Consider the following 57,671-nt stretch of genomic DNA (forward strand, 5'->3'; position numbering starts at 1 on the left):
GGCGTGCGGTGCGCAGGTCGGCCCGTACCTTGGTGGCGGCGATGTGGATGTGGTCCGGTGCGTGGCGGACGGCGACCCAGCGGCAGCCGTCCGTATCACCGTCAGGGGCGATGCCGGTGGCGGCGACGACACGGCGCGCGATGTCCGCCCACTCCTCGTCGCTGAGGATGCGGTCGGTCTCGGCGGCGCGAACCGAGCAGTGCCACACATGCTTTTCGGGTGCGCGGCCAAGCCTGTCGGCCTGCTTGACGTGCAGGTCGAGGTCCGCCACCAGGCGCCGCCTCGTGGCGTCCGTGTCGTTGGCCCGGCCGGGGTCGGGGGCGAAGCTGTCCCAGGCGGTGACCAGGTGCGGGTCGGTGTGGCCCTTCTTGCGGGTGTCGAAGAGGTAGTGGATGAGGCCGGTCGTACTCTGGCCGTTCTTGATCTTCGCGATCATCAGGCCGCCTTGTGGCGGACGGCTTGGTTGGCTGCTCGTGCGATCTGTTCGACGGCGGCGCCGATGGCGGTCCAGGTCTCTGCGGCCTGGGCGAGCAGGGCGGTGTCCACAGGCTGTGGATGCCCACCGCCGTTGAGCTTCTTGGCGATCTGGTTGATGTTGTTGCCGGCCTGGCCTGCCTCGCGGCGCAGGGCGTTGATCTCGTCTATATAGTCGTCGAGTTGGGTGCGCTGGCCGGGCACGGTGAGGTCTCCGTGGACGTGAGCGAGGGTGACGACGGCGACGTAGTGGGCGCCGCTGACGTTCAGGGACGTGGCCTTGGCGAGGATGGCGGCCTTCTCCTCGGCGCTGTAGCGGGCATCGACGCGGTTCTTGCGCTGGCCGTTCGGGTCGGGCTTGCGACGTCGGGCGACGCGGTGCAGGGCGGCTTCTTCGGCGGCACGCGGAAACGGCACAGCAGCGACGGTCTCGGCGATGGCGGTCTGTTCCTCCTCGGGCACCCCCTGGTGCCCGCCTGCCTCCGCCACCCCCGGGGCGGAGGCTTCCCCGTAGGACCGGCCCTTGGACGGTCCAGCGGGATACCTTGCTCCGCTGTTCAGGTGGGTGGTCATCTGCTGCTGAGTGGTGGGGAGTTCGTGGTGCTGACCATGCATGGGTGGGGCTCCGAACGTGCGTGTGAAGGGGGTCGGCTGCGTACCCCGTGTCCTCGCGTCGCTGTACGCGAGGACACGGGGAAATGGGATCAAGCGGCGTCGGCGCTGACCGCGCGGTCTGCCTCCTGCTCGGCGTCGTCCCGCTCGGCCTGGACGAGGTCCTTCAGCCGCTCTGCTTCCTTGCGGCCGATGGTGAGCCCGCCGTCTCGGAAGGTGTCCTCGATGTGGCGTCGGGAGGCTCGACCTTGGCGCCCGAGGGGTGCGCTGCGAGCGAGGGCGAGCCGTTCGGGATCGACATCGCCCAGCTCGGGCTGTTGTGGCTCGGCGGAGCGAGCCACAACGTCCGTTGTCAGAGCCACATCCTTCGGGCGGTCAGCCACCTCGGTGCCAGTTGCCTCGCTCACGTCGAGGTACGCACCGCCGGGGACGCCGGACGTGACCCGTTCCAGGGCGGCACGCTGACGGGCGCGCGTCTCGGAGCCGTCGGTGGCTTGAGGGCCGGACGGGTCGGGTGCGGGATGGTGGTGGACGACGATGTAGAGGTGGACCGCGCCGGCCAGGGCGAGCGGGGCGATGGCGGAGAGGCCGCCAACGGTGAGGTCGTCCAGACGGAGTCCGTTGCCTTGGCGGGCCTGCTGGTTGAGGCGGACGGCGTGGATGGCGTTGGCCCAGATGCTCGTCATGGTGGCCGCGCCGATCAGCAGCCACACGTACAACCGGGAGTACCAGGGTGCGGTGCGCAGCATGAGCAGGGCGCCGACGCCGACGGCGATGAACCCGTCGATCACGAGCGGGAAGGCGTAGGTCAGAAGGCTGCGGATGTGGATGGCGACGCCCATCTGCCGCAGGGCGTCGTAGGAGAGGGCGAAGGCGAACACGGCGAGCAGGGTGATGCCGAGACGGATCAGGTCGGTGCCGCGCAGGGCGGCGGTGCGGGCGGACAAGCGGAGGCGCTCCAGATGGCTCGGGGCGGCGGACATGGTGCAACAGGGGGCAGGTTGGGGTGAGGTGGCCGCCGTGAAGCTGGTGGGACTCGTAACACCCGTCGCATGCCTGCTCAGAGCAGGTACGGGTGGGCGTGAAGATGCAGGACGACTCGTCGCGGGCGGCTCACCCGTCCCTGGGCTGACCTGCGCAGGGACGGGTGATGCGGGTGGAGACGGGTCAGGCTGCGGTGTCGGGCAGCGGCTCGACGGCCGCCTGGGCGGGCTCGGCGGCAGGCCCTGGCGCGGGGCAGTACCGGGCCCAGGTGTCGAGGAACTGGGCGCGCGCGTAGCCCCTGGCCTGGGCGCCGCCGGGGAAACGGCGGTTGGTCGCGTTGATTCCGTAGGGCTTCAACAGCAGCTGCAGGTACCGCGGAGTCAAGCCCTTGTCACTGCCCTTGTATTCCGCCCACGGCCCCTCCTTGTCCGCGTTGAGCGCCTCCAGCAGGTGCCTGGTGCTCAGCAGGGCAGGGTCACCAATGGCGGTGAAGGCGCTGCGGATGTCGACCAAGAGGCGGGTGCGCAGATCGCCCTCCTGGTTCTGGCCCGTCTCGTAGTCGGTCATGGAGCGGCAGGCGGAGCGGGCGAGCGCCGGCCAGTCGCCTCCCGCGAGATCGGCGACGACGACCAGCGGCTCCCAGGTGTCCGCCGCGCGGTCCTCGACCGGCATCGGCGGCTCCATCTCCATGGCCTGTGTGTGGAGCGGGTGGAGCCAGGAGCGGAGGCGTTCGCGGATCGCGTGCAGGGCCGGGGTGTCCCGGCCGGTGCGGAAGGACGCTACCTTCTCGCCCGCCGCGCGACGCCGCATCCGGATGACGACCGCCCGGTCCATGATCGTGTCGGGCAGGTCGCCGATCCCGGCCAGCGCTGCCATGGCGAAGGTCGCGAACTCCTGCACGTCGTGCTCCGGCCCGGACACCCGCAGCGTCGGCCGGCCACGCTGGTGCCCGGCGTTGATCAGGCCGCGCACCTCCTCGTTCTTCTCCGCGGCCTTGCCGGTGGCGAACATGGTGTCGGCCTCGTCGACTAGCAGGGTCGGCGGGTCGTCCCCGTCGATCGACCGGAGGATTGCCGCCGCACTGGCGTTCACTGTGATCAGGCGTTTGTGGACCGTCTCGGTCACCACGTCCAGCAGCCTGGACTTCCCGCACCGCTTCTCCGGCGCGACGATCGCCAGCCGCGGCGCGTGCTGCCACGCACGCTGCAGATGTGTCGCCGCGACCCACAGCGCCACCGCCGTCACGGCTTCCTCGCTCGGCATCGCCACGTACCGCTCGATCTGCGCCCGCAGATCGTCCAGAATCTGCGCTCCCTCGGACGCGGGCACAGCTTCGGGGTCGCCGTTGGGGCCTTCGTCGGCGGGAGGCGTGGCAGAGCTGGCCGGTTGGCCGGGTACAGCAACCGGCGGCCACGGCGCGGTGACGTCGTCGGGAAGGGATGGCGTACTCGGCTGGGGATCGGTCATACTGGGCATCAGCTCCTCTACTTGCGGGCCATATGGGACGGCAATCCCGGTCTCCGCAGGTTGATCGCTAGGGATGGCGGTTGAGAGGTTTGCGCTTGAGCCCCCGGCATCGCCGGGGGCTTCTTTCATGTCACGTGCGGTCGTGCGGGACTCCTGAGGTTGGCGGGGTGGGTGCCACCACTATGCCACACGAATTGCAGTTCGCAGAAGTATGCTGCATCTCGCAGTGAGCATGTTACTGTTATGGGGTCCTTGCAAATGGCAGGGCGCCGCTACGAACGGAAGGAAGTGGCCATGGCGGATGAAGACCCTCCGCAGGGCGTTCTGCTCAGCGGCGAGGGCAACGTCGCGGTCCGCATCAAGCTGGAACGCGAGGCGCGCGGCTGGAGCACTAACGCCCTGTCCGACCGCATGAACGAGGCCGGCTTCGAGATGAACCCGTCCGCGGTCTGGCGGATCGAAAACGGCAAGCGCCGCATCAACCTCGACGAGACCATCGGCTTCGCCGAGGTCTTCGGCCTCGACCTGCGCAACCTCGTCGGCCCCCCGCAGTTGGCCGCCAAGGCCCGCGCCATGGAGCTCATCGACGAGATCCTCGACGCGTTCCGCGCGACCCAGCGCGCCAACTTGGCCTTCACCGAGGCGCGCAACGCGCTCGATGCCTACCTCGCCGAGCACCCCGACGTGCGCGAGGAAGCCGACGTCATGGTCTCCAACGCCATCGCCGAAGAGGCCGGTAAGACCATGCTGAAGATGCACGGCTCTCCGTCGGGTGGCGGCGACGCCGACCCTGTCGCCGAGGCATAGCCCTCAGCTCCCGTTCCCGTCCTGGGCCCGCAAACCCCCAGCACGGGCACCTCACCCTCATCCCTAGCGATCGACCGGCGGGTCGGCGTTGCCGCGCCCATGCCCGCCAGAAGAGGACCCACCCCTTGCGCCAACCCGCGATAACCCCTGCCTCTCCACCGACTCCACCTACCGACGCCGAGCTGCCACGCCTCTACGTCCCCGAAGAAGTCGCCGCCGTACTCGGCTGCTCCACCTGGTGGGTCAAGGACCGCGCCCGCCGACGGCTCATCCCGTTCACCCGCGTCGGCCGCGCCTACCGCTTCTCGGACGAGCACCTTGCCGAAATCATCCGCATGCACGAAGAGCGTCCGGCCCAGACGCCCCAGCTTCCTGGCGTCGTCCTGGAGCCGACCCGGAAGCCCCGCGGTCGACAGCAGCCCCAGACGTCTGCCCCCACGGTCCGTCTCAAGGCCCGCCCGCCGCGCCGGATGACCAAGTCCCAGTTCGGAACCGCTGCTTAACGCACCCCACACGACAGAAGGGGGGGTATCCGTGGGGTACGCAGAGAAGCGTGGTAGCTACTGGCGTGGCCGTTACAAGATCGAGGACGGCAAGTACGGCACCGTCGCCGATTCCACGGGCGCCGTCGTCAAGTTCGCCACCAAACGCGAGGCCAAGCAGGCCGCAGACGCGGAAGAGGTGACCGTTCGGCGCGGCCAGTGGCGCGACCCGGGCCTCGGGCAGGAGACCTTCGGCGAGTACGCGAGCCGCTGGTACTCCGGCCAAGACCTGGCCGCCTCGACGATGCAGAACTACAGGCGGCATATCGAGGAGCACCTGCTCCCCGACTTCGAGGACAAGGCGCTCGCGGGAATCCTGCGCACGGACGTCGAAGCCTGGGAGAAGAAGGAACGGGCCTCGTACGCGGCCTCCAGCGTCAAAACCTGGCGCTCGACACTCCACCTGATCTTCGAGGACGCGATCGACGAGGGCCTGCTCACGTCGAATCCTGCGGCCAGGAGGCGCGGACGTGGCAAGCGCGCCGGCCGCTCCCGCGACCGGGGCCCGGAGAAGGTCATCACCGACGCGCTCGGCATCCTGCTGACTGCCGAGCGGGCGGCCCTGCTCTCCGGTCGCGACGACGAGTTCGTCGCCACGGTCCTCAAGGGCTACACAGGCAAGCGCTGGGGCGAAATCGTCGGCCTGGAAACGGATTTCGTCCGACCTGACGCCTTCCGCGTCGAGTGGCAGCTGTACGAGCTCGACACCGGCGAGCTGGTGCGCTGCCCGCCCAAGGACGACAGTTACCGCACCATCGACTCGATGGACTGGCTGTCCGCCCTGGTCTTCAACCACATCGCCCGTACGAAGCCGACGCCCTGCGCGTGCCACGGCAGGACGTACGTTTTCCAGGGCCAGGGCGCGGCCCGCACCGGAGGCCACCAAGGCGCGAAACTCGTCGACGTCGCCCGCCGTGCCGAAGTCTCCACGGGCACGGTCTCCAACGTCCTCAACCACCCCGACCGAGTCCGTGAGGACACCCGCCTACGCGTCGAACTCGCCATCGCAGAGCTCGGGTTCGTTCGTGGCGGAATCACGTCGGAGCACGCGGCCCACTGGCGCCGTAACGGCTTCGCCACCTGGCTGTTCACCCCGGCGGTCTCCGGCTGGTACCCGAAGAAGGCACCGCAGGAGGCCCGCCCGGTACCGATCCTCGGCGAGCCGTGGCCTGGCATCCCGGCCCGAGGCCGCGGCGCTGCTGCTCGGGCTGATGCCTGCTGGCTCCCGATCGCCAAGGGCCTGACACCCCACGGACTCCGCCACACCCACCGCACGATGATGGAGGACCTTGGCACCGAGAAGGTCCTCATGGACGAACGTATGGGCCACATCGACGGCTCGGTCTCCGCGCGCTACGCCCACGTCACGCCCGGCATGCGTCGGCGCCTCGTGCTCGGCCTGACCGAGCAGTGGGAGGCGGCGCTCGACGTCCGACACGCGATGCGTCCCACGTCCCCGGTGCGCGTGCTCAACGACCTCCTGCGCGTTCGCTGAGCCACTCAGCCGTGCCCCGCAGTGCTGCCGCGGGGCACGGCGGGCGTTTAAGCGGATTCCTTCCCGCCACTCGGCATATCGCTGCCAGGATCAGGGGCGTGACATACGTAGTGACTGTGGACGCCCTCATACCCAAGAGCTCTCCGGAGATGGACCCACTTCAACGCGCTGGCGCGGTGGCGCTCATCGAGGATGGTTTTGCCTCCGTCGAGGCGATCGAGGGCCCCGACGGCATGGAAGTCGATCTTCTCGACACCATCGTGGCCGTCTATCCAGGCGGCGCACTTCTGAAGGTGTTTGTGGATGCGGCGGCTCTGGAGTTCGCAGAGGAGGCCGTCCGGTCAGTGGTGGGTGAACTGCTTGAACGATCCGAGCTGTTGGCTGACTGGCAGATCGAGAGATGTGAGGTCGAACTGCACCCGGAGCTCGCCCAGGAGAGTCTCGCTGCTGCCGACGGTCCCGATGCCCCGCCCGATGATCTGGCAGACCGTAAGGCGCGGCATATCGAGAGCCCCACGTCCGAGGACGAGAGTGAGGGCTACGACGCCGAGGCGCAGGCCGAGGTGGTACGCGGTCAGATGCTGGCACGGGCGGATCAGCTGCGCTCCTTCTCGCCCGTGATGTTCGGCGTCTTGGACGACGAAGACGACGAAGATGAAGAGGAAGGTGCCATCGAGTTCGCCACCTCGCCGGAGGACGCCAAACTCGCTGCTGGTGCCTTGGTGTACGCGACGGACATCTTGGTGGACGAGCTGTTCCAAGACGTGCAGACCCTGACGGAGGAGGACACCACCGCTGCTGAATGCGACGGTCCCCTGTGGCACTTCGAGGACCTTCCCGGGCGATACGCCCTGCAGTACGACGCCCGTTTCGCTCGCCGCTTCCTGGTGACGGTCATCGCCATGACCACCCGGTTCACAGACGGCAGCTTCCAGCAGCTGAGCTGCGTCGCTGAGGAACTCGCGCTGAAGCTGCTGCTGACTGAGACGAACGTGACCCTGGAAACTTTTGGGCTGCTCGACGACGGCGTCTCGGCCGCACTCGCCTCGTTCGCTGACAACGTCTACGAGGACATGGATCACGAGTGGCTCTACGACGACTCCATGGACGGCATCGACGAGAGCGCCGTCGGAGAGACTCTCGGCGTGGCGCCGATGGCGTTCAAGGCGTGGTTCACCCCGTTCAACGAGGGCAGGTACGTCCATCCGTCTGCGGCTGATGAGCCGGAGGGAGCAGCGCAGTGAGTTGTCCCGCTGTCTGAGGTCCAACACGCGGCCAGGTTCTACCAGAGCCACGGCATGACAGCGGAGACTAGCGGCTGCTGTGCTCACAGGTCGAATAGCGCGTCGCCCGCGTCTGACGTCGCCTTCAGCGCCCTGGCCGCCTCTGTGGGCACAGGAAGGATGCCCTCTGTAGTCAGGTCCGTCACTGTTATCAGCGGGCCCGCGCACACCTCATTGAAGAGGTCTGCTTGCACCGACTCTTCGCGCACAAGCAGGCCGAGGACGTTTAGCAGCTCCAGCAGTTCCGTGGTCCATGAGGGAAGCCAGCGCTGAGCGAATTCATGGTCCAGTTCGAGGCGTCGTTTGCCGGCCGGATTCCTTCGGCGGTAGCCAAACCACTTGTCGAGAACGTTCATCCCGGACACTTCGTACCCTCGGACCGCGGGAGGCACTGGACGGATCCGTCCACCGCCGACCCATAGGTCCTGTGTCACGGGGTCGTACGCCAGCTTCTCCGGCATGGATTCCGCATCGTCCGGAATCTCCGCGACGCAGCGGGGGCGGCCGCGCGGTAGCAGCACCCTGCCGTATGGCCTCTCAGCCGTCTCGTCGGCGTACCGCTCACCGTAGGTGTGCAGCCACAGGACACGCTGGCCGATTGCAACCGCCCGCTCCCAGAGGCGAAGGTCAGCGGTGAGAGGTATTCGCGCACCAGGGACTTCGAGGTCCTCCTGGAATCGAGCCGTGTACTCCGGGTGGGACGCGATCGCGGCGATGTAGGCCAGCAGGTCTTCGGCGACGACCCGTACGCCGAGTCGCCCGGAGAGCAGGGGGAGCAGACCGGGCGTGACGTTGGGCAGCGTACCGGCGGCGTTGCGGTAGAGAGGACGGGCACAACCGCTGCGGTTGTTGAAATAGTCCATGTCGGGAATGAGGGCGCTGAAGACTAGCGCTGGCCCGTTGACCACGGGGTGGGCGTTCTGCTCGATGGTGTAGATCTGGCGGTCGCTGCGGACTCGCCAAAGGTCTGCCCTGCCTCGCTCCATCAATCGACTATCCGGCAGTACATATTGCCGGTCGAATGACCGGAATCCGATGCGTACCGTTTGAGGACTTGCCCTGTGTTCAGCCGCGAGGGGTAGCCGTTCGTGGGATGTGCCCCCTGGCAAGGGCGGAACGTTGTCCGCGGGCGTTCGCTCACCAGAGTGCCCGAGCATCTCGGCGCGTCGCTCGGTATCCGCAGCGAGCAAGCGCTGCCACCGCCTATGTAGCGTCTCCTCATCCGGTGCATAGACCCACATTCGCCCGGGCGTGACGCCACGCGACGACCACGGCATCAGATCTCCCAGCTGCGGGCAGGACTCCCACAGGTCGCTGCCGGGCGGCAGGAAAGCATCCGTCTTGCCCGTGGCGCACTCGCGCCATTCGGAGTCGTCGAGCCTGAGGGCCATCAGGCGTTCGATCTTCTCGTCGCGGCGCCCGGCGACCTTGAGGTGCCTTACCTTCGCGATTTGCTGCTCTGTCCGCGGCCTGGGGCTGTTCCGCCATCGTGCGAAGATTGCGATGCACAACTCCTGCGCGACCTCGGGGAAGATGCGGGTCGCGACATCAGCTCGGTGGCCCTCCGGCGACATGTCGATGATCCAGCCCTCGTCGGCGGTTTCACGCAGATAGCGCCGCATTCCGGCGAATGCCCGCCCTTTGAGCCATGCCTTGGGGGTGATCAGCGCGACCACGCCGAAGGGGGCGTCGTCGTGAGCGTCGAAGACCTTCCAGGTGGCCCAGCGCCAGAAGTAGATGTAGAGGTTGGCTATCTTCGACTCGTACCTGCCGTTACCGGGTTGCCGGAAGGCCCCAAGCGGGGCTGGGATGTCCGCCTCGGGTTCCCCTCGCTCCACCCACTTGCCCGCACCCCGTTTCACGGCGTCGTGGGGTGGGTTACCCATGACGACCATGACCCGCTCGTCTCTCTTAACCTGGTTTGCCTGACGGCGGGATTCTGCGAGCGCCCGGTAGGTGTGGGGGATCCAGTTGAACTCGGCTGTCGGGCTGTCCAGGGCATCGGCCACCAACAGCCTGAGCCCCTGGGCAGGGGCTGCGGACCCGTACTGCTTGAGCATGGCGTGCATGCGCAGTTCTGCGACGGCGAACGGGCCGACCTGCATCTCGAAACCGACCAGCCGACGCCCCACCATCTCTCGCAGTCGGGGGCCCACCGCGCCTGGGCCCTCTTCTTCAGCGATGGTATTGGCAGCGCGTTCCAGCGCCGACAAGAGAAAGGTGCCGGTGCCCATGGCCGGATCGACAAGGACCACATCGGGAGAAGCGAAGCCGGACGGGATACGGAAGCCATCCCGTCTGAGGACGTCCTCGACCAGCTTGGCCATGGCCGCGACGACGCCATGCGGTGTGTAGTACGAGCCGGTGCGTATCCGCAGCTCCGGGTCGTAGATGTGCAGGAAGTGCTCGTAGAGCAGGAAGTAGGCGTCGCCTGTTCCGTCGTCCAGCACGTTCCATCTGACCGCGCCGATGACACGGAGCAGTGTGTTGAGCGTGGTGGACAGCCCAGCGACCGAGTCGCCGGCGAGGACATCCAGCGCCTGCCCCATAAGTGAGTGCTTCTTGCCCAGCTTCGTGGCGATACTGTGCATGGTTTCGCCCTCGAAGGTGATCTCCTCCACCCGAGCGAGCAGAAGCGCGAACACGACGGCTTGGCCGTACTGTTCGATGAACTCGGCGTCGGTCGCCTCCGGGAACAGCAAGTGTCGCCAGTCCTTGGCCAGCTTTGTAAAGGCTGGCAGACGGCGTCGGCTCTTTTCCTGCGCGATAGCCTCACCGACCTCTTCCGACAGCAGTTGGCAGAGTCCTGCGACTGCTCGGATGAGCTGGCTCGTGGTGCGGGGTGTCTGCGGCTTCCAGGTCAGGAAGTCGTATAGCACCCGCGCAAGCGCCCCGTCGGCGGGAGCAAGCTGGGCGCCAGAGGCGAGGACCGAGCCGCGCAGGTAGGCCACTTCTCCAACCTGCTGGCCCTGCTGGTGGACAGAAAACTCGTTCCCGTCACAGAGCAGTACGTTGTTGAGCAGCCGTAGTTTTGCCCACTGCCCGGCGTTGCGGCCTGTGTAGACGGATGGGTCGGCCTGGGTGCCCGGCTTCTTCAGCTCGATGTAACCGACGAGAGCGCCGCCGACCTCGACCGCGTAGTCAGGGCGGGCCCCCATGTCTACGAGCGGAACCTCGCCGATGAGGGTGACGTCCAGACCGATGCCACGGCATACGGATCGAATCATGTTCTCCAGCGGCCCCCGGAGCTGGTCCTCCTGCCACCCGCTGCCTCTCAGCTTCGGCCTGACCTCCGCTCCGAACGCGGACACAGCGGCCTGGACTGCCTGTTCGAAGCTGTCATGAATTCTGCGTCGGGCACTCATACCGCCCCATCCCCCAAGGCGGGCAGATCCGGCCGACGCCAGGTCGGTACGGCGATCTGCCGCACCTTGCTCCCGTCGGGGTCGGACTTCGTTCCGGCCCTCGCTGTTCCATGACCGTAGGAGGGGAGCGTGGGGCGCAAGGAGGGTGCATGCGAGGGCGCGTGGAGGCGCGCATGTGCGCCTCCACGCGCCGGTGCTGGACTGGAGGCGCGGCGTTAGGTGCGGCTGGGCAAGATCGTCGCGAGTCGGTTTGGCGGTTGCCCAGGGAGATCGTTTGGCGTTCAGCCGGATTACCGATACGAATCAGCAGCGCGACTCCCGAGCGCATGGGGACCGGTTCACGAATGCGCACGTGAGAGGGGCGCGGGGGTGTGATGGTCAGGTGGGTGCGACTGCTGCTCCCTGGGAGACTCCGACCAAGATCCTCTCCCAGATTTCTCCCAAACGATCACCCGAGACGCAGGAAGAGCCTGATCCTCATTGAGGATCAGGCCCTTGACCTGGTGTTTCACCAGTCGGGGTGGCGGGATTTGAACCCACGGCCTCTTCGTCCCGAACGAAGCGCGCTGCCAAGCTGCGCCACACCCCGGTGCAACGAGGAATACTCTAGCGGACCGGGGAGCTGAGGCGAAATCCGGTTAGCGGCGCGGGGTCAGGGTCAGCAGCGTGGCCTCCGGGGGGCAGGCGAAGCGGACCGGGGTGTAGCGGTTCGTGCCGCAGCCCGCGGAGACGTGGAGGTGGGAGTGGTGGCCGCCCGCGCGGTGCGTGGACAGGCCCTTCACCCGGCGGGTGTCCAGGTCGCAGTTGGTGACCAGGGCGCCGTAGAAGGGGACGCACAGCTGGCCGCCGTGGGTGTGGCCGGCCAGGATCAGCGGGTAGCCGTCCGCCGCGAAGGCGTCCAGGACGCGCAGGTACGGGGCGTGGACGACGGCCAGACTGAGATCCGCGTCACTCGACGGCCCGCCGGAGACCATCCCGTACCGGTCCCGCTTGATGTGCGGGTCGTCCAGGCCGGTCAGCGCGATCTCCGTGCCGCCGGAGAGCTTCAGACGGCCCCGGGCGTTGTTCAGGCCGGCCCAGCCCGCCATGTCGAACGCGTCCCGCAGGTCCTCCCACGGATTGTGGATCACGCCGCGGGCCGGGGCGTTGCCGTTCAGGCCGTGCTGCCCGCGTGCCTTCTCCACCAGGTAGCGGGCCGGGTTGCGCAGCTTCGGCCCGTAGTAGTCGTTCGAACCGAAGACGTACGCGCCGGGGAACTCCAGCAGCGGGCCGAGCGCGTCCAGCACTTCGGGGACGGCCTCGGGGTCGGAGAGGTTGTCCCCGGTGTTGATCACGAAATCGGGGCGCAGCCCGGCCAGCGACTGCAGCCAGCGCCGCTTCTTGTCCTGGCCTCGCACCATGTGGATGTCGGACACCTGGAGCACGCGCAACGGGCGCGCCCCCGGCTTCAGCACCGGCACCTCGACCCGGCGCAGCCGGAAGGAGCGAACCTCGAAGCCGGCGGCGTACGCCACACCGGCCGCGCCGACAGCCGTGATTCCCAGCGGGATCCCATAACGAGCGCGCATGCGCCCCATGGTCGCAGACCGCCCTGTGCGCAAGAAATCATGGCGCCCGCCCCTGCGCCCACATGGCAGACTCGCGGCTATGACCACCACGCTCAAGCAGCGCCTCCAGGAGGACCTCACCGCTGCCATCAAGGGCCGCGACGAGCTGCGCTCGTCCACGCTGCGCCTGACGCTGTCGGCCGTCACCACCGAGGAGGTCGCGGGCAAGTCCGCCCGTGAGCTGTCCGACGACGAGGTGCTGAAGGTGATCGCCCGCGAGGCGAAGAAGCGCCGGGAGGCGGCGGAGGCGTTCGCCCAGGGCGGCCGCGCCGAGCAGGCGGAGCGGGAACGGGCCGAGGGCGAGGTGCTCGCCGAGTACCTGCCCCAGCAGCTCTCCGACGAGGAGCTGTCCGCGATCGTCGCCGACGCGGTGCGCGAGGCGACGGCCGGTGGCGCGGAGGGGCCGCGGGCGATGGGCGCGGTCATGAAGATCGCCAACCCCAGGATCGCGGGCCGCGCCGAGGGCGGCCGCGTCGCAGCCGAGGTCAAGCGCCAGCTCGCGGGAGCCTGACCCCCGCTGCCCCGGAGCTTCCACCCGAGGTCACCGACGGCTGATTCTGGTCCCGCTTCCCCTGCGCCTGGTCTGGTCCGCGGACCAGACCAGGCGCAGGGGAAGCGGTGAGCAGCCCACTCCGGGGGTGGCTTCCGCGTCTCGCGGAAGGTGGTACCCCGGTCAACGGGCCGCACTCTTGCACCGCTGCCCCCTTGGCCCTCGTCCGCCTGGCACCATCCTCAACCGCTCTCGACCGAAGCGCCCTTCCAGCCTCGCCCGCGTCGGCGAGTGGCATCGTGGGGGATCGGGATCGGGGTCGGTCGCGCAGACGCCTCCTTGCGGGATCGCCATCAATGATCGTTTGTGGGGGTACCTCGCAGCCGTCAGGCGACCTCCGACTCCTGCTCGCGCCGTGATCCCGCGCTTCCTCGCCGCTGACCGGGGGAAAACCGGCCCCTTCACGGCTCGAGCACATTTTTCGCGCGCAGGTGGTCCGCTCCCACTGTCCGTGTCCCGCCCGGGAAGCGTCGCGGGGATGCCCTGTCCATTTGGGAAATGAGTCGCCGCGGGTCCGGTCGGCCTCCACGTTCCCATGGCATCGCTACGCGCTGTCGACGGAATTTCCTTCTGTATGGTTCGAGCGAATTACCTTATAGGTGGATTCAGGTGGAATGGGTGAACCTGGGTGGTGGCGTGCCTATGGCTGAAATTCTGTTGATCGGTCGTCGGATCTCCGTATGATTATTGATCGCTGTGCCTCGACTGTGCGGGAATCACGTGAACGGTCGAGGTGATGCCTGGTCTACGCGGTTGGGGCCAGGTGTGCGGTCAGAGGTCGGGTTCCGTCGGGGTGACCTCTGCGAGCCGTCGGTAGCAGGGGGGTTTACGTCGCGGAAGAAGCGGCGAGTACGGGGGGTCGGAATCTTGCATTCCGAATTCATGTGTACCGGACAAGTGGGGTCCGTGTCGGCCTCGTTCTGATCCGGTGATCCAGGAAACGCGCCACTGACGAACAATGATCCATCCTTGAAAGGAACATGGCAATGAGTAGTATCCGCACCCGCGTCACCGCCGTCATCGCCGGCGTCGTCATGACTTCCGCCGTCGGACTCGCCGTCGCACCGGCCTCCTTCGCCGATACGCCCTGGAACAACTGCGGCGAGGACAACTGTCTGCAGGCGCTGCGTCTCTTCTACAACTCGAATCTGCAGGGCTCGCAGGCCGATTTCGAAGCCGATGTCTCGAGCTACGCGGGGTACGAGTTCCGTCCCGGTGCTGGCGCCGGGTCCGGACAGTCGGTGAAGAACAACGCCGCGTCGGCGCAGGACGAGTCCGGGGGCTGGGCCTACCAGATCTTCTACGACTCCGACTACAAGGGCCCTTCCCAGACCGTCAACCCGTACATCGACAACGGCAGTGACGGTAACGGCTACGGCTGGGCGAACCTCGATTCCACGCTGAAGAACAACAACGCGTCCCAGAAGTGGGTGTACGTCGGCTGACGGCGTGCGGTACCGACGCCCGTAACACCGATACCGCACAAGACCCGCCCCGGCCGGGGCGGGTCTTCCCACGCACGAGTCATGATCACGAGGTCACGATGGTCAATCGCGTCTGTATCCGCACCGTGGTGACGCTGGCCGCCGTTGCACTGACCGGATGTTCCGGAGGGACGGCCGCTCTTCCCCGCCCTCAGTCGTCCGCTCTTCCGCAAGCCCATGTCGACCTCATCAGCGGCATCTCTCTACCGCTCGAGAAGTTCATGTCCACCAGCGCGCAGGATCAGGTGATCGCCCGAGGCAGGCACCGTCTTGAAACGACGTGCCTTCGGCGCTTCGGCGTTCCCGCCACCGCGACGGAGTCGGCGGAGGGCCCACCGGACGCGGCGAACCTGCCTTCCCGTTACGGGGTGTCCTCGCTCGCTCAGGCCGAACGGTACGGATACCACTACACGTACCCCACCGAGGCCGCTCCGGCCAGGCTCAGCGAGGACCAGTACACGGTGCTGACCGGCCACCTGCGTCCGTCCTCTTCGACCGGGACGCCGGTCGTCGAACACTCCTGGCACGGCAGGGCCTTGCCTGACGGCGGCTGCTACGGCGAAGCCACCCGGAGCCTGTTCGACGGCGCGCCGCCCGACATGCAACAAGTCGAGCAACTGGACGCACACAGCTTCTTCCAGGCCGAGGACACCCCGGGGGTGAAGGGCGTCATCAGCGCCTGGTCGGCCTGTATGAGACGCCGCGGGTATCAGGTGGCATCGCCGCTGTCGAAGCAACTCGCCCCCGCTCCCGGGCCGAAACCGAGCACCGACGAGGTGGACACGGCCGTCGCGGACGTGGAGTGCAAGCGGAGCACCCAACTCATCTCTGTCTGGGCCCAGGCCGAGAGGCGGATCCAGGCGATGCAGGTCCGCCAGTACCAGCAGGAGCTGGAGAGCGCGTACCGCGCCTACAGCGCCGCCGTCGCCCGGGCGGCCGATGTCCGATGAACCCTGGTCCCGGGCATGGGCCGACCGGAGTTCGTTCGAGGGCCCGCACGAGCCGGCACTGCGCTCTCAGAGCTGCTGACCACCGCCCCGGGTCACACCCCCCATGAGCGTCCGGTTCCGGCCGGACTCCGTAGCGGCCCGTACGTCGACCCCGAACCGAACTGGGAGCGGGGAGGACGGACGCGCCTTCTCGCGAAACACTTCGTCTGGAAGGAGATTTCCGCTTATGCGGACACTCAGACGCGCCTGCGCCACCCTCGTGGCGGCGACCGTACCTTTACTGGGACTCGGCGCACCCGCTCACGCCGCCGCACTGCCTACGTCCGCCCCCCAGCGGCCGGCTCTCGCGTCCGGGGCATTGGCCGGTACGAGCGACGCCGTCCCTGATCCCGACCGTACCCTCGGCCCGGGCTGGCGGACCACCGATGACCGCGCCGTGACCACCGCTGCCGATACCCAAGGACTGCGTGTTCTGGTCGCCGACTCGAAGAACGCCTATCAATGGCACACGGCCGCGGTGCTCTCGGAGCCTGGGTTCGCGGACGTGTGGGTCGGTCAGGACTGCCTCATGGACCGTTCCCACGTGGCGGTGGTCTACGCTCCGCGCTCGTTCACCAACAACGAGCAGCTCATGGAACGTGCCGCGTTCACCGCCGTCGTGAACCTGGACACCGGCCAGGTCGTCAAGTTGCCGATAACGGCTATGCTGGCCTACTTCGATCCCGGCTGCAACAGCGTCGAGCACACGGCCGCGTTCACCGCCGTCGGAGCCTCGTCCACCCAGACAGATCACCACTGTCGCCACCGATGGGCACGTCGTAAGCCGTAGCACTGCGGCGGGCGAGGTGACCTCCGCCGTCCCGAGCAGCGGCGACGGCCAAGTGACCGCGGCCGAGAGCGGTCGTGCGGTACGCATCGACACGCGTGATCGCACTTCGACCGTGGCGGACACCAAGGGCACGGCGTACGACCTGGTGCCGGGCCGGGACGGCATCACCTATCTCGACCAGCAGGCCGGCATCGCCACCGCGCATGTCGTGCGCCCGGGAGAGTCCACCGCGGTTGCCAAGGGGCCGCTCGCCTCCGTCGCGCTTCAACCCGGGGCCGACGGCCGGGTCTTCGTCACCGGAGACGTCTCCGGTCGAGGCGGTTCGGGGGTGGATGTCCTTCCCCACACGAACGCTCAGGACACCGTGTCGAGCGAAGGCCGCCTCGCGGTGCAGCCGGTGCTCACTCCGTCCGTCCGCAGCGCGGTCGAGAGCATCGACCGGGCCGGCAAGGACCTGTCCCACGCCGGCAAGGCCGAACCCGACCCGTCTGCTCCCGCTGCACCTCAGGGCGGGGGGAGTGCGGGGGTCACCGTCACCTCGACCGTGACCACCACTGGCAGGCAGGTCACGGAACAGGTGGCGCCGCCCAGCACTTCCGCCCGTGCTTCGCAGGGCAAGGTGCAGTCCCCGGCTCTTCCCGGCGGCGGAAAAGCCAGATCCGACGTCGCGCCCCACGCCGCCTCGGGCACGTCGAACTCCACCGTCGACACCGATCGGTGGTGCGCTGTCCCACGCAACGATCCGAACACGCTCGCACTGCAACCCACGCCGAACCAGGTGGAGTGGGCGGTCGACATGGCGGTCCGCGGCGACCTGAGTTCCCAGTGGCTCACCCAAGGCGGGTGGCGCGACCAGGACGACGTGGGCACTGTGGACCCCCAGAGTCTCTTCCCCCTGCCGGCGCTGACCGGGGGCGGGCGCATCCCCGCCCAGGTACTGCTCGGCATCATGGCGCAGGAGTCCAATCTGTGGCAGGCCGAACCCGGCTCTGTTCCGGGTCAGACGGGTAACCCGCTCGCTTCGTTCGACGGGTTCTACGGCCGTGCCTCCGCCCCCGAAAAGTCCGGAGGGGACTACTGGGCGGTCGACTGGACCAAATCCGACTGCGGCTACGGCGTCGGGCAGATCACGGACGGCATGCGTCTCCCGGCTCACCCCAAGCCAGGGGAGACCGAGCTGCCCGCTGATGTGCAGCGCGCGGTGGCCGTCGACTACGCGGTCAACATCGCTGCGGCCGCGCAGTTCCTCGCCGGCAAGTGGAACGAGATCCACCAGAGCGGTCAGACGATCACGGTCAACGACGACAATCCGGCGCACATCGAGGACTGGTTCGCGGCCGTGTGGGACTACAACGCGGGCCTGAATCCCGCGTCACAGGCCGGCAGCAACGGCAACTGGGGTCTGGGCTGGTACAACAACCCCGCGAACCCGCTTTACGACCCCGCTCGCGGCCCCTTCCTCGACGGGAAGATCACCTGCACGCTTCCCGGGAACATCGAGGAGACGGGCTGGACCATGTGCTCACAGCATGGGGCCTCCAACGTCACCGACAATCCCACGTTCGCCGACGCTGCCCACCCGGAGAACTGGCCGTACGAGGAGAAGGTGATGGGCTGGGCGGCGGAGTCCATCGACACCGGCTACTCCTATGACACCGACGGCAATCAGGACCGCGCGGGTTCCTCGGGTTACTCCACGATGGGGTTCCGCCCCGAGTGGTGGGACACCGACCAGGACCGGATCATGGTGAAGCCGCCGCTGGACACCTTCTGCTCCACCAGCGCCAACAGCTGTGATCCCGCGTCCCCGCCGCCCTGCGAGCCGCAGCACCTTGGCTCCTCGTGTGACACACCCCACTGGTGGCACCAGCAGAACGCCACCTGGAAGCCGGACTGCAGCACCAGTTGCGGTCACGAGAACCTCAAGTACGACACCCTGCGTGCCGAACCCGGTCGTGGCTACAACCTGCTCTACGGCGAACCCCAGTGCTCCGGCGGACTGCCCTCCGGAGCCGAGATCGTCACGTCCGTACCCGACGGCACGCCCACCTACTCGAGTTGCGGCAACGTGAGCAACGATGCCGGGACGTTCGGCTTCACCTTCCAGCCCGACGCACAGGGCCATTACGAGGCCCGTATGGACCTGTCCCAGATCGGTGGCGGCTGGGGCGGGCACTTCTGGTACGCCCACACCCGCTCGGACGACACGGGAGTCTCGAACCCCGGCGGCACTGTGACCAGCAGCGCCGACTCAGTGATCGGACCCATGTCGATTGTGGGCTCCTGGAAACTGTCCCACCCGCTCAACGCCTGGACACGGGTCTTGGTGCACATACCCGATACCGGGGCACAGACCCAACAAGCGATCTACACGGTTCACACTGGTGCGGGCAATGACGAGAATAGGATCATCAACACGCACTATGACGCGAACACCTGGGTCAGCCTCGGGGTGTTTCATTTCGTCCCGTTGGCCAACGGCGACTTCCAGGGCGTCACTCTTTCCAATTACACTTCCGATGGAACCGGTGGCGACGATGTCGCCTGGGGTGCCGTCGCCTTCCAGCCGCTCAGCGCCAAGCCCAAGGATTTCGTGGTTCAGATGGGCGACTCCTACTCGTCAGGGGAAGGCGCCGAGCCCTACCTTCCCGGCACCGACGTCGGGCCCTACGCCAGCCAGGACAGCCAGACGTCTACCGGGGCTTCATGGAACGCCTGCCGCAGGAGCCAGAACTCCTGGATCCGGCAGACCGTTCTACCGGACCAGTCAAGTGCCATCGGTGCACTGGCCGACTCCAGTGACGCCAGCCTTGATTATCACTCGGTGGCGTGCTCCGGTGCCTATACGTGGGAGATGGACCCCGCACTGGGCCAGGCGAAGAACTGGGGAACGATCGGCGAATACCATGAAGTCCAGCAGTTGAGTTCTGGATTCCTGGACAGCAATACCACCTTGGTGGCACTGACCATCGGCGGTAACGACGCCGGTTTCAGCAATACTGTGCAGGACTGCGTCGAGGTTCCCCCTGGCCCGGGTTGCCCGTCCGACGCGACAGTCAAGGGCCAGATCGACAGCGCGGTCTCGGCCACCAGCCAGGTCATAGCGGACATCCACAGTGAGGCGCCGAACGCCAAAATCGTGCTCCTCGGGTACCCGCATCTTTTCGACACGAGCACGGTGTGTGACTCGGTCGTGGGCGCGACAGCCATGACTCAACTCAACACCTGGGCCGACTATTTCACCCAGCAGGACAACAACGCGATGGCAACGCTTCATAAAAGCAGCGGTGTTCCGGTCGTGTTCGAGGACCCGGAACCACAGTTCTTCAAAGGGTACGAGGACTGTGGGGCGAAGGCCGCGGGTATCAACGACTTCGTCGCTGCTCCGACCGGCCCCGGGGACTTCTCCTGCCCCGTCTCGGTGATACATCCCAAGAGTTGGGAGTGCGCCAGCATGGAAAGCTTCCACCCGAACAACACGGGAACGAAGCGGTACGCTCTCGCTTTGCAGGACGCGCTGAGCAAGTAGTCGCTTTCAGTAGCGATAGATCATGAGTCGATGTGTTGCCCGCTCGCCGTGGTTGACGTGCGGGCGGGCAACACCGGACAGGGGGCCGCCGGTGTCGCACCCAAGGCGCATTCTCACTGCCCTGATGGTGGTGGCCGGCACGATCGTGATCGTCTTCGTGGGAGCTCTCGTGTGGGCCGATCGGGACGACAGCCAACAGGCGCGGCGAAATCACGACCGAGCGCTGCGGCAGTCCGAGGAGACCGCTCGGAGTTTCGCGTCACGGCTGAGCGGGGATCCCAGGGCGCCTCTTCCCGACGCGTCGGCGGTCGGGAAATTGGCGGCTTCGTCCGATCTGGGCAGAGTAGACGTCACCGAGGCGTCTTCGACCGTCACGGTCACGTTCGAGGTGACCACCCCTTACGCCTCCCCGGGATCGTATTCCGGTTCTGCCGTCTCGGTCTGCTACGAGGTGAGGGTCTCGGCATCGCCCACGAAACACACGTCTCTCGCCCCGCTGCGGTGCAGCCGTCTACCAGTGGTTCTCGGCTCCCCGTCGGCACCGCCCTCAGGGCGGTGCCGACGGGGAGCTGTCGCTGAGGAGCGGGGTCACATCCCCCCGTTCTGTCCTCCGCCGATGAGCCCTGACGGGAACGGGTCGGGTATGCCGCCGCCGTGATGCTTGTGATGTCCCTTGCCATTGTCGCCGCCGTTGGCGGGCGGGCTCTGGGAAGAGGTGGGGGCACCGTTCTGCTTCTGGTCGCCGCCAGGCAGGGACACCGTGGTCAGTGGCACTGCGGACTGGCCGTCCAGGGCGCCGTCGATCGCGTCGCGCCAGATGGGACCTGCGAGCGTGCCGCCGAACGCCTGGCCGACGATCTGTCCCCCGATGCTCTGCCCGTCGAGATCCTGCGGGCTGTTGGTGTCACTGACCACCGTCGCACCGGAGAGCTGCGGCGTGTAGCCGACGAACCAGACCTGCTTGCTGTCGTCCGTCGTACCGGTCTTGCCCGCGCTCGGCCGGTTGGTGAGGCCGGCGGGCTGTCCGGTGCCGTCCTCGACGACGCCCTTGAGCATCGTGCTGATCGAGTCCGCGGTGTGCGTCGACATCACCTGCGTGCACTTCGAAGCGGGAACGGCCAGCTGGTGGCCCGAGGCATCGGTGACCGACTGGATCGCGGTCGGCGTGCAGTACGTGCCGTGCGCGGCGAAGGTGGCGTAGACGTTCGCCATCTCCAGCGGCGTCAGGTCGTTGCTGCCGAGGGTCAGCGACTGGACGACTTGGAGCGGCGCGCCGTTGGCCTGCTGCGTGATGCCCAGCTTGTTGGCCATCTGGGCGACGTTGCACAGCCCCGCGTCAGCCTCCAGCGCGGCGAAGTAGGTGTTCACCGACTCCGCCATGGCCTTGGGCATGGAGAACGGGCCGACCAAGCTCGTTTGGTCGTTGTGCACCTGGCCGGTCTCCGGGTAGTTGACCCCCTTGCAGTCCGTCATCGCGGGCCATGGCATGGAGTAGGGCGAGGGGTACGTCTGGGACGGCTGGATGCCGTTTTCCAGCGCGGCGGCCGCGACGATCGGCTTGAACGTGGAGCCGGTCTGGAATCCGAGACCACCACCCATGTCGGTGCCGACGTTGAGGTTGATCTGCGTCTGGTGCGGACCGACGCCGTAGTCGCGGCTCTGGCCCATCGCCATGATCTTGCCGGTGCCCGGCTGGACCAGGCTCATCGCTGTGGCCGCGTCGTCCGTGGTGTAGACGTGAGAGGTGACCGACTTGTAGAGCGCCTGCTGCGCCTTCGGGTCCATCGTCGTGCGGATCGTCAGGCCGCCGGTTTCCCAGCGCTTGGCGCGGGCCTGGGCGGTGGAGCCGAAGGCCGGGTCGTTGAGGAACTCCTCGCGCACGTAGTCGCAGAAGAAGCCCGCCCCCATGACGGCGGTGATGCAGCCGTTCTTCGGGATGCTGGGCTTGAGGCCGAGGGGCAGGGCCTCGGCGGCCTTCGCCTGCGCGTTGCTGATGTCGCCGAGCTGGGCCATGCGCATCAGCACGGTGTTGCGGCGGTCGGTGGCCGCCTTGGGGTGCTCCAGTGGGTCGTAGCCGGTGGGCGACTGCACGAGCCCGGCCAGCAGCGCGGACTGTCCCAGGGTCAGGTCGGCCGCGTGGGTGGAGAAGTAGCGCTCGGAGGCGGCCTCGATCCCGTACGCCTGCTCACCGAAGAAGGTGATGTTCAAGTAGTTGCTCAGGATCTGCTTCTTGCCCAGTTCCTTCTCGATCTGGATCGCGTACTTCAGTTCCTTGATCTTGCGGCCGATGGTCTGCTGGGTGGCCTCGGCGACCGCCTTGGGGTCGTCGCCCGCCTCCTCGATGAAGACGTTCTTGACGTACTGCTGGGTCAGCGTGGACGCGCCCTGGGCGACGCCACCGTCCTGGGCGTTGGTGCCGAGCGCCCGCAGGATGCCCTTGGGGTCGATCGGGCCGTGCTGCCAGAAGCGCGAGTCCTCGATCGCGACGATGGCCTTCTGCATCACCGGGTTGACCTGGTTCAGCGGCACGACCGTGCGGTCGCGGGAGTAGACGGTGGCGATGAGGTCGCCGTTGGCGTCCAGGATGTGCGAGGCCTGGCTCAGCGGCGGGCGCTTCAACTCGCCCGGCAGATCGTTGAACTGCTGCGCGGTGCCCTTGGCGGTCAGCCCCAGGGCGCCGGTCGCGGGCAGCGCGATGCCCGCCATCACCACTCCTGCCAGCACGCTGACACCGAGGAATTTCGCCGCGTGCCGGGCCGTCGGTCGCGACGGCCGGCCCCCGCCCGAACGCATGTAACCCATGAGGGGCAGCCTACGTGGCGATTCTGAGGACGTGCGGCCACCTGTTCGCCTAGTCTGTGAATCGCATGAGCCTCCACGGGCCGTCGTTCGTCCTCGTAGTTCACTCTTGTGGGTGATGAGAGCTGTCCTGATTCCTGGCATATGCCAGAGGTCTCGGTCGGCAATACGCACCAACTGTCCGGAATTCCACCGGAAAATGACCGGCGAGATGTCCTGAGTGTCAGCTATGGACCCTGGTCACTCCGTTGGGTGATCTCCCGCGCACGCATAGTCCATTCGGACCATCCAAGATTGGGCCTGAAAGGGCTGTTGTGCAGTCCTCGCCTTCCGTAACGTCCTCAACTGGCGGCGGTGAATATGCCGCTGCCGCCGTGGGGGAGCCCCGATTCGGGAGAGGACGGCGCCAGCATGAGCTGGGTTACCGACTGGAGTGCGCAGGCAGCGTGCCGCACCACTGATCCGGACGAACTCTTCGTCCAGGGGGCGGCGCAGAACAGGGCCAAGGCGGTGTGCACCGGATGCCCGGTGCGGACCGAGTGCCTGGCCGACGCCCTCGACAACCGCGTCGAGTTCGGCGTCTGGGGTGGGATGACGGAGCGCGAGCGCAGGGCACTGCTGCGCCGCAGGCCCACGGTCACCTCCTGGCACAGGCTGCTGGAGACCGCGCGGCACGAGTACGAACGCGGCATGGGCCTGCTCACCGGGGACCTCGAGGACGAAGAGGACTACGCGGCCGTGGGCTGACCGTCCGCCAGCCGCTCGCCCACCTCGCGCAAGCCCTCCAGGTCGTGCACGTCGCCGGGGAGCGCGGCCACCTCGGCGACGGCCACGTCCGGGTGGACCGACGCGAAGCGCTCCCGCGTGCGGCGCTCACGTGCGACCACCTGCATGCGTTCGGCGTGCAGCCTCAGCAGTCCGGCGGCGAGCAGCTCCGCGGGAAGGTCCGCTCCGGGCTCCGGGTCGTACGCGGAAGCCGACTCGACGTCGGCGGAAGGCTGTTGCGGTACTGTGACATCTTCCGTGTCCGGTACGTCTGAACTGTCCGGTGTGTCGGTTCCGTCCGCCCCGTTTTCCTCGGCCCCGACCACGGTCACGTGGTCCACGGCGTCATCCATGGCATCGGTCGCGGCATCGGTCGTGGCGTCGTCCACGGCATCGTCCGTGTCGCCGTCCGCGACATCACCCGTGGCGTCGGACAGCTCCTCCGCGCTCTCCTCCAGGGCCTCCGCCGCCGCCAGGGCGCGTTCCGCGGTGAGCCGGGCGGCCTCGCTGCCGTGCACCCGGTTGAGCACCAGGCCGGCGAGCGGCATGCGTTCGGCCGCGAGCCGCTCCACGAAGTACGACGCCTCGCGCAGCGCGTCCCGTTCGGGCGCCGCGACCACGAGGAACGCGGTGCCCGGCGCCTGGAGCAGCCGGTAGGTCGCGTCGGCCCGCTTGCGGAACCCGCCGAACATCGTGTCCATCGCGGCCACGAAGGTCTGCACGTCCTTCAGCAGATGGGCGCCCACCACCTTGTTCAGGGCGCCCGTCATCATCGACATCCCCGCGTTCAGGAACATCATCCCGGCCCGGCCGCCCGCCTTGGCCGGGGCCATCAGCAGCTTGATGAACCGCCCGTCCAGGAACGAGCCCAGCCGCTTGGGGGCGTCCAGGAAGTCCAGCGCGGACCGGCTCGGCGGGGTGTCGACGATGATCAGGTCCCACTCGTCGCGCGCCCGCAGCTGGCCCAGCTTCTCCATGGCCATGTACTCCTGCGTGCCCGCGAACCCGGCCGACAGCGACTGGTAGAAGGGGTTCTCCAGGATCGCCCGGGCACGCGCCGGATCGGCGTTGGCCAGCACGACGTCGTCGAACGTCCGCTTCATGTCCAGCATCATCGCGTCGAGCCTGCCGCCCGCCGACTCGTCGATGCCGGGGACGCGGCGCGGGGTGTTGTCCAGCTCCGTCAGGCCCATCGACTGCGCCAGCCGCCGCGCCGGGTCGATGGTGAGCACCACGGCGGCCCGGCCGCGTTCCGCGGCGCGCAGCCCGAGTGCGGCGGCCGTCGTCGTCTTGCCGACGCCGCCCGAACCGCAGCAGACGACGATCCGGGTGTCCGGATCGTCCAGCAGAGCGTCGACGTCGAGCGCCGGTGGCTGCCAGCTCATCCACGTGCTCCGCTCGTCGGCGAGGTATCGGTCCCGCGTGCTGCGCTGGGCGGCGGCGCGTCCGTCCCGCGTGCTGCGCTCGTCCGCGACCCGCTCATCCCCGTACCCCTTGTGTCCGTAGGCTCTCCGCCAGCCGGTACAGGCCGCCCAGGTCCACGCCGTCGCCGAGCAGGCCGAGTTCGTGGACCGGCAGGCCGAGCGCGGCGATCTCGGCGCGTCCGCGGCGTTCCAGTGCCACCCGTTCGGCGTGCTCGCGGGCCTGCTCCAGCAGCGGGTCCACCAGCCGTTCCGCGTGCCCGCCGCGCCGGGCGCCGCCGAGACCCGCTTGCGACAGCGCCTTGGCGACGTCCGCGCGCCGGTCCTCGGCGACCGCCCGCACCGCCTCGTCGTCCAGCACGACCGGGCGCAGCATGTTGACGACGACGGCGCCCACCGGCAGCCCGGCGGCGCGCAGTTCGGCGACGCCGTCCACGGTCTCCTGGACCGGCATCTCCTCCAGCAGCGTCACCAGGTGCACCGCGGTCTCCGCCGACTTCAGCACCCGCATCACCGCCTGCGCCTGGTTGTATATCGGGCCGAAGCGAGCGAGCCCGGCGACCTCGTCGTTGACGTTGAGGAAGCGGGTGATGCGTCCGGTGGGCGGCGCGTCCATCACGACCGCGTCGTACACCCGCCAGCCCGCCTTGTCCTTGCGGCGCACCGCCTCGCAGGCCTTGCCGGTCAGCAGGACGTCGCGCAGGCCGGGGGCGATGGTCGTGGCGAAGTCGACGGCGCCCAGCTTCTTCAGCGCGCGGCCCGCCCGGCCCAGCTTGTAGAACATCTCCAGGTAGTCCAGGAGCGCCAGCTCCGGGTCGATGGCGAGCGCGTGCACCTCGCCCCCGCCGGGCACGACCGCGATCCGGCGTTCCTCGTAGGGGAGCGGCGCGGTCTCGAAGAGCTGGGCGATGCCGCCGCGGCCCTCCACCTCGACCAGCAGGGTGCGGCGTCCCTCGGCGGCGAGGGCGAGCGCGAGCGCGGCGGCGACCGTCGTCTTACCGGTCCCGCCCTTGCCCGTGACGATGTGGAGTCGCGTGGGGTCCGGTGCGGCGTGCTGCTGGGCGCTCACTCCACCGAGCCTAACCAGTCGTGGTCGCGTCTACGCATGGGGTGGGCGCGCGTGCGCGCACGCGGGAGAACGAGCGCCCTCGCGCGGGACGAATGCGCCCCCTCGCGCCGGGCTCCCGTCCGGCGGCGCGGGCGGGGGCTGACGCCCGGTGCGAGCGGGGGCCGGTGGCCGGGTGCGGGCTGGGGCCGGTCTCGGGGGTGGCCAGGTACTACAGTCGCAGCCATGACCAAGTGGGAATACGCGACCGTGCCGCTTCTGGTGCACGCCACCAAGCAGATTCTGGACACCTGGGGCGAGGACGGCTGGGAGCTCGTCCAGGTCGTCCCCGGCCCCAACAACCCTGAGCAGCTGGTGGCCTACCTCAAGCGGGAGAAGGCGTGAGCGCGCTCGAGGAGAAGCTGGAGGCGATGGGCCTGCGGCTGCCGGACGTCGTGCCGCCGCTCGCGGCCTACCAGCCCGCCGTCCAGTCCGGCTCGTACGTCTACACCGCGGGCCAGTTGCCGCTGGTCGACGGCAAGCTGTCGGTCACCGGCAAGGTGGGCGCCGAGGTCACCGCGGAGGAGGCCAAGGAACTGGCCGCCACCTGCGCGCTGAACGCGCTGGCCGCCGTCAAGTCCGTCATCGGTGACCTCGACCGGATCGCCCGCGTCGTCAAGGTCGTCGGCTTCGTGGCCTCGGCGACCGACTTCACCGGCCAGCCCGGTGTGATCAACGGCGCGAGCGAGCTGCTGGGCGCGGCCCTCGGCGACGCCGGCGTGCACGCGCGGTCCGCGGTGGGCGTCGCCGTGCTGCCGCTGGACGCGCCGGTCGAGGTGGAGATCCAGGTCGAGCTGAAGGACTGACCGCCCGCGGGGGCGTACAGGACCTGACCGACCGCACGGGCGTACCGGGACGGCCCGGGCCGGAAGTGGCGTTCGCGCCGCTGGGCCCGGGCCGTACTGCTGTCCGGGCTGTACGGATGTCCCGGCCGTAGCGACGTCCGGGCCGTACGCATGTACGGGGAGATACCATCCGGGCATGACCATGACGCGCGGCGGACAGTGGTTCCCGGCCTCCTGGCCCGACCGGATCAGGGCCCACGCCGACGGGCGGCTGACCCCGGTCGAACCGAGGCGGGCGGCGACCGTCCTGCTGCTGCGCGACACCCCCCGGGGTCCGCAGGTCCACATGCTGCGCCGACGCGCCTCCATGGCCTTCGCCGGGGGCGCGTACGCGTATCCGGGCGGCGGCGTCGATCCGCGCGACGAACGGCCGCTGGGCTGGGCGGGCCCGCCGCTGGCCGAGTGGGCCGAACGGCTCGGCGTCGATGAACGGGTGGCGCAGGCCATCGTGTGCGCCGCGGTGCGCGAGATGTTCGAGGAGGCCGGGGTACTGCTCGCCGGGCCGGACGGCGCGACGGTGGTGGCGGACACCACGGACGACGCGTGGGAGGCCGACCGTCACGCGCTGGTCGCCCGCGAGGTGTCGTTCGCCGACGTGCTGGCCCGGCGCGGACTCGTGCTGCGTTCCGATCTGCTGGGGCCCTGGGCGCGCTGGATCACGCCGGAGTTCGAGGAACGGCGGTACGACACCTGGTTCTTCGTCGCCGCGCTGCCCGAGGGCCAGCGCACCCGCGACGTGTCCGGCGAGGCCGACCGCACCGAGTGGATGTCCCCCCGGGACGCCGTCGACGGCTACGACCGGGCGGAGTTGCTGATGATGCCGCCGACCATCGCCACCCTGCGCTCGCTGCTGCCGTACGCGACGGTGGCCGAGGCGGCAGCGGCCTCGGGCGAACGGGACCTGACGCCGGTGCTGGCGCGGGCCCGGCTGGTCGACGGCGAGGTCGAGCTGACCTGGCCGGGCCACGACGAGTTCACCAGGCACGTGCCGTCGAAGCCGGGCGGCGCCGGTGGCGGCGACGGCGTACCCGGGGCCGAAGTCCCCGCCGCGGACAGGGCTTCCGGTGCCTCCGGCGGTTCCGGTGCCTCCGGCGATTCCGCGACGCGACGAGGAGCCGAGTGATGACGGCCGCGATACCCCCTGGCTCCCCCCGGCCCACGATCGGCGGGCCCGCCACCGAACGCGCGGTCTGCGTGCTGGCGCCCAACTCGTCGGCGATGACGCTGGACGGGACGAACACCTGGCTGATGTCGGAGCCCGGTTCCGAGATCGCGGTGGTCGTCGACCCCGGTCCGCTCGACGAGGGTCACCTGCGCGACGTCATCGCGACGGCGCAGGCGTCCGGCAAGCGGATCGGCCTGACGCTGCTGACCCACGGCCACCCCGACCACGCGGAGGGCGCGGCCCGCTTCGCCGAGCTGACGGGGACGCGGGTACGGGCGCTGGACCCGGCGCTGCGGCTGGGGGACGAGGGGCTGACCGCCGGTGAGGTGATCACCGTGGGCGGCCTGGAACTGCGGGTCGTCGCCACGCCGGGCCACACGGCGGACTCCCTGTGCTTCGAGATCCCGGCGGACGGCGCGGTGCTGACCGGGGACACGGTGCTGGGCCGCGGCACGACGGTCGTCGCGCACCCGGACGGGCGGCTCGGCGACTACCTGGACTCGTTGCGCGCGCTCCAGGCGCTGACCGTGGAAGGCGGCGTCGAAACGATCCTGCCCGGCCACGGCCCGGTCCTCACCGACGCCAGGGGAGCGGTCGAGTTCTACCTGGCCCACCGCGCCAACCGCCTGGCCCAGGTCGAGACGGCGGTGGAAGAGGGCCACACGACCCCGCAGGCGGTCGTCTCCCACGTCTACGCGGACGTGGACCGCACCCTGTGGCCGGCAGCGGAACTCTCCGTCCGCGCCCAGCTGGACTACTTGCGCGAGCACGGGTTGATCTGAGGCGGGGAGTCTGCGCCGACGGGGGCGGGGCGCGCGGGGGAGTGCGCGCGGCGCCTTCCGGCGGAGCCCCCATGAGAAAGGGCGGGTGGGTGGGGGGAACGATCCACCCCAGCCGCACCCGCCCCGCAAAAGCCCGAAAGGCTAACGCGACCGCTTCGCCAGCCGCTCCACGTCCAGCAGGATGACCGCCCGCGCCTCCAGCCGCAGCCACCCGCGCCCCGCGAAATCCGCCAGCGCCTTGTTCACCGTCTCGCGCGACGCGCCGACGAGCTGCGCCAGCTCCTCCTGCGTCAGGTCGTGCACGACGTGGATGCCCTCGTCGGACTGCACGCCGAACCGCCGCGACAGGTCGAGCAGCGCCTTGGCCACGCGCCCGGGGACGTCCGAGAAGACCAGGTCGGACATGTTGTCGTTGGTGCGCCGCAGGCGTCGGGCGATGGCCCGCAGCAGCGCGACGGCGACCTCGGGGCGGGCGTTCATCCACGGCTGGAGGTCGCCGTGGCCCAGGCCCAGCAGCTTGACCTCGGTCAGCGCGGTCGCCGTGGCGGTGCGCGGGCCCGGGTCGAAGAGGGACAGCTCGCCGATCATCTCGGCGGGGCCCAGCACCGCGAGCATGTTCTCGCGCCCGTCGGGCGAGGTGCGGTGCAGCTTCACCTTGCCCTCGGTGACCACGTAGAGCCGGTCGCCCGGGTCGCCTTCGTGGAAGAGCGAGTCGCCACGCGCGAGCGTGACCTCCGTCATGGAGGCGCGCAGCTCAGCGGCCTGCTCGTCGTCGAGCGCCGCGAAGAGCGGTGCGCGCCGCAGAACGTCGTCCACGAGGTCTCTCCTTGTTGACTTCACCGTCCGGTTGGCAGTCCCCATCATGCCGGAAGGCAAAACAGTGCTATCGATCACAAGTGTGACCTATGACGGGGTGCCCGCGTGCGCGGGGGTCGCAATCCCGTCCGGATGACGGCCCTGATCCGGGCCGAACGGCTGTCGTCCACCGTGGTTGTCGGTGCGCGGGCTTAGGCTGGCCGGGTGCCTGATAGCCCAAGTGCGCAGAAGAAGCGGCAGGGTGGCGGGTCCGAACGGGTGACCGCCACCCCAGATTCCGCTGTGAGCGAACAAGCCCGGAAGAAGGCGGCTCCCGCCGGGGGGACTACGCCCGCGAAGAAGGCCGCGGCCAAGAAGACCGCTGCGGCCGAGAAGGCGACGCCCGGAGAGAAGACGGCGGTCAAGAAGGCGACGGCCAAGGAAGCGACGGCAGCCAAGAAGGCCTCCGCGAAGAAGGCCCCGGCCAAGAAGGCGGCTCCCGCCAAGAAGGCCGCCTCCGCCGCGAAGAAGGCCCCGGCCAAGAAGGCGGCTCCCGCCAAGAAGACCGCCTCCGCCGCGAAGAAGGCGCCCGCTCCGGCCGCCGCCCCCGCCGGAAAGCCCCGCAAGCCCGAGTCCCGCACCGCGCTGGTGCGCCGGGCGCGCCGGATCAACCGGGAGCTGGCGGACGCCTACCCGTACGCCCACCCCGAGCTGGACTTCGACAACCCCTTCCAGCTCCTGGTCGCCACCGTGCTGTCCGCCCAGACGACCGACCTGCGCGTCAACCAGACGACCCCCGCGCTCTTCGCGAAGTTCCCCACTCCGGAGGACATGGCCGCCGCCGACCCCGAGGAGCTGGAGCAGATCCTGCGTCCGACCGGGTTCTTCCGGGCGAAGGCCAAGTCCGTGCTGGGGCTGTCCGCCGCGCTGCGCGACCGGTTCGACGGCGAGGTGCCGGGCCGGATGGAGGACCTGGTCACGCTGCCCGGCGTGGGGCGGAAGACGGCGAACGTGGTGCTGGGGAACGCGTTCGGGGTCCCGGGGCTGACGGTCGACACCCACTTCGGGCGGCTCGCCCGCCGCTTCGGGTGGACCGACTCCCAGGAGCCGGAGAAGGTCGAGAGCGACGTCGCCTCGCTCTTCCCCGAGTCCGAGTGGACGATGCTCTCGCACCGCCTGATCTTCCACGGCCGCCGCGTCTGCCACTCCCGCAAGCCCGCCTGCGGTGCCTGCGTCGTCGCGCCGCTGTGCCCGTCGTACGGGGAGGGCGAGACGGACCCGGACAAGGCGCGCAAGCTGCTGAAGTACGAGCTGGCGGGCGCCCCGGGCCAGCGCCTGAAGCCCCCGGCCGGCTTCCCCGGCCCGCCCGCGCCTCCGCTGGAGCAGCCCCCGGCAGGGCAGGAGTGACGGGCGCACCGGGCACGGACGTCACCGGTCTGCCGTCGTGGCTGGCGCCCGTGGCCGACGCGGCCGCCTCGGTCCGCCCGGAGCAGTTGAGCCGCTTCCTGCCGCCGGACGCCGGGGGCCGCCAGTCCGCCGTCCTCGTGCTGTTCGGTGAGGGTGAGGGCGAAGGGGGGCGGCGAGGGCCCGAGCTGCTGTTGCTGGAGCGCGCCGGGTCGCTGCGTTCGCACGCCGGGCAGCCGTCGTTCCCCGGTGGCGCGCTCGACCCGGTGGACGGCGATCCGGAGGGCGAGGGCCCGGTGCGGGCGGCGTTGCGCGAGGCGTACGAGGAGACCGGCCTCGACCCGGCGGGCGTGCAGGTCTTCGGCGTACTGCCTCGGCTGTACATCCCGGTGAGCCGTTTCGTGGTGACGCCGGTGCTGGGCTGGTGGCGGGAGCCGACGCCGGTGCGGGCGGTCGATCCGGCGGAGACCGCGCGGGTGTTCACCGTTCCGTTGTCGGACCTCGCCGACCCGGCGAACCGTACGACGGTCACACATCCGAGCGGCTTCCGAGGGCCCGCCTTCGCTGTCTGCGATGTCCTGGTCTGGGGGTTCACGGCCGGGTTGATCGACCGTATCCTGCACTTCTCCGGCTGGGAACGGCCCTGGGACCGGGGGAAGGAAGTCCCTCTGAGCGCCGGCGCGTGAGACGGTGTTCCGGTGAACGCGCTGGACGTCCTGTTGTCGCTCGCCGCTGTGTGGTTCGCCGTGATCGGGTACCGGCAGGGCTTCGTCGTCGGCATCCTGTCGGTACTGGGGTTCCTGGGCGGCGGTCTGATCGCCATCTACGTGCTGCCCATGCTGTGGGACCAGGTGATGGGCACCGGCACCCAGCCCGGCACCGCCTCCGCCATCGCCGCCGTGGTGACCGTCATCGTGTGCGCCTCGGTGGGCCAGGCGTGCACCACCCATCTGGGCAACAAGCTGCGCACCCGCATCACCTGGTCACCTGCCCGGGCCGTCGACGCGACCGGTGGCGCGCTGGTCAACGTGCTGGCGATGCTGCTGGTCGCCTGGCTGATCGGCTCGGCGCTCGCGGGCACCGCGCTGCCCACCATCGGCCGTGAGGTACGCGCCTCGAAGGTGCTGACCGGCGTCTCCCAGATGATCCCCGAGCGCGCCGACATGTGGTTCGCCGACTTCTCCTCCGTCCTCGCGCAGAACGGCTTCCCACAGGTCTTCACCCCGTTCTCCACCGAGCCGATCACCTCGGTCCCGGCGCCCGACCCGGCGCTCGCGACCGGCGCGACGGCATCCCGGGCGCGCCGAAGCATCGTCAAGGTGGTCGGGACGGCGCCCGGTTGCGGCAAGGTGATCGAGGGCTCGGGCTTCGTCTTCTCGCCGCACCACGTCATGACCAACGCGCACGTGGTCGGCGGGGTCAGCGCCCCCACCGTGCAGATCGGCGGCGACGGCAGGCTGTATCAGGCCAAGGTCGTCCTGTACGACTGGCAGCGCGACATCGCCGTACTCGACGTGCCGTCACTCGACGCGCCCACGCTGAAGTTCGACATGTCGCCCGCGCACACCGGCGACGGCGCCATCGTCGCGGGCTTCCCCGAGAACGGCGGCTACAACGTCCAGGCGGCCCGGGTGCGCGCCCGCATCCAGGCGCACGGCCCGGACATCTACCGGCGCGGCAACGTCAGCCGTGACGTCTACTCGCTCTACACCGAGGTCCGCCAGGGCAACTCCGGCGGGCCACTGCTCACCCCGGACGGCCGCGTCTACGGCATCGTCTTCGCCAAGTCCCTGGACGACGACTCGACCGGGTACGCGCTGACCGCCCACGAGGTCCGCTCGGACATCACGGCGGGCAGGACGGCCACCAGACAGGTCGACACCCAGGGATGCGCGCTCTGAGGGCCGCGCGTTTCATGAGGTGAGCGGCTCGGGCGCCTCGGTCACGGGGTGCGGCGCTGTGTCCTCACGGGGTGCGGCGGAGCGCCCTCACGGGGTGCGGGCGGTGTGCCGAAGCCGGGCGCCGACCCAGCGAGCCCGGCGGCGCAGGATGCGCGGCAGCGGCAGCAACTGCCCCCGGTCGGCCAGGGCCGCGGGAGGCGCGGGGCGTCCCGAGGCGGCGGTGCCGAGGTGGTTGCGTGATACGTCACGGTAGTCGTGCGTCCAGCCCATACCGAGCAAGGTGCCCGGGCCTGATGGTCGATAACCTCCTCCCGCTGGGCCAATTGGCCTATGCGCGCGGCATGTGGCATATCGTCAGGTAGTCGTACGAGCGGATGGTCAGGTGCCTCAGCGGTCCGGCTCGGGGTCCTTCAGCCAGTTGACCAGCTCCGTCGAGAACGCCACCGGGTCCTCCTCGTGCGGGAAGTGCCCCAGCCCGTCGAAGAGCCGCCAGCGGTACGGCGCCTCCACGTACTCCCCGGAACCGGCCGCGCTGCGGGTCCGCGACACCGGGTCAAGCGAACCGTGCAGGTGCAGCGTCGGCACCCGCACCGGCCGCTTCATCCGGCGGTAGAACTGCACGCCGTCCGGCCGCCCCATCGACCGCACCAGCCAGCGGTACGGCTCGATCGAGCAGTGCGCGGTGGACGGGATCAGCATCGCCCTGCGGTACGTCTCCACCGCCTCGTCGTCCAGCGGCTTCGGCCCCGACCACTCCTGGACCAGGCGCCCGACCAGCGCCGCGTCGTCCGCGACCAGCCGCCGCTCGGGCAGCCAGGGCCGCTGGAAGCCCCAGATGTACGAACTGTCGGCGGACTGCCGGAAGTCGGCCAGCATCGCGGAACGCCACCGGCGCGGATGCGGCATCGAGCACACCGCCAGCCGCCGCACCAGCTTCGGCCGCATCACGGCCGCCGTCCACGCGAGGTAGCCGCCCAGGTCGTGCCCGACGAGCGCGGCGTCCGGCTCGCCCAGCGAACGGATCACCCCGGTCACGTCCAGCGCCAGGTTCCCCGGGTCGTAACCGCGCGGGGTGCGGTCGCTGCCCCCGACGCCGCGCAGGTCCATCGCCACCGCGCGGAACCCGGCGTCGGCGAGCGCGACGAGCTGGTGCCGCCACGCCCACCAGAACTGCGGGAAGCCGTGCACCAGCAGCACCAGCGGGCCGTCCCCCATCTCGGCGATGTGGAAGCGGGCACCGTTGGCCGCGACCTCGCGGTGCGTCCACGGGCCGTCGACGCGTACGCCTGTTGAGTCAGCCACCGTCATGTCGCAGAGCGTGTCACATCTGACGCGACGGCGCGTCCTCCTCCGGTCGGTCTCCGTCGGCCCCGACGGCCCCTTGGCCGGTCAGGCGCTGCGCTCGACGGTGACGCCGGTGGGCGTCACGGTCAGCTGCGGGTGCTCCGCGGAGCCGACCTCGCGGGGGTGCGGCTTGACGTTCTGCAGCGCCGCCGCGGTCTGCTTGACCGAGGCGATCGACTTCTCCGGCGGCTTGACCTTCTTGAACTTGGTGGCCGCGAAGAGCCCCAGCACCCCGACCAGGAGCACGAGGGCGCCGCCGACGATCAGGAACGACCAGGCCAGGCCCAGCCCGAGGTTGTGGATCCCGTACGCCGCCGCGAAGCAGAACATCGGCAGGGAGAACATCCCGAGCACGCCCGCGGCGGCCCCCGCGCCACCGCCGATGCCGGCCCGCTTGACGTCCTGCCGCAGTTCGGCCTTGGCGAGAGCGATCTCGTCGTGCACGAGTGCGGACATCTCCGCCGTCGCCGCCGCGACCAGCTGGCCGAGGCTCCGCTCGTCGGCCTGGTCGGATGCGCTCATCGCGTCCCTCCGTCGTCTTGTCGGTTCACGCATTGATGCATCGATCATGCCGGACCATCGTCCCCGTTCGTCACGCGCCCGGCCAGTTCTGCGAGGCGCCGGTGCTCGGCGGCCTTCGCCTCCAGCAGTTCGGCCATCCGCAGGTGGTACTCCGGGCGGTCGCTCACGTAGACGTCGGGGATGCCGTCCTCGTCGTCGTCGCGCTCCTCCTCCGCGCACAGCCCGCGGTACCTGGTGTTGCGCAGCTTCAGCAGGACGCAGGCCACGGTGGCCGCTATGACCGACCCGACCAGCACCGCGGCCTTGACCTCCGCGGCCAGCACCGGGTCGCCGGGGAAGGCGAGTTCACCGATGAGCAGCGAGACGGTGAAGCCGATCCCGGCGAGACACGCCACGGCGAACACGTCCGCCCACGCCAGCTCCGGGTTCAGCTCCGCCCTGGTGAAGCGGGCCGCCAGCCACGAGCCGCCGAAGATGCCGACCGCCTTGCCGACGACCAGGCCGAGGACCACCCCGAGCGTCTCCGGGCTGGTGAAGACCCCGCGCAGCGCACCCCCGGACAGGGACACCCCGGCGGCGAACACGGCGAACAACGGCACGGCCACCCCCGCCGACAACGGCCGCACGAGGTGCTCGACGCGTTCGGCCTGCGACGGCGGCGCCTGCGTCAGGGGGCCCGGACCGGGCTCTTCCCGGGGCTCCCGGCCCGCCGCCGGTACGTCGCACCGCAGCATCAGGCCCATCGCGACACCCGCGATCGTCGCGTGCACGCCGCTCGCGTGCATCGCCGCCCAGATGACCAGCGCCAACGGCACGTACACGTACCACCCGCGCACCCGCTTGCGCAGCAGCACCCAGAAGACCACCAGGCCGGCGACGGCCAGGCCCAGCGCGGGGAAGTGGATCGTGGAGGTGTAGAAGACCGCGATGATCAGGATGGCGAGCAGGTCGTCCACCACCGCGAGCGTCAGCAGGAACGCCCGCAGCGCCGACGGCAACGCGGTCCCGATCACGGCCAGCACCGCCAGCGCGAACGCGATGTCGGTGGCGGTCGGCACCGCCCACCCCTTCAGGTCACCGCCTCTCGTGGCGTTGACGACGAAGTAGACCAGCGCGGGCGCCACCATGCCGCAGACGGCCGCGACGACCGGCAGCGCGGCGGCGGACGGCTCGCGCAACTCGCCCGCGACCAGCTCGCGCTTCAGCTCGATCCCGGCGACGAAGAAGAAGAGGGTGAGCAACCCGTCCGTGGCCCAGGCCGCGACGCTCAGGTGCAGGTGCAACGCGGCGGGCCCGAAGGCGAAGTCCCGCACGGTGTCGTAGCCGTGGCTGAGCGGGGTGTTGGCCAGCACCAGCGCCAGCACGGCGGCGACCAGCAGCAGCACACCGCCGACCGTCTCGGTGCGCAACGCGTCCGCCACGAAGTTCCGCTCGGGCAACGGCATGCGTCCGAGGAAGACGGAACGACGGCGGGGCTGCGTCACGGGCGTCGGCCTCCAGGTCTGTCACCGGGCGTACGCGGGGTCGCGTACGCCGTGCCGACCAGACTTCCCGGCGCACCGTCGAAACTCTGCCGCGACCTTGACGCGGCGCCCCCAGCTTAACCGGAACGGGTGACGGGGTGCCCGGCGCGGCGGACGGGCGAGGGGTGCCCGGCGCGGCGGAACGGGTGAGGGGTGCCCGGCGCGGTCGCCGGACACCCCTCGTCCCGATCTCGCCGCGTCGTCGCGCGGGCGCGTGGACGTGTGGGTGTCAGTCCTCGCTGGAGGCGGTCGGCAGCTTGGTCTGGATGAGGTCCATGACCGTGCTGTCGGTGAGGGTGGTGACGTCACCCAGCTCGCGGTTCTCGGCGACGTCGCGCAGCAGCCGTCGCATGATCTTGCCGGAACGGGTCTTCGGCAGCTCGGCGACGGTCAGGACGCGCTTGGGCTTGGCGATCGGCCCGAGCGCCTTGGCGACGTGGTCCCGCAGTTCCGCGGTCAGCTCGTCGCTGTCCTGGGCGCTGCCGCGCAGGATGACGAACGCGACGATGGCCTGGCCGGTCGTCGCGTCGGCCGCTCCGACGACGGCCGCCTCGGCGACCTTGGGGTGCGAGACGAGGGCGGACTCGACCTCGGTGGTGGAGATGTTGTGCCCCGACACCAGCATCACGTCATCCACCCGGCCGAGCAGCCAGATGTCGCCGTCGTCGTCCTTCTTCGCCCCGTCACCCGCGAAGTACCGCCCCTGGAACCGGGACCAGTAGGTGTCGACGTACCGCTGGTCGTCGCCCCAGATCGTGCGCAGCATCGACGGCCACGGCTCGGTCAGCACCAGGTAGCCACCCGCGCCGTCCGGCACCTCACGGCCTTCGTCGTCCACGACGGTCGCCGCGATCCCGGGCAGCGGGGTCTGCGCCGAGCCCGGCTTGGTCGCGGTCACCCCGGGCAGCGGGCTGATCATCATCGCGCCGGTCTCGGTCTGCCACCAGGTGTCCACGATCGGGCACCGGTCCCCGCCGATGTTCCTGCGGTACCACATCCACGCCTCGGGGTTGATCGGCTCCCCGACGCTCCCCAGCACCCGCAGGCTGGACAGGTCGAACTTCGCGGGGATCTCGTCGCCCCACTTCATGAACGTACGGATCGCCGTCGGCGCGGTGTACAGGATGCTCACCCCGTACTTCTGCACGATCTCCCAGAACCGCCCCTGGTGCGGGGTGTCCGGCGTGCCCTCGTACAGCACCTGCGTGGCACCGTTGGCCAACGGCCCGTAGACGATGTACGAGTGCCCCGTCACCCAGCCGATGTCGGCCGTGCACCAGTACACGTCCGTCTCCGGCTTCAGGTCGAACACCGCGTGGTGGGTGAACGCGGCCTGCGTCAAGTACCCGCCCGACGTGTGCAGGATGCCCTTGGGCTTCCCCGTCGTGCCGGACGTGTAGAGGATGAACAGCGGGTGCTCGGCGTTGAACGCCTGCGGCTCGTGCTCGGTCGACTGCCGCTCGGTGACCTCGTGCCACCACACGTCGTGGCTCTCGTCCCAGGCGACGTCCTGCCCGGTGCGGCGCACCACCAGGACGTGCTCCACCTGGGGGCAGGAGGCGACCGCCTCGTCGATGGCGGGCTTGAGCGCGGACGGCTTGCCGCGCCGCCAGCCGCCGTCCGCGGTGATGACGATCTTCGCGTCGGCGTCCTGGATCCGGGACGCCACCGCGTCCGCCGAGAACCCGCCGAAGACCACCGAGTGCGGCGCGCCGATACGGGCGCAGGCCAGCATGGCTATGACGGCTTCCGGGATCATCGGCAGGTAGACCGCGACCCGGTCCCCGGCGCGCACGCCGAGTTCGGTCAGCGCGTTGGCGGCCCGGGAGACCTCGTCCTTCAACTCGGCGTAGGTCACCGTCCGGGTGTCGCCCGGCTCGCCCTCGAAGTGCAGCGCCACGCGGTCGCCGAGCCCCGCCTCGACGTGCCGGTCCACGCAGTTGTACGCGACGTTCAGCTCGCCGTCGGCGAACCACTTCGCGAACGGTGCGTTCAACCAGTCCAGCGTCTGCTGCGGCTCGGTCGCCCACGACAGCCGGCGCGCCTGCTCCGCCCAGAACCCCAGCCGATCCGCAGCGGCCTGCTCGTATGCCTGCGCCGTCACGTTCGCCGACGCGGCCAACGTCTCCGGCGGAGTGAAACGCCGCTCCTCCTTCAGCAGGTTGGCCAGGCTCTCGTTGCTGCTCACGCGCCATCTCCCCTTGTCGGCTCGGGTGTTCGTTCGGCCGCAGGGCATCCGAGGATTGCCCTATCTGTCCCGGACCTACCTCACCAGGCCAAAGACGTGCTGACAAGGGCCCTCAGACGATTGGTGTAGACCTGTGCTCCTTTTCCGGGTGATGGGTCGGTTTTCAGGGGCGGGAGGTTCGGGCGATCGCACCAGCGGGGGCGGTTGGGGCGGGATCGCGCGGGGGCGGGGTGGGCGGGGCGTCGCCCCGGTCGGCGCTCCGGTCAGCGCGCCGCGGCCGTGTCCGCCGCCGACTCCGCCAGCACGAACTCCGGGTCGACCTGTGCCGCGAGGTCCGCGCCCGTGCGCTCGTTGCCCCAACTCTCCGCGTTCTTCAGGTGGAAGTGGACCATCTGCCGGGTGTAGCGGGCCCAGTCGCGGTGCTCGTAGCTCGCGTCGGCCTCCTCCTGAAGGCGCCGCAGGGTCTCGCGGTTCGCCTCCTCGAGCAGGTCGAAGCGCGGCGGACGGCCCTTCTCCATCGCGCGGACCCAGTCGGAGTGCCCGACCGTCGCGAACAGGTCGTCACCCACCTCGTCGCGCAGGAACGCCAGGTCGTCCGGGCCCTGCACCTTGTTGCCGACGACGCGCAGCGCCACGTCGAAGTCCCGCGCGTACTCCTTGTACTGGCGGTAGACCGCGACACCCTTGCGCGTCGGCTCGGCGACCAGGAACGTCATGTCGAACCGCGTGAACATCCCCGACGCGAACGAGTCGCTGCCCGCCGTCATGTCGACCACCACGTACTCGCCGCGCCCGTCGACCAGATGGTTCAGGCACAGCTCGACCGCCCCCACCTTGGAGTGGTAGCAGGCCACGCCGAGATCGGACTCGTTGAACGGACCGGTGACCATCAGGCGCACCGGGCCGCCGTCGAGGTCCACGGTCGTGGCGCAGGCCGCGTAGACCGGGTTGTCCTCGGTCACCCGCAGCAGGCGTGAGCCGTGCCCCGGCGGGGTGGTCTTGATCATGGTCTCGGCGGAGGCGATGCGCGGGTTGGCGCCGCGCAGGTACTCCTTGATCTCGGGCAGGTGGGCGCCCATCGCGGGCAGCGCGGCGGCATCGTCCTCGTCGAGCCCGAGCGCCGGGCCGAGGTGCTGGTTGATGTCGGCGTCGACAGCGACGACGGGCAGCCGCGCCGCGGCGAGGTGCCGGATGAACAGAGAGGAGAGCGTGGTCTTACCGCTCCCGCCCTTGCCAACGAAAGCGATCTTCATGTTCAGGAGATTAGCGCTGCCGGTGTCACGAGGTACGCACTCCGGTGATGAAGACCACTCCATTGAGGGGTCCGGGTCACCTATGCGTAGGGTCGACACCATGACTTCGTACTCCCGGGGAGCGACCCCCGGCCCCTCGGCCGATCCGCTCGCGGTGCTGGGCTCGCTGCCCGGCGTCCCGGAGTCCGTCGACTCGGTGCGGCAGGCGGTCGACCGGGTCTACGGGCACCGGGTGATGCGGCGGCGCTCCAACGAGATCACCTCGGAGGCGGCTCTGCGGGGGGCGCGCGGTTCGGCCGCCCTGAGCGGGGCGGACTGGCCGCTGGAGGAGGTGCGCCGGCGCAGCGACTTCAGCTCCGACGCCGAGTCGCGCACGGTCGGCGCCGCGTTGCGGCTGACCGCCGAGGCGGGCCAACTCCTCAGCGTGTGGCGGCAGTCACCGCTCCAGACGCTGGCCAGGCTGCACCTCGTGGCGGCGGGTGGCATCGCGCCGGACGAGACGGTGGGGCGCCCGCGGCAGGCCGGCGAGACGGTGGACGAGGAGTCGCTCGCCACGCTGCCGTTGCCGGAACCCGCGGAGGTGGGCGCCCGGCTGGACGGCCTGGCCGAGCTGCTGCTCGCGGGCACCGACGCCCCGGCGCTCGTGGTGGCCGCCGTGGTCCACGGTGAACTGCTCGCGCTCCGGCCGTTCGGCACGCACAACGGCCTGGTCGCACGGGCGGCCGAGCGCATCGTGCTCGTCGGCTCGGGCCTGGACCCGAAGTCGGTCTGCCCGGCGGAAGTGGGCCACGCCGAGCTGGGCCGGGCGGAGTACCTGAAGGCGGTCGAGGCTTACGCCTCCGGCACTCCGGAGGGCATGGCGTTCTGGATCGCCCACTGCGCGCAGGCGGTCGGGCTCGGCGTGCGCGAGAGCACGGCGGTCTGCGAGGCGTTGCAGCGGGGAGCGGCGTAGGCCCTTCGGGGGTGCCCAGGGGAGGCGGGAAGGCTCGCTCAGAGGAGGCGGGAAGTCGCGGCGGTGCGGCGTCCCGGCCCCGGGCCTGCGGGCTGTGGTGCGTTGGGGCCCGTGGCGTGCGGCTCGTACGGATCCGAGGGCGTGAACGCGTCGCCGGGCGGGTCGAAAGCCGGCCGCGCGGTGCCGCTCGGCCTGCCTGCCGAGGCGGAGGGTTCTACCCGGAGGCCGGAGAGGGGCCTGGACAGGGTTGCGGCGGTACCCGTGGGTACCGCCGCTGGCACGTACATCAAGTGACCATGCGTGCACTCACATGCCCATCAGGTCGGGGACTTCGCCCGGCGCCTGGTCGGCTACCCGGTCAGCGGGCTGGCTTCGCGTGGGTGCCCGATGTACGTGCTCGGTCCGTGGGGCCTGTATCGACGGGGGTCCTCTCGGATGTCCGTGGTCTCGCGGGCCGTTGAGTCCTTTCTACTCCGCTCCCTCGGGAAGCGGAACCCCCGCTTGCTCTTCTTTACTTTTGCCCTCAATCAATAACTAATGCCGCTATTGGTACTTATCGCGAACCGGTGGAACAATTCGGGCCCCACGTACCGCTGATGAGGCCCGCCCCGCTTCTGGACGTTCGCCACTGAGAGGCTGTGAGGCCGGGGCGGGCAGGTGAGGGTTCGCGGCGTCTTGGCCGCGTCAGGCCTGGCGGTCCGGCCCGGGCGGGCCTAGGAGAGGACGGGCCTGCGGCGGCGCGAGACGTACCAGAGCAGGCCGGCCGTGAACGCGGCTCCCGCCATCGCGACCGTCAACGCGAGGACCGGACGGCTTGGCAACGACGGCACCCGCTGCCGCAGCCGCACCGGACGGCTGAACGTCAACACAGGCCACTCGCGCGCCACGGCCTCCCGGCGCAACGCGCGGTCCGGGTTGACCGCGTAGGGGTGGCCGACCGACTCCAGCATGGGCACGTCCGTCGCCGAGTCGCTGTACGCGTACGACCGCGCGAGGTCGTACCCCTCGGTGTCGGCCAGCTCGGCGACCGCCTTGGCCTTGTTCTCGCCGTAGGCGTAGTACTCCACCTCGCCGGTGTAGCGCCCGTCCTCCACCACCATCCGGGTCGCGACCACGTGGTCGGCCCCGAGGATGGCCCCGATCGGCTCGACGACCTCGGCGCCGGAGGTGCTGACGATCACGACGTCCCGACCGGCGGCGTGGTGCTCCTCGATGAGCGAGGCGGCCTCGTCGTAGATGAGAGGATCGATGAGATCGTGCAACGTTTCGGCGACGATCTCGCGGACCTGTTGTACGTTCCACCCCCGGCAGAGCGCGGAAAGGTACTCGCGCATCCGCTCCATCTGATCGTGGTCCGCGCCACCGAGCAGATAGACGAACTGGGCGTAGGCGGTACGTAGGACGGCCCGACGGTTGATCAGACCCCCTTGATAGAAGGACTTGCTGAAGGCCAGCGTGCTCGACTTCGCGATGACCGTCTTGTCGAGATCAAAGAAGGCGGCGGTCCGCGGCAAGGAGTGGTTTTCCACGAGGACGAGCATAGGCACCCACCATTCGGCGTAAGCTCAGGCGCGTGGGTTTGCCTGAGAAGGCTCTCGGGTACACCATGGAAGTCACGGATCGTTCGCGACCGTGCTAACCCGGTCCGGCTCCTCCCCCCCCGAGTCGGCCGTGGGGACGACCCCCGCTCTCCCCCCCGGCGGGGGTCGTCGCATGTCCGGATCCAGGTCGTCGCACGTCGGGGCCCCAATGCCGCCGCCCGGTAAGCCGACGCGCTTCCTCTTTCATGGTCATTTCGACCTCTCCTCTCCGTTCCGCTCCCGGTCCGTCGACTGGTACGACGTGTGACGGTCTGTAATCGTTGCCGGGCTGCCGAGAACTCACCCGTGTGGGTGGCGAAGTTCTCCACAAGGGCCGAGTTATCCCCTGTTTTCCACCAAGATCCCCACGATTCCCGGGCGCCCTTCACCGTGAAGAGCCGCGAGGTACGCGGCTCGAACGAGAGAAGTGAGGGGCCATGACCGAATCCAACTCGCCCGCGCATCGGGAACGCGTCGGCTGGAACGGGCCTGCAGGGCAAGAAGCGAAGCACGCGGTACGGGGAATCGCGCCTTCCGCAAGCGGATGGCCGGTGAAGTCCGGACTCTTCGGAATGAGCGCGGAGGCCGGAAAGCGCGGACCGGATCAGACGGAAGTACGAGAGGAAGGGCGGGACGCGCGGGGGAGTTGTGGAGGCGGGGTGGAATGGGCAGGCGGCCGAGCCGGACCGGGCGCCGCCGGTGGCCCGGTTCCAGCCTTCGCGTTCGGAGCGGCGCCGGAAGTCCGGGGTCCCGTTGGCGGGCGCGGTGCGAGTGGGGGCCTCGGCGCGGGCGGGGGCCCCGGTGGCGAAAGAGAGCGGGCACAGCCGTGGGGAGACGGTGAAGGGCGAGCGGGTCCGCCCGGTCGTGGCGCCGAGGCCAGTGCCAGTGCCTGGGAGCCTCTCGCCCCGGGCCAGGACCGCGCTCGTACGCAGCCGCCCCCTCCCGTGTCCGCCCCAGCCCCTTCCGCGTCCGCGCTGACTCCTCCCGTATCCACCGCTGACGTCTGGACTTGGCCGGACGGCACACCACGTGCCTTGCGCCCAGCAACGGCGTACGGCCGCGAACACGGTGCCCCGGTCCCCACCACGCCCGTCCTTCCGGTCGGTGACGGGAATGCGGCGGCCGCGGCCGTGGCCGTCCCCGAGCGCGACGCGAACGCCACCGGCTGGCCGCTGGGAGCCCGTGCGATCGGGCGGAGGGCGGCCCTCGACGGGCCGGACCACGCACACGGTCCGAACGGAGAAACGGCTGCGCCGAGAGTCGCGATGGCGGCAGCCCAGGGAGGCGGTGGAGCGGAGCCCGATCGAACCGAGCCTCGCCGGACCGAGCCTCGCCGGACCGAGCCTGCGCCCCTGGACGGATGGGGCAGCCACGGTGGGCCGAGTCGGCAGGGTGCCCCGCACGATCCCCTCGCACCCCGGCGCGGCGAGCCCCGGCACGCTCCCACCACGCCCGACACCGCCGGGACCGAACGCGGGCTCCACGAGCGGCGGCCCGGTGCGCCGCTGATCGTCACCGAGGACGAGGAACTCCTCGACGACCTCTTGCGGTTGTGCGCCGCTGCGGGCGCGGAACCGGAGGTCTCCTTCGGACCGCCGCCGTACCCGGGTACGTGGCAGGCGGCCCCGCTGGTGCTGGTGGGGGACGACTGCTCGGCGGCGGTGCGCCGGGCCCAGCGGCGTCCGGGGGTGCTGCTCATCGGGCGGGACCTCGACGACCAGGACGTCTGGCGTCGGGCGGTGGACATCGGCGCCGACCACGTGCTCTTCCTGCCGGACGCCGAACGCTGGCTGGTCGACCGCATCGCGGACGCGGCGGAAGGCGTCGGCGAGACGGCGCTGACGGTCGGCGTGGTGGGCGGCCGGGGCGGTGCCGGGGCCAGCACGCTGGCCTGTGCCCTCGCGGTGACCGCCGCGCGTTCCGGCCGCCGCACGATGCTGGTGGACGGTGATCCGCTCGGCGGCGGCCTGGACGTGCTGCTCGGCGGTGAACGCGTCTCGGGGCTGCGGTGGCCCGACCTCGTCGAGGCGCAGGGTCGCGTCAGCGGCGGCGCCCTGGAGGAGTCGTTGCCCAGGCTGCACGACCTCAGCGTCCTCAGCTGGGACCGTGGCGACTCCGTGATGATCGGTGCCGACGCGATGCGTTCCGTCCTGGGCGCGGCACGGCGGCGCGGGGGCGTGGTCGTGGTGGACCTGCCGCGACGGATGGACGACGCCGTTGTCGAGGCACTGTCGCAGATCGATGTCGGGCTGCTGGTCGTCCCGGCCGAGTTGCGGGCGGTGGCGGCGGCCGACCGGGTCGCGTCGCGCGTGGGCATGATGCTGCGGGACCTGCGGGTCGTGACGCGGGGACCGTTTCCCTCGGGGCTGGACACCACCGAGATCGCGCGGCTGCTGCGGCTTCCGGTGGCAGGAGAACTTCCGCCGGAGAAGGGCCTGTTGGAGGCGGTCGAGTCGGGGGCTCCGCCGGGGGCGGCCGGGCGCGGTCCGCTCGCGCGCTTCAGCGCGGCCTTCCTCGACGACGCGCTGCGCAGCCGAGGGGGTGTGACGGCGTGAACACGACGGAGACGGGCAACGCCGAACCCCTGGGTGGACTCGGCTCGGAGGACGCGGGCGCGTTGCTGGACGCGGTGCGGCTCAGGCTCGCCGAGTCGGGCCAAGAGCCCACTCCGGCCAGGGTGGCCGCCGCCTTGCGGGCGCAGGGGCGGCTGCTGGGCGACACGGCGGTGTTGGCGGTGGTGCGGGCGTTGCGCTCGGAGATGGTCGGCGCGGGCCTGCTGGAACCGCTGCTCGCGGAACCCGGGGTCACCGACGTGCTGGTCAACGGGCCGGACGAGGTCTGGGTCGACCGGGGCGCGGGGCTGGAGCGGACGGGGGTGCGGTTCCGCGACGCGGCGGCGGTGCGGCGGCTGGCGCAGCGGCTCGCGACGGCCGCCGGACGCAGGCTGGACGACGCGAGGCCCTGGGTCGACGCGCGGCTGCCGGACGGGACGAGGCTGCACGCGGTGCTGCCACCGGTGGCGGTCGGGGCGCCGTGTCTGTCGTTGCGGGTGGTGCGGGGCCGGGCGTTCACCCTGGAGGAACTGGTGGCGGCGGGCTCGATGGACGCGGAGGCCGCCAGGCTGCTGCGGTCGGTCGTGGACGCGCGGCTGTCGTTCCTGATCAGCGGCGGCACGGGTTGCGGCAAGACCACGATGCTGTCGACGTTGCTGGGGCTGGTCGGCCAGGGCGAGCGGATCGTGCTGGCGGAGGACTCGGCGGAGCTGCGGCCCGACCATCCGCACGTGGTGCGCCTGGAGACCCGGCCGGCCAACCAGGAGGGCGTCGGCCTGGTGACGTTGCGCGATCTCGTGCGGCAAGCGCTGCGGATGCGGCCGGACCGGCTGGTGGTCGGCGAGGTGCGTGGGCCCGAAGTCCTCGATCTGCTCACGGCGTTGAACACCGGCCACGAGGGAGGTTGCGGCACGGTGCACGCCAACGCCGCGGGTGATGTGCCGGCCCGGTTGGAGGCGCTCGGTTCGACGGCGGGGCTGGAGCGGATGGCGTTGCACAGCCAGCTCGGTGCGGCGCTGTCGGTTGTCGTGCACCTGGCCCGCGACCGCTCGCGCTGCCGCAGGCTCGCGGAGATCCACGTACTGGAACGGGACGGCGCGGGGCTGGTCTTCACGGTTCCGGCCGTGGTGCGGGGCCGGGACGGCCGCTACGTGCGGGAGCGCGGCTGGCAGCGGTTCGCCGGGCTGTGCGAACGGGGGGCCGGGTGATGGGCGTCGAGTTGGTCGCGGTGTGGTGCGGGGTGCTGTGCGCCGCGGCGACGGTCTGGTGGCTGCACCGGCAGGACGAGGCGGTACGCCGGGCACGGCTGATGTTCGCCGAGGCCGGTGCACACGCCGATGTGCCACAGGCCGGAGCCCGATGGCGTGCGTGCCGCGCTCGGACGCTGGCGGTGCTGGAACGCGGCCGTGGCTGGGCCGAGAAGCGGCTCGGCACACGGATCGGCCGTGAGGCGCTGTGCGTGCCGACGGGACTGGTGTTGTCGGTTCCCGCGCACTCGCCTGTTCCGGCGCTGGCGGGTCTGCTGGCGGCGGTCGGCCTGGGACGGCAACTGCGGTCCCGGGAGCGCAGGTTGAGGGCGGAAGGCTGGCGGGACGCGATCGCCGGGCTGTGCGGCGCGGTGGCGGGGGAACTGCGTGCCGGGCGTCCTCCCGAGGTGGTGCTGGCCGAGGCCGTGGAGCGGTTGCGGGCCCCGGGCGGTCCGGACGGCGCGCACGACGCGTTGACCCCGCTGCTGGCGGCGGCCCGGTTCGGCGGCGACGTCCCGGTGGCGCTGCGCCGGGCGGCCGGGATGCCGGGAGCGGAGGGCCTGGCGGGGGCGGCGGCCTGCTGGGAGGTCGCGGCGGACGGCGGCAGCGGGCTGGCCGACGGACTCGACCGCGTGGCGGCGGCCTTGCGGGCCGAGCGGGACCAACGCGAGGACCTGCGGGCGCAGTTGGCCGGGTCGAAGGCCACCGCCGCGATGCTCGCGCTGCTGCCGGGCTTCGGGCTGTTGCTCGGGTGCGCGATGGGCGCGGATCCGTTCCGGGTGCTGTTGCGGACCGCGGCCGGGCTGGGCTGCCTGCTGGTCGGGGGAGCGCTGGAGACCGCCGGGCTGGTGTGGACCGCCCGGATCGTGCGCGCGGCGGAGGAGGGGACATGAGCGAGGTTGTCCACAGCCTGGGGATGACGTTCCTGGGCGGAGCCGGAGTCCTGTGGATGACGGTCGGGCTGGTGGATGCCCGCCGCGGCCGGCTCGCACGGCGGCGACGCGAACTGCTCCTGGGCATCGCCCGCGTCCGACGGCCCCGGACGCCCCGGCTGAACGGGCGGGCGCGGGCGGTGGGACGCGAGTGGGCCGCGCCGGTCGGCGTCGGCTGCGCCGCGGTCGTGCTGGTCGGCGGGGTGGCCGGGTGCCTGCTGGGACTCGCCGGGGCGTACGGCATACGGCGCCGGCAACGCACCGCGCACGCCCGCACACCACCGCCCGAGGACGAGTCGGTCGCACGTCAACTGCCGCTCACCGCGGAGCTGCTGGCCGCGTGCCTGGCGGCCGGAGCCGCGCCCGCAGCGGCGGCGGACGCCGTGGGACGCAGCGTGGACGGGCCGATGGGCGAGGCGCTGCGGCGGGTGGCGGCGGAAGTGCGGCTCGGCGGCGATCCCGCGCAGTGCTGGGAGCGACTGGCGGCGGTGCCGCAGGCGCGGGATCTGGCGCGGTGGATGGCGAGGGCCTCGGTGTCCGGGGTGCCACCGGTGGCGACGGTCTCCCGGCTGGCGAGTGGCTACCGCGCGGAGCGGACCCGTGCGGCCGGGGCGAGGGCGCGGCGTGCCGGAGTCGTGGCCACCGCACCCCTGGGCCTGTGCTTCCTGCCCGCCTTCCTGGTCGTCGGCGTGGTGCCCGTCCTGATCGGGCTGGCGGAGGGGATGGCGCACATGAAGTGAGACGAGCGAGCGGACACCGAGCCGGGCAGGGCGGCGAAAGCACCGGCACCGATGGCGTCGGACGACAGCCTTCGCGCCGCCCGGGCGGACACAACAGGAGGCCGGGCACGGGACATGGCTCACCCGTGCGCGGCGACGACGGACGAGCCGATGCGAACACGCGCGCAGAACACGCGCGCAGAACACGCGCGCAGAACACGCGCGCAGAACACGCGCGCAGAACACGCGCACAGAACGAGCGCGGCGAACGAACGCGACGAACGAACGCGACGAACGCGACGAACACACGAACTCAGGAGGAAGAGATGACCAGTTGGATGCGGCGCCGGTGGGACGCGATGCGCGGGGAGGCCGCGCAGGCGGGGATGTCGACCGCGGAATATGCGGTGGGCACGTTGGCCGCCTGCGCCTTCGCGGCCGTGCTCTACAAGGTGGTGACCAGTGGCGCGGTCGCTTCGGCGCTCAGCGGAATGATCAAGAGGGCCCTCGATGTGGCGCTTTGAGGCCTGCCGCGGCAGGCCCGGCGACGCGGGGTACGTGACGGCCGAGGCGGCGGTCGTGCTGCCGGTGCTGGTGGTGTTCACCGGGATGCTGCTGTGGGGGCTGATGACGGCCGCCGCGCAGATCCGCTGCGTGGACGCCGCGCGGGCCGGTGCGCGGGCGGCGGCGCGTTCGGAACCGCCGGAGGCCGCGATGGCCGCCGCCCGCTCGGCCGGGCCTCCCGGGGCGAAGGTCGTGCTGCGGCGCGAGGGAGACCTGGTGCGGGTGCGGGTGGCGGCGCGGTCGCTGGGCCCGGGCAGGCTCGCCGGACTGCTGTCGGTGCCGGTGGGCGCCGACGCGGTCGCCCTGGCGGAGGAGGCGGTCCGATGAACGGGAACCCGTGCCTCGGCGGACGTCGTGGGATGTCCGGCGACCGGGGTTCCGCCACCGTCTGGGCGGTCGTGGTGACCGGAGCGCTCTGTGTCGTCTTCGCCGCACTGCTCGCGCTCGGCCAAGCGGTCGCGGCCCGCCATCGGGCGGGCGGCGCGGCCGACTTGGCGGCGCTGGCGGCGGCGGACCACGCGCTGGACGGCGAGAAGGCGGCCTGCGATGACGCCGGACGGGTGGCGCGGGCGCAGGGCGTGGTGCTGGTGACCTGCGTCGTGCGGGGTGAAGTGGCCGACGTCGTGGCGCAGGCGCGAGGAGCGCTGGGCGCGTTCACCGGCCCCGCCCGGGTCCGCTCCCGCGCGGGCCCGCCGTGGGCCGCAGTGGAGCCGGTTCCCAACGCACCCCACGCGCAGGCCCGTTCCACGCCGTCGAGCGCCCGGGCGGCCGGGCGCCCGGGGGCGGCGCCGACACCTGGATCCGCGCACCGCGCCTCACGGTCACTCGGCCGCAGGCCCACGCTCGGTCGCACCGCCGAAGTCCCCCGCGTCCTCCACGCTCCCCGCGCCACCCGCCCCGTTCGCGTCCTCTCCCTCGGGCCGCGCGGACTCCTCGGGTCGCGCGGACAGCAGGCAGTCCAGGAGGCGGACGGCGGCCGCTTTGTCCAGCGGGTCGTTGCCGTTGCCGCACTTGGGCGACTGGATGCACGACGGGCACCCGAACTCGCACTCGCAGGCCGCGATCGCCTCACGCGTGGCCAGCAACCAGGCGTGCGCGGTGCGGAAGCCGCGTTCGGCGAAGCCCGCGCCGCCCGGGTGGCCGTCGTAGACGAAGACCGAAGGCAGGCCGGTGTCGGGGTGCAGGGGGAAGGAGACGCCGCCGATGTCCCAGCGGTCGCAGGTGGCGAAGAGCGGCAGCATGCCGATCGAGGCGTGTTCGGCGGCGTGCAGCGCGCCCGGCAGTTCCTCGGGGTGGATGCGCGCGGCGTCGAGCTGGTCGTCGGTGACGGACCACCACACGGCGCGGGTGCGCAGGGTGCGCGGCGGCAGGTCGAGCTTGGTCTCGCCGAGCACTTCGCCGGTGATGAGTTTGCGGCGCAGGTAGGAGACGACCTGGTGGGTGACCTCCACCGAGCCGAAGCACAGCCGCGCGTCGCCCCAGGGTTCCTCGGTGTCGGTGCCCAGGATGGTGATCGCGGTGGTCTCGCGGGCCATCGTGGAGTACGGCGGATCGGCCTGCTCGACGAGGGCCACGGCGTCGTCGAGGTCGAGGCGTTCGACGACGTAGGTGAGGCCCTGGTGGAGGTGGACGGCGCCCTCGTGCACCGAGGCGTGGGCGGCGGAGGCGTCCACCGTGCCCAGCAGCCGCCCGGTCGCCGACTCGACCACCTGGACCGGCCGGCCGCCCTCGCCACGGATGTCGGTGAGGTCGGCGGCGCGTTCCCGGCGCGTCCAGTACCAGCCTCCGCTGCGTCGGCGCAGCAGCCCGCGCTTGACCAACTGCGGTACGAGGTCGGCGGCTTCGGGGCCGAAGAGTGTCAGGTCGTCGTCGGTGAGCGGCAGTTCGGCGGCGGCCGCGCACAGGTGGGGCGCGAGGACGTAGGGGTTGTCCGGGTCGAGGACGGTGGACTCGACCGGCCGGCGGAACAGCGCGTCCGGGTGGTGCACGAGATAGGTGTCCAGCGGGTCGTCGCGGGCCACCAGCACCGCGAGCGCGCCCTGACCGCCGCGTCCGGCTCGCCCCGCCTGCTGCCACAGCGAGGCCCGGGTGCCGGGATAGCCGGCCAGCAGGACGGTGTCGAGGCCGGAGACGTCCACGCCGAGTTCCAGCGCGGTGGTGGAGGCCAGGCCGAGCAGGCGGCCGTTGTGCAGGTCGCGCTCCAGTGCCCGGCGTTCCTCCGGCAGATAACCGCCGCGATAGGCCGCGACCCGTTCCGGCAGCGAGCGGTCCACCTCGGCAAGCCGGTCCTGGGCGAGTATCGCGATCAGCTCGGCGGACCGCCGGGAGCGGACGAAGGCGACGGTGCGGCTGCCCTGGGAGACCAGGTCGGTCAGCAGGTCGGCGGTCTCGGCGGTGGCGGTGCGGCGGACCGGAGCGCCGCGTTCGCCGCTCAGCTCGGTCAGTGGCGGTTCCCACAGGGCGAAGACGAGTTCGCCGCGGGGGGAGGCGTCGTCGGTGACCTCGTGGACCGTGACGCCGGTGAGACGGCTCGCCGCCTCGGCCGGGTCGGCGGCGGTGGCCGACGCGAGCAGGAAGACCGGATCGGCTCCGTAGCGCGCGCAGACCCGGCGCAGCCGCCGCAGCACCTGGGCGACGTGCGAGCCGAAGACGCCGCGGTAGGTGTGGCACTCGTCGATCACGACGTAGCGCAGCTGGCGCAGGAAGGAGGCCCAGCGCTGGTGGGCGGGGAGGATGCCGCGGTGCAGCATGTCCGGGTTGGTCAGCGTGTACGTGGCGTACTGGCGGACCCACTCGCGTTCCTCGAACGGCGTGTCGCCGTCGTAGACCGCCGCGCGGACCGCGGTGCCGAGCGGGGCGGCCAGCGCCGACACCGCGCGGCGCTGGTCGGCGGCGAGCGCCTTGGTCGGCGCGAGGTACAAAGCGGTGGCGCCCCGGCCGTTCGGGGCCTCGGCGCCCTCGACCAGAGCACTGAGCACCGGGGCGAGATACGCGAGCGACTTGCCGGAGGCGGTGCCGGTGGCGATCACCACGGACTCGCCGCGCAGGGCGTGCGCCATGGCGTGCGCCTGGTGCTCCCAGGGGCGCGCGATGCCCGCGGCGCGGACCGCCGCCAGGACCTCGGGCCGGATCTGATCAGGCCAATCGGCATGTCTGGCGGTGGTCGGGGGCAAGTGCTCCGTATGAGTGATGCGCGCGGCGCGGCCCGCTCCAGCCGCCAGCCGGTGCAGGACTGTGGCTGGGGAAGGGCGGTCGTGCGCCGGCTGTGGTCGGGGATCGTGGGCCATCGGCACTCAGTGTGTCACCGGTGTGACGGACAATCGCCGCAAGGCGTCGTGCTCGCCCGCCGGTAAGTGATTGAATGCCATCGCGGCTGCCGATCCCTCCCCTACCTTCGGTGGGGAGGCCCCTGGGGGGCGACCGCTCGATGCAAGGTGCTGGAGGACTCGTGGACCTGTCCCTGTCGACCCGAACCGTTGGTGACCGTACGGTCGTCGAGGTCGGTGGCGAGATTGATGTTTACACCGCGCCCAAGCTGCGCGAGCAGTTGGTCGAGCTCGTCAACGACGGTAGTTACCACCTGGTCGTGGACATGGAAGGCGTCGACTTCCTCGACTCCACCGGCCTGGGCGTGCTCGTCGGCGGCCTGAAGCGAGTGCGTGCCCACGAGGGCTCGCTGCGTCTGGTGTGCAACCAGGAGCGCATTCTGAAGATCTTCCGTATCACCGGTCTGACCAAGGTGTTCCCGATTCACACCTCGGTCGACGAGGCTGTCTCGGCGACTGACTGAGCCGTGCGCGGTGGCGTGGCGTGGCCCCTGGCCGGCCGCCGCCGTGCCGCGTTCGCGATCGCCTGAGTAACGGGGGTACCGGGCCGAAGAGGAGCCCGGGCCCCTGTTGTGCACGCCCGAAAGACCGAGGGGGAGGCCATGGCCACCGTTGAGCTGCGTTTCAGCGCCCAGCCCGAGCACGTCCGCACCGCCCGCCTGGTGGCGGCCGCGGTGGCGCGCCGTTCCGGCGTGGACGAGGCCCTGCTGGACGAGGTCAGGCTCGCCGTGGGCGAGGCCTGCACGCGCGCGGTGGGGCTGCACCGGCTCAACGGGGTCGACCTGCCGGTGCGGGTGCTGCTGACCGAGGAGGAGAAGAAGTTCTCCATCGAGGTCGGGGACGAGGTACCGGACGAGGCCTCCGGTACGGCCGCGGCCCGCGCCGAGGCCGACGACGCGGCGGGCCGCCCGCACCCGAGCACCCCCGGTTCCGGCGAGCCCGGCGCGGACGACGGCGACGACGACGGGCAGATGGGCCTCGCCGTGATCAGCGGGCTGGTGGACGACGTCGAGGTCATCGCGGGCCCGACCGGCGGCAGCATCCGCATGAGCTGGCCGACGACCGGGCCGGGCGACCTCCCGTAGCGATGTGGCGAGCCCCTGAGGGCGCCGCCACCCCTCCCCAAAGCTTCCCAGGACCCCACTGCCGCACGCCTCCCGGCCGCCGCGCCCACTGGCGTGCCGCGCGTCCCCGACCCGCTCACGAGCGAGCCTCCGCTCCGGCGCGCGGCTCAGGCGCCGCGCCACGGCCCACGCACCCTCGCGCACACACCCCCGTTCAGGCGCCCCGCCCCACGCGCCCGCCGCGCAGGCACCCCCGCACTCCAGCCCACGCGCTCCGGCCCACGCACCCCCTCCCGCGCCTCCTCAGCCACACCGCCGCGCCCCGCCCGGGCCTCCTCAGCCACACCCTGCGCCCCGCCCGCGGCCTCCCGCCCGCGACCCAATTCCCCCCACCCCGCCGCCACTTCAGGCACCTCACGCCTCAAAAGCCCACCCGCGTAACGGAAAACGCCGGCTCCCGCGTCGCGAATCCGCCGGGCGGAGATCAATTCCAGGGGTCTACTCCACGCCGCCGCGTTCACCGTAATCAGTGATTTCTTCACCCGGAGCGCGATTTCCCGCAGGCGGACGGGCCGGGTCACCGGCGAATTCTCGTTCCCGCGTACTGTTTTGATCGGTTCCCGCTCCCTACAATCCGTCCATCTTTGCTCAACTGACTCAGCGCTGACTCAGCTCGCCTGAGCGACGCGGCATGCGGTGGAACCGCGGCCGCGCGCCCACGTGCCAAACGTCAAGGAGGACGAATGGCGGGGCCAGACACCCCTCTCGCGTACCACGCGCAGATGCTTCCCCACATTTCCCCACTGCTCCATCAGTCACAGCAATCCATTCCGGATCACCGGACCCAGCTCCTCGACCCGGGCCACCTGGGCCACCCGGGCCAGCTGCTCCAGTCGGCCCAACTGCTGCACCCCGTAGGCCAGATCCGCCGGGCGTTCGCGCTCGCGCCGGTCCTGACCGGCGGCAACCGCACCCTCATCCTGGTCATCGCCGCCGTGGCGATCATCGCGCTGCTCGTCGCCGTGGTCCTGGTCCGCCAGGTGCTCGCCGCGGACGAGGGCACCGAGAGCATGAAGCGGATCGCGGAGGCCGTGCAGGAAGGCGCCAACGCCTACCTGATGCGGCAGTTGAGGACCCTCGGCGTCTTCGCCGTGATCGTCTTCTTCCTGCTGATGCTGCTGCCCGCCGACGACTGGACGCAGCGGGCCGGGCGGTCGATCTTCTTCCTGGTGGGCGCGGTCTTCTCGGCCGCCACCGGGTACATCGGCATGTGGCTCGCGGTCCGGGCGAACGTACGGGTCGCCGCGGCGGCCCGGGCGGCGACCCCGGGCCCCGGTGAGCCGGCCGCCGACCTGACGACCGTCTCGCACCGCGGCATGAAGATCGCGTTCCGCACCGGCGGCGTGGTCGGCATGTGCACGGTGGGCCTCGGCCTGCTCGGCGCCTCCGTCGTCGTGCTCGTCTACAAGGCGGACGCGCCGAAGGTGCTGGAGGGCTTCGGTTTCGGTGCCGCGCTGCTGGCGATGTTCATGCGCGTCGGCGGCGGCATCTTCACCAAGGCCGCCGACGTCGGCGCGGACCTGGTCGGCAAGGTCGAGCAGGGCATTCCCGAGGACGACCCGCGCAATGCCGCGACCATCGCCGACAACGTGGGCGACAACGTGGGCGACTGCGCCGGTATGGCCGCCGACCTCTTCGAGAGCTACGCGGTGACGCTGGTCGCCGCGTTGATCCTCGGCAAGGCCGCGTTCGGCAATTCGGGACTCGCCTTTCCGCTGCTCGTCCCGGCAATCGGTGTGATCACTGCGATGATCGGAATCTTCGCGGTGGCGCCGCGTCGTTCCGACCGCAGCGGAATGTCCGCGATCAATCGCGGATTCTTCATCTCGGCCGTGATCTCCCTGGTGCTCGTGGTGGTGGCCGTCTTCGTCTATCTGCCCGCGCGATTCTCGGATCTCAAGGGCGTTCCGGCCGCGATCACCGACCACAGCGGCAATCCGCGGATCTTCGCGCTGGTCGCGGTCGCCATCGGCATCGTGCTGGCCGCGCTCATCCAGCAGTTGACCGGCTACTTCACCGAGACCTCCCGCCGTCCGGTGCGCGACGTGGGCAAGTCGTCGCTGACCGGTCCCGCGACGGTGGTGCTCTCCGGCATCTCGCTGGGCCTGGAGTCGGCCGTCTACTCGGCGGTGCTGATCGGCCTCGCGGTCTACGGCGCGTTCCTGGTCGGCAGCGGCTCGCTGACGCTGGCGCTGTTCGCGGTCGCGCTCGCCGGGACCGGCCTGCTGACCACGGTCGGCGTGATCGTCGCCATGGACACCTTCGGCCCGGTCTCCGACAACGCGCAGGGCATCGCGGAGATGTCCGGCGACGTCGAGGGTGAGGGCGCGCAGGTGCTCACCAACCTCGACGCGGTCGGCAACACCACCAAGGCCATCACCAAGGGCATCGCGATCGCGACGGCCGTGCTGGCGGCGACCGCGCTGTTCGGCTCGTTCACCGACGCCATCAACACCCAGGTGGCCAAGGTCGGTTCGGCCGCGCACGGGCTGAGCCTGAGTCTCAACATCGCCCAGCCCAACGACCTGGTCGGCCTGCTGCTGGGCGCGGCCGTGGTCTTCCTGTTCTCGGGCCTGGCCATCAGCGCGGTCTCCCGCTCGGCCGGCGCGGTGGTCTTCGAGGTGCGTCGGCAGTTCCGCGAGCACCCCGGGATCATGGACTACACCGAGAAGCCGGAGTACGGCCGCGTGGTGGACATCTGCACCAAGGACGCGCTGCGGGAGCTGGCCACCCCCGGTCTGCTCGCGGTGCTGGCGCCGATCGCGGTCGGGTTCTCGCTGGGCGTCGGCGCGCTCGGCGCCTACCTGGCCGGCGCGATCGGGGCGGGCACGCTCATGGCGGTCTTCCTGGCCAACTCCGGCGGCGCCTGGGACAACGCCAAGAAGCTGGTCGAGGACGGCCACCACGGCGGCAAGGGCAGCGAGGCGCACGAGGCCACCGTCATCGGTGACACCGTGGGCGACCCGTTCAAGGACACCGCGGGCCCGGCCATCAACCCGTTGATCAAGGTGATGAACCTGGTCTCGCTGCTGATCGCCCCCGCGATCGTCACGTACTCCTACGGAGACAAGGCGAGCGTCGGGCTGCGCGTCGGCGTCGCGGTGCTCGCGCTGCTGGTGATCGTCGGCTCCGTCTACGTCTCCAAGCGGCGCTCGGTCGCCGTGGGTGACGAAGACAACAGCGAGCCCGCCGCGCGATCAGCCGACCCCGCGGTGGTGTCCAGCTCGTGATATCCGCCATACCGTCAACACGGCGACGGGCGGCGCGCATCGGGCGCGCCGCCCGTCGCCGTGCGGGGGTGCGCGGGCCGGTCGACCGGCGGCGTGCCGCGTGGTGCATATGGCTCCAATACCGGGCGTACCACCTGGCCGACTCGTGGTCGCCCCCACCTCGCCGCGTATATTCCGGGGCCGGAGAACCACGGAAGGGGTCCCCCCGGTGAACATCGGCCCGCTGAACAAGAGGCTCGCCGCCGCCCTGTGCTGCGCGGCGACCGCGACACTCGCGCTCGCGGGGTGCGGCAGCTCGGACAACAAGACGGACGACTACGCCAAGAGCGTCTGCGACCAGGTCCAGCCGCAGCGGCAGAAGATCCAGAACGCCGACAACGACATCGCGTCGGTCTCCAGCAGCGGCGCCTCGCCCTCGCAGGTCCAGAGCACCGACTCGACGGCCTTCGGCCAGATCTCGGACGCGTACAAGGCGCTGGCCAGCGGCATCCAGGACGCCGGCGCGCCGCCGGTCGGCAACGGTGCCGCGCTCCAGAAGAACGCGGTCGACCAGCTCAACGCCATCTCCGGCGCGTACGCGGACCTCAAGAAGAAGGTCGGCGGCCTCGACGCCTCCGACCAGGCGAAGTTCGCGCAGGGCCTGGGGTCCATCCCCAACCAGGTGACCACGCTGAGCAAGAACGGCGACGACGCGCTCGCCAAGCTCCAGGCCGACGGCATCGGCCAGGCGATGGCCAAGCAGCCCGGCTGCCAGAAGGCCACGACCGCGCCGACGCTCGCGCCCTCGCCCGACGCGTCCGGCTCCGGCGGCCCGGGAGCGTCCACGGCGCCCTCGGGGTCCGCCAAGCCCTCGGGTTCCACGAAGCCCTCGGCGTCGTCGTCCACGTCGGTCAAGCCGTCGTCGTCCGCGTCGTCCCAGAGCTGACGGGACCGTCTCGGAGCCGGCGGAACGCCGTAAACGCCGTAGTGGACGCCATACGGGACGGACGCCATACGCGACGGTGGTCGTACCGGTTCGGGCGCGGGGTGGGCTCTTCGGCGAGAATGGCCGCGTGATCCCGCAGAGCCTTCCCACGCCCGACCCCGCCCGCACCGCCCGCCTGCGTGACGCGCTGCGGGCCGCCGCCTTCACCGCCGACGGCTGCCTGGACCTGCTGGGCGCCACCGCCTACGCGGCGCTCTCGCGCGGCGAGACGGTGCCCGCGCTGCGCGCCACCCGGGGCGGCAGCCCGCTGGAGACGCTGACCAGGGTCTTCCTCCTCCAGCGCGCAGCCACCCGGGAGCAGGCCCGCGCCGCGCTGCCGCTGGACGACGCGCTGGCCGACGGCTGGCTGCGCGAGGCCCCCGAGGACGGCGCCGACGCCGTGCGCGCCACCGTGGACGTGCGGCCGTACGCGGGCGACGCGGGCGAGGACTGGTGGATCGTCTCCGACCTGGGCTGCGCGGTCGGCGGCGCGGGCGGCATCGGCGGCGGCGCGGAGTCGTTCGGTGACAAGGCGCCCGACCGCTCGCAGCTCGTGCTGGGCGTCGGCGGCGCGTCCACCACGCTCGCCGGCATCACCGTACGGACACCCGTGCGCACCGCCCTCGACCTGGGCACCGGCTCCGGGGTGCAGGCACTGCACGCCTCCACGCACGCCGCCCGGGTCACCGCG

46 protein-coding genes, 1 tRNA gene and 2 pseudogenes (1 of these 49 running past the window's edge) are annotated in these 57,671 nt (G+C 70.6%); 30 read left to right on the forward strand and 19 right to left on the reverse strand.

The annotated features are described in order from the left end of the window. From K7472_RS26980 to K7472_RS26995, 4 genes and pseudogenes are all read right to left on the reverse strand, one after another. Positions 1-436 (reverse strand): annotated as a pseudogene (locus K7472_RS26980) (mobilization protein); the annotation flags it as partial. Then, entirely contained in the window at positions 436-1,089 is a 654-nt protein-coding gene (gene mobC / locus K7472_RS26985) for a plasmid mobilization relaxosome protein MobC (RefSeq protein ID WP_222981187.1), read from the reverse strand. The pseudogene K7472_RS26980 and the gene mobC, both read right to left, overlap by 1 nt. An 89-nt stretch (positions 1,090-1,178) precedes the next feature. Next, on the reverse strand, positions 1,179-2,069 hold the full coding sequence (locus tag K7472_RS26990; protein WP_222981188.1) for a DUF2637 domain-containing protein: 891 nt from the start codon (positions 2,067-2,069) through the stop codon (positions 1,179-1,181). A 184-nt stretch (positions 2,070-2,253) separates the two neighbouring features. Next, positions 2,254-3,537 (reverse strand): DUF3631 domain-containing protein, encoded by a 1,284-nt coding sequence (locus K7472_RS26995; protein ID WP_222981253.1) that lies wholly within the window; start codon positions 3,535-3,537, stop codon positions 2,254-2,256. A 294-nt stretch (positions 3,538-3,831) separates the two neighbouring features. Between K7472_RS26995 and K7472_RS27000 the strand changes: the two genes are divergently transcribed. From K7472_RS27000 to K7472_RS27010, 4 genes are all read left to right on the forward strand, one after another. Further along, positions 3,832-4,344 (forward strand): helix-turn-helix domain-containing protein, encoded by a 513-nt coding sequence (locus tag K7472_RS27000; RefSeq protein WP_222981189.1) that lies wholly within the window; start codon positions 3,832-3,834, stop codon positions 4,342-4,344. Between the two features lie 125 nt (positions 4,345-4,469). Then, positions 4,470-4,847, forward strand: a complete 378-nt coding sequence (locus K7472_RS32980) for a helix-turn-helix domain-containing protein (protein ID WP_252396315.1) — start codon at positions 4,470-4,472, stop codon at positions 4,845-4,847. 31 nt (positions 4,848-4,878) lie between these two features. After that, positions 4,879-6,381, forward strand: coding sequence for a LacI family DNA-binding transcriptional regulator (locus tag K7472_RS27005; protein ID WP_222981190.1), 1,503 nt, complete (start codon positions 4,879-4,881; stop codon positions 6,379-6,381). Positions 6,382-6,479: 98 nt separating this feature from the next. Further along, complete coding sequence (locus K7472_RS27010) at positions 6,480-7,625, forward strand: hypothetical protein (RefSeq protein WP_222981191.1); 1,146 nt, start codon at positions 6,480-6,482, stop codon at positions 7,623-7,625. An 83-nt stretch (positions 7,626-7,708) separates the two neighbouring features. On the opposite strand, the gene K7472_RS27015 is transcribed toward K7472_RS27010, so the two are convergent. From K7472_RS27015 to K7472_RS27025, 3 genes are all read right to left on the reverse strand, one after another. Next, positions 7,709-11,029 carry a type ISP restriction/modification enzyme gene (locus K7472_RS27015; RefSeq protein WP_222981192.1) on the reverse strand — a complete coding sequence of 1,107 codons (3,321 nt, stop codon included), beginning with the start codon at positions 11,027-11,029 and terminating at the stop codon, positions 7,709-7,711. 515 nt (positions 11,030-11,544) lie between these two features. Further along, positions 11,545-11,618 (reverse strand) — tRNA-Pro (locus K7472_RS27020). Positions 11,619-11,667: 49 nt separating this feature from the next. Beyond that, on the reverse strand, positions 11,668-12,597 hold the full coding sequence (locus tag K7472_RS27025; protein WP_222981193.1) for a metallophosphoesterase: 930 nt from the start codon (positions 12,595-12,597) through the stop codon (positions 11,668-11,670). Positions 12,598-12,676: 79 nt separating this feature from the next. Here K7472_RS27025 and K7472_RS27030 point away from each other — a divergent pair, with 79 nt between their 5' ends. The 5 genes from K7472_RS27030 to K7472_RS33540 all read left to right on the forward strand — a co-directional run bounded on the left by K7472_RS27030 (position 12,677) and on the right by K7472_RS33540 (position 19,978). Continuing rightward, on the forward strand, positions 12,677-13,147 hold the full coding sequence (locus K7472_RS27030) for a GatB/YqeY domain-containing protein (protein WP_222981194.1): 471 nt from the start codon (positions 12,677-12,679) through the stop codon (positions 13,145-13,147). 1,025 nt (positions 13,148-14,172) lie between these two features. After that, complete coding sequence (locus K7472_RS27035; protein WP_222981195.1) at positions 14,173-14,631, forward strand: hypothetical protein; 459 nt, start codon at positions 14,173-14,175, stop codon at positions 14,629-14,631. A 125-nt stretch (positions 14,632-14,756) separates the two neighbouring features. Further along, a complete protein-coding gene (locus K7472_RS27040) occupies positions 14,757-15,620 on the forward strand; it encodes a hypothetical protein (protein ID WP_222981196.1) in 864 nt (287 codons plus the stop codon). Between the two features lie 436 nt (positions 15,621-16,056). Further along, the gene (locus K7472_RS27045; protein ID WP_222981197.1) at positions 16,057-16,449 is read left to right on the forward strand and encodes a hypothetical protein; all 393 of its coding nucleotides are present in this window, start codon (positions 16,057-16,059) and stop codon (positions 16,447-16,449) included. 16 nt (positions 16,450-16,465) lie between these two features. Next, positions 16,466-19,978 (forward strand): golvesin C-terminal-like domain-containing protein, encoded by a 3,513-nt coding sequence (locus K7472_RS33540; protein WP_222981198.1) that lies wholly within the window; start codon positions 16,466-16,468, stop codon positions 19,976-19,978. Positions 19,979-20,566: 588 nt separating this feature from the next. Here the strand turns inward: K7472_RS33540 and K7472_RS27055 are convergent. Next, complete coding sequence (locus K7472_RS27055; protein WP_222981199.1) at positions 20,567-22,780, reverse strand: transglycosylase domain-containing protein; 2,214 nt, start codon at positions 22,778-22,780, stop codon at positions 20,567-20,569. A gap of 408 nt (positions 22,781-23,188) precedes the next feature. Between K7472_RS27055 and K7472_RS27060 the strand changes: the two genes are divergently transcribed. After that, a complete protein-coding gene (locus K7472_RS27060) occupies positions 23,189-23,524 on the forward strand; it encodes a WhiB family transcriptional regulator (RefSeq protein ID WP_222981200.1) in 336 nt (111 codons plus the stop codon). On the opposite strand, the gene bagB is transcribed toward K7472_RS27060, so the two are convergent. Together bagB and bagA are read right to left on the reverse strand one after the other, a co-directional pair. After that, positions 23,506-24,927: an ATPase BagB gene (gene bagB, locus K7472_RS27065; RefSeq protein ID WP_222981201.1), complete on the reverse strand. Its 1,422-nt coding sequence runs from the start codon at positions 24,925-24,927 to the stop codon at positions 23,506-23,508. The genes K7472_RS27060 and bagB overlap by 19 nt on opposite strands. Positions 24,928-25,021: 94 nt before the next feature. Then, positions 25,022-26,032 (reverse strand): ATPase BagA, encoded by a 1,011-nt coding sequence (bagA, locus tag K7472_RS27070; protein WP_222981202.1) that lies wholly within the window; start codon positions 26,030-26,032, stop codon positions 25,022-25,024. A gap of 222 nt (positions 26,033-26,254) precedes the next feature. Here bagA and sp36 point away from each other — a divergent pair, with 222 nt between their 5' ends. The 4 genes from sp36 to K7472_RS27090 all read left to right on the forward strand — a co-directional run bounded on the left by sp36 (position 26,255) and on the right by K7472_RS27090 (position 28,860). Continuing rightward, on the forward strand, positions 26,255-26,413 hold the full coding sequence (sp36, locus tag K7472_RS27075) for a Sp36 family protein (protein ID WP_003967454.1): 159 nt from the start codon (positions 26,255-26,257) through the stop codon (positions 26,411-26,413). Beyond that, entirely contained in the window at positions 26,410-26,874 is a 465-nt protein-coding gene (locus K7472_RS27080; RefSeq protein ID WP_222981203.1) for a RidA family protein, read from the forward strand. The genes sp36 and K7472_RS27080 overlap by 4 nt, the downstream gene beginning before the upstream one ends. A gap of 175 nt (positions 26,875-27,049) precedes the next feature. Then, positions 27,050-28,036, forward strand: coding sequence for an NUDIX hydrolase (locus tag K7472_RS27085; RefSeq protein WP_222981204.1), 987 nt, complete (start codon positions 27,050-27,052; stop codon positions 28,034-28,036). Beyond that, the gene (locus tag K7472_RS27090) at positions 28,036-28,860 is read left to right on the forward strand and encodes an MBL fold metallo-hydrolase (protein ID WP_222981205.1); all 825 of its coding nucleotides are present in this window, start codon (positions 28,036-28,038) and stop codon (positions 28,858-28,860) included. The genes K7472_RS27085 and K7472_RS27090 overlap by 1 nt, the downstream gene beginning before the upstream one ends. Positions 28,861-29,001: 141 nt before the next feature. Here K7472_RS27090 and K7472_RS27095 read toward each other — a convergent pair whose 3' ends face one another. Beyond that, positions 29,002-29,676, reverse strand: a complete 675-nt coding sequence (locus tag K7472_RS27095; protein ID WP_109454545.1) for a Crp/Fnr family transcriptional regulator — start codon at positions 29,674-29,676, stop codon at positions 29,002-29,004. Positions 29,677-29,958: 282 nt separating this feature from the next. Between K7472_RS27095 and nth the strand changes: the two genes are divergently transcribed. The 3 genes from nth to K7472_RS27110 are packed head-to-tail and all read left to right on the forward strand — an operon-like array spanning position 29,959 to position 32,960. Continuing rightward, a complete protein-coding gene (nth, locus tag K7472_RS33545) occupies positions 29,959-31,062 on the forward strand; it encodes an endonuclease III (protein ID WP_222981206.1) in 1,104 nt (367 codons plus the stop codon). Further along, positions 31,059-31,745 (forward strand): NUDIX hydrolase, encoded by a 687-nt coding sequence (locus K7472_RS27105; RefSeq protein ID WP_222981207.1) that lies wholly within the window; start codon positions 31,059-31,061, stop codon positions 31,743-31,745. The genes nth and K7472_RS27105 overlap by 4 nt, the downstream gene beginning before the upstream one ends. Before the next feature lie 12 nt (positions 31,746-31,757). Then, positions 31,758-32,960, forward strand: coding sequence for a MarP family serine protease (locus tag K7472_RS27110; protein WP_222981208.1), 1,203 nt, complete (start codon positions 31,758-31,760; stop codon positions 32,958-32,960). Positions 32,961-33,047: 87 nt separating this feature from the next. On the opposite strand, the gene K7472_RS27115 is transcribed toward K7472_RS27110, so the two are convergent. From K7472_RS27115 to K7472_RS27140, 6 genes are all read right to left on the reverse strand, one after another. Then, complete coding sequence (locus K7472_RS27115) at positions 33,048-33,230, reverse strand: hypothetical protein (protein WP_222981209.1); 183 nt, start codon at positions 33,228-33,230, stop codon at positions 33,048-33,050. 117 nt (positions 33,231-33,347) lie between these two features. Next, entirely contained in the window at positions 33,348-34,268 is a 921-nt protein-coding gene (locus tag K7472_RS27120; RefSeq protein WP_222981210.1) for an alpha/beta fold hydrolase, read from the reverse strand. An 81-nt stretch (positions 34,269-34,349) separates the two neighbouring features. Beyond that, entirely contained in the window at positions 34,350-34,826 is a 477-nt protein-coding gene (locus tag K7472_RS27125; RefSeq protein WP_222981211.1) for a phage holin family protein, read from the reverse strand. A gap of 44 nt (positions 34,827-34,870) precedes the next feature. Then, positions 34,871-36,310 (reverse strand): Na+/H+ antiporter NhaA, encoded by a 1,440-nt coding sequence (nhaA, locus tag K7472_RS27130; RefSeq protein ID WP_308014106.1) that lies wholly within the window; start codon positions 36,308-36,310, stop codon positions 34,871-34,873. A 268-nt stretch (positions 36,311-36,578) separates the two neighbouring features. Then, complete coding sequence (acs, locus tag K7472_RS27135) at positions 36,579-38,585, reverse strand: acetate--CoA ligase (protein WP_222981212.1); 2,007 nt, start codon at positions 38,583-38,585, stop codon at positions 36,579-36,581. A 215-nt stretch (positions 38,586-38,800) separates the two neighbouring features. Beyond that, positions 38,801-39,790: an ATP-binding protein gene (locus K7472_RS27140; RefSeq protein WP_222981213.1), complete on the reverse strand. Its 990-nt coding sequence runs from the start codon at positions 39,788-39,790 to the stop codon at positions 38,801-38,803. 100 nt (positions 39,791-39,890) lie between these two features. On the opposite strand from K7472_RS27140, the gene K7472_RS27145 reads away from it, so the two are divergent. Continuing rightward, positions 39,891-40,742, forward strand: coding sequence for a Fic family protein (locus K7472_RS27145; protein ID WP_222981214.1), 852 nt, complete (start codon positions 39,891-39,893; stop codon positions 40,740-40,742). A gap of 713 nt (positions 40,743-41,455) precedes the next feature. On the opposite strand, the gene K7472_RS27150 is transcribed toward K7472_RS27145, so the two are convergent. Beyond that, the gene (locus tag K7472_RS27150) at positions 41,456-42,283 is read right to left on the reverse strand and encodes an HAD family hydrolase (RefSeq protein WP_222981215.1); all 828 of its coding nucleotides are present in this window, start codon (positions 42,281-42,283) and stop codon (positions 41,456-41,458) included. A gap of 1,304 nt (positions 42,284-43,587) precedes the next feature. Between K7472_RS27150 and ssd the strand changes: the two genes are divergently transcribed. From ssd to K7472_RS27185, 7 genes and pseudogenes are all read left to right on the forward strand, one after another. Beyond that, on the forward strand, positions 43,588-44,877 hold the full coding sequence (ssd, locus tag K7472_RS27155) for a septum site-determining protein Ssd (RefSeq protein WP_252396316.1): 1,290 nt from the start codon (positions 43,588-43,590) through the stop codon (positions 44,875-44,877). 29 nt (positions 44,878-44,906) lie between these two features. Next, positions 44,907-46,082 (forward strand): TadA family conjugal transfer-associated ATPase, encoded by a 1,176-nt coding sequence (locus tag K7472_RS27160; protein WP_252396329.1) that lies wholly within the window; start codon positions 44,907-44,909, stop codon positions 46,080-46,082. Continuing rightward, on the forward strand, positions 46,082-47,014 hold the full coding sequence (locus K7472_RS27165; protein WP_222981216.1) for a type II secretion system F family protein: 933 nt from the start codon (positions 46,082-46,084) through the stop codon (positions 47,012-47,014). Before K7472_RS27160 ends, K7472_RS27165 begins: the two co-directional genes overlap by 1 nt. Continuing rightward, positions 47,011-47,793, forward strand: coding sequence for a type II secretion system F family protein (locus K7472_RS27170; protein WP_222981217.1), 783 nt, complete (start codon positions 47,011-47,013; stop codon positions 47,791-47,793). The genes K7472_RS27165 and K7472_RS27170 overlap by 4 nt, the downstream gene beginning before the upstream one ends. Before the next feature lie 305 nt (positions 47,794-48,098). After that, positions 48,099-48,296 carry a DUF4244 domain-containing protein gene (locus tag K7472_RS27175; protein WP_252396317.1) on the forward strand — a complete coding sequence of 66 codons (198 nt, stop codon included), beginning with the start codon at positions 48,099-48,101 and terminating at the stop codon, positions 48,294-48,296. Next, positions 48,283-48,663, forward strand: coding sequence for a TadE family type IV pilus minor pilin (locus tag K7472_RS27180; RefSeq protein ID WP_222981218.1), 381 nt, complete (start codon positions 48,283-48,285; stop codon positions 48,661-48,663). Before K7472_RS27175 ends, K7472_RS27180 begins: the two co-directional genes overlap by 14 nt. Before the next feature lie 32 nt (positions 48,664-48,695). Beyond that, a pseudogene (locus tag K7472_RS27185) lies at positions 48,696-48,968 on the forward strand (Rv3654c family TadE-like protein); the annotation flags it as partial. Between the two features lie 189 nt (positions 48,969-49,157). Here K7472_RS27185 and sftH read toward each other — a convergent pair. After that, positions 49,158-51,623 (reverse strand): DEAD/DEAH box helicase, encoded by a 2,466-nt coding sequence (gene sftH / locus K7472_RS27190; RefSeq protein ID WP_222981219.1) that lies wholly within the window; start codon positions 51,621-51,623, stop codon positions 49,158-49,160. A 161-nt stretch (positions 51,624-51,784) separates the two neighbouring features. Between sftH and bldG the strand changes: the two genes are divergently transcribed. The 5 genes from bldG to K7472_RS27215 form a co-directional block, all read left to right on the forward strand. Further along, positions 51,785-52,126: an anti-sigma factor antagonist BldG gene (gene bldG, locus K7472_RS27195; protein WP_109448826.1), complete on the forward strand. Its 342-nt coding sequence runs from the start codon at positions 51,785-51,787 to the stop codon at positions 52,124-52,126. A gap of 138 nt (positions 52,127-52,264) precedes the next feature. Next, positions 52,265-52,747 (forward strand): ATP-binding protein, encoded by a 483-nt coding sequence (locus K7472_RS27200; protein WP_222981220.1) that lies wholly within the window; start codon positions 52,265-52,267, stop codon positions 52,745-52,747. Positions 52,748-53,508: 761 nt separating this feature from the next. Beyond that, entirely contained in the window at positions 53,509-56,016 is a 2,508-nt protein-coding gene (locus K7472_RS27205) for a sodium-translocating pyrophosphatase (RefSeq protein WP_252396318.1), read from the forward strand. A gap of 208 nt (positions 56,017-56,224) precedes the next feature. Further along, positions 56,225-56,941: a small secreted protein gene (locus K7472_RS27210; protein ID WP_308014108.1), complete on the forward strand. Its 717-nt coding sequence runs from the start codon at positions 56,225-56,227 to the stop codon at positions 56,939-56,941. 130 nt (positions 56,942-57,071) lie between these two features. Next, on the forward strand, positions 57,072-57,671 hold the 5' end (the start) of the coding sequence (locus K7472_RS27215; protein WP_372458097.1) for a DUF7059 domain-containing protein. Its footprint extends 942 nt past the window's final position; 600 of the gene's 1,542 nt are visible here — the first part of the coding sequence; the start codon lies at positions 57,072-57,074; the stop codon falls past the right edge of the window.

Source organism: Streptantibioticus parmotrematis, assembly GCF_019890615.1.
GTDB classification, from domain to species: domain Bacteria; phylum Actinomycetota; class Actinomycetes; order Streptomycetales; family Streptomycetaceae; genus Streptantibioticus_D; species Streptantibioticus_D parmotrematis.

What these genes read in the sequence shown, in the direction of transcription:
- mobC (WP_222981187.1), bottom strand. Translation starts at nt 1,089, where the DNA reads ATGCATGGTCAGCACCACGAACTCCCCACCACTCAGCAGCAGATGACC.
- K7472_RS26990 (WP_222981188.1), bottom strand. Translation starts at nt 2,069, where the DNA reads ATGTCCGCCGCCCCGAGCCATCTGGAGCGCCTCCGCTTGTCCGCCCGC.
- K7472_RS26995 (WP_222981253.1), bottom strand. Translation starts at nt 3,537, where the DNA reads ATGACCGATCCCCAGCCGAGTACGCCATCCCTTCCCGACGACGTCACC.
- K7472_RS27000 (WP_222981189.1), top strand. Translation starts at nt 3,832, where the DNA reads ATGGCGGATGAAGACCCTCCGCAGGGCGTTCTGCTCAGCGGCGAGGGC.
- K7472_RS27015 (WP_222981192.1), bottom strand. Translation starts at nt 11,029, where the DNA reads ATGAGTGCCCGACGCAGAATTCATGACAGCTTCGAACAGGCAGTCCAG.
- K7472_RS27025 (WP_222981193.1), bottom strand. Translation starts at nt 12,597, where the DNA reads ATGCGCGCTCGTTATGGGATCCCGCTGGGAATCACGGCTGTCGGCGCG.
- K7472_RS27030 (WP_222981194.1), top strand. Translation starts at nt 12,677, where the DNA reads ATGACCACCACGCTCAAGCAGCGCCTCCAGGAGGACCTCACCGCTGCC.
- K7472_RS27035 (WP_222981195.1), top strand. Translation starts at nt 14,173, where the DNA reads ATGAGTAGTATCCGCACCCGCGTCACCGCCGTCATCGCCGGCGTCGTC.
- K7472_RS27055 (WP_222981199.1), bottom strand. Translation starts at nt 22,780, where the DNA reads ATGGGTTACATGCGTTCGGGCGGGGGCCGGCCGTCGCGACCGACGGCC.
- K7472_RS27060 (WP_222981200.1), top strand. Translation starts at nt 23,189, where the DNA reads ATGAGCTGGGTTACCGACTGGAGTGCGCAGGCAGCGTGCCGCACCACT.
- bagB (WP_222981201.1), bottom strand. Translation starts at nt 24,927, where the DNA reads ATGAGCTGGCAGCCACCGGCGCTCGACGTCGACGCTCTGCTGGACGAT.
- sp36 (WP_003967454.1), top strand. Translation starts at nt 26,255, where the DNA reads ATGACCAAGTGGGAATACGCGACCGTGCCGCTTCTGGTGCACGCCACC.
- K7472_RS27085 (WP_222981204.1), top strand. Translation starts at nt 27,050, where the DNA reads ATGACCATGACGCGCGGCGGACAGTGGTTCCCGGCCTCCTGGCCCGAC.
- K7472_RS27090 (WP_222981205.1), top strand. Translation starts at nt 28,036, where the DNA reads ATGACGGCCGCGATACCCCCTGGCTCCCCCCGGCCCACGATCGGCGGG.
- K7472_RS27115 (WP_222981209.1), bottom strand. Translation starts at nt 33,230, where the DNA reads ATGGGCTGGACGCACGACTACCGTGACGTATCACGCAACCACCTCGGC.
- K7472_RS27120 (WP_222981210.1), bottom strand. Translation starts at nt 34,268, where the DNA reads ATGACGGTGGCTGACTCAACAGGCGTACGCGTCGACGGCCCGTGGACG.
- K7472_RS27125 (WP_222981211.1), bottom strand. Translation starts at nt 34,826, where the DNA reads ATGAGCGCATCCGACCAGGCCGACGAGCGGAGCCTCGGCCAGCTGGTC.
- acs (WP_222981212.1), bottom strand. Translation starts at nt 38,585, where the DNA reads ATGCCCTGCGGCCGAACGAACACCCGAGCCGACAAGGGGAGATGGCGC.
- K7472_RS27140 (WP_222981213.1), bottom strand. Translation starts at nt 39,790, where the DNA reads ATGAAGATCGCTTTCGTTGGCAAGGGCGGGAGCGGTAAGACCACGCTC.
- K7472_RS27145 (WP_222981214.1), top strand. Translation starts at nt 39,891, where the DNA reads ATGACTTCGTACTCCCGGGGAGCGACCCCCGGCCCCTCGGCCGATCCG.
- K7472_RS27150 (WP_222981215.1), bottom strand. Translation starts at nt 42,283, where the DNA reads ATGCTCGTCCTCGTGGAAAACCACTCCTTGCCGCGGACCGCCGCCTTC.
- ssd (WP_252396316.1), top strand. Translation starts at nt 43,588, where the DNA reads ATGGCGGCAGCCCAGGGAGGCGGTGGAGCGGAGCCCGATCGAACCGAG.
- K7472_RS27165 (WP_222981216.1), top strand. Translation starts at nt 46,082, where the DNA reads ATGGGCGTCGAGTTGGTCGCGGTGTGGTGCGGGGTGCTGTGCGCCGCG.
- K7472_RS27170 (WP_222981217.1), top strand. Translation starts at nt 47,011, where the DNA reads ATGAGCGAGGTTGTCCACAGCCTGGGGATGACGTTCCTGGGCGGAGCC.
- K7472_RS27175 (WP_252396317.1), top strand. Translation starts at nt 48,099, where the DNA reads ATGACCAGTTGGATGCGGCGCCGGTGGGACGCGATGCGCGGGGAGGCC.
- K7472_RS27180 (WP_222981218.1), top strand. Translation starts at nt 48,283, where the DNA reads ATGTGGCGCTTTGAGGCCTGCCGCGGCAGGCCCGGCGACGCGGGGTAC.
- sftH (WP_222981219.1), bottom strand. Translation starts at nt 51,623, where the DNA reads ATGGCCCACGATCCCCGACCACAGCCGGCGCACGACCGCCCTTCCCCA.
- K7472_RS27200 (WP_222981220.1), top strand. Translation starts at nt 52,265, where the DNA reads ATGGCCACCGTTGAGCTGCGTTTCAGCGCCCAGCCCGAGCACGTCCGC.
- K7472_RS27205 (WP_252396318.1), top strand. Translation starts at nt 53,509, where the DNA reads ATGCTTCCCCACATTTCCCCACTGCTCCATCAGTCACAGCAATCCATT.